47 protein-coding genes, 1 tRNA gene and 1 pseudogene (1 of these 49 cut by a window edge) are annotated in these 57,671 nt (G+C 40.5%); 27 read left to right on the top strand and 22 right to left on the bottom strand.

Annotated elements, in window-relative coordinates:
* Positions 1-527, bottom strand: the 5' portion of a protein-coding gene (locus BEGALDRAFT_RS10685) for a DUF3108 domain-containing protein (RefSeq protein ID WP_002689902.1). The gene continues 184 nt to the left of window position 1, outside the view; 527 of the gene's 711 nt are visible here — the first part of the coding sequence; the start codon lies at positions 525-527; its stop codon lies off the left edge, out of view.
* A gap of 148 nt (positions 528-675) precedes the next feature.
* Here BEGALDRAFT_RS10685 and rtcA point away from each other — a divergent pair, with 148 nt between their 5' ends.
* Positions 676-1,713, top strand: a complete 1,038-nt coding sequence (gene rtcA, locus BEGALDRAFT_RS10680) for an RNA 3'-terminal phosphate cyclase (RefSeq protein ID WP_002689901.1) — start codon at positions 676-678, stop codon at positions 1,711-1,713.
* On the opposite strand, the gene BEGALDRAFT_RS10675 is transcribed toward rtcA, so the two are convergent.
* A complete protein-coding gene (locus BEGALDRAFT_RS10675) occupies positions 1,679-3,709 on the bottom strand; it encodes a transglutaminase-like domain-containing protein (protein WP_002689900.1) in 2,031 nt (676 codons plus the stop codon). The genes rtcA and BEGALDRAFT_RS10675 overlap by 35 nt on opposite strands.
* A gap of 2 nt (positions 3,710-3,711) precedes the next feature.
* Entirely contained in the window at positions 3,712-5,049 is a 1,338-nt protein-coding gene (locus BEGALDRAFT_RS10670) for a DUF58 domain-containing protein (protein ID WP_002689899.1), read from the bottom strand.
* On the opposite strand from BEGALDRAFT_RS10670, the gene BEGALDRAFT_RS18265 reads away from it, so the two are divergent.
* Both BEGALDRAFT_RS18265 and BEGALDRAFT_RS10660 read left to right on the top strand, forming a co-directional pair.
* Positions 5,048-5,449, top strand: a complete 402-nt coding sequence (locus BEGALDRAFT_RS18265; protein ID WP_050978433.1) for a gamma-glutamylcyclotransferase family protein — start codon at positions 5,048-5,050, stop codon at positions 5,447-5,449. The genes BEGALDRAFT_RS10670 and BEGALDRAFT_RS18265 overlap by 2 nt on opposite strands.
* 99 nt (positions 5,450-5,548) lie before the next feature.
* Positions 5,549-7,789 carry a CHASE2 domain-containing protein gene (locus BEGALDRAFT_RS10660; protein WP_002689897.1) on the top strand — a complete coding sequence of 747 codons (2,241 nt, stop codon included), beginning with the start codon at positions 5,549-5,551 and terminating at the stop codon, positions 7,787-7,789.
* Positions 7,790-7,834: 45 nt separating this feature from the next.
* Here the strand turns inward: BEGALDRAFT_RS10660 and BEGALDRAFT_RS10655 are convergent, their stop codons facing one another.
* The gene (locus BEGALDRAFT_RS10655; RefSeq protein ID WP_002689896.1) at positions 7,835-8,275 is read right to left on the bottom strand and encodes a CopD family protein; all 441 of its coding nucleotides are present in this window, start codon (positions 8,273-8,275) and stop codon (positions 7,835-7,837) included.
* Between the two features lie 562 nt (positions 8,276-8,837).
* Positions 8,838-9,071 (bottom strand): hypothetical protein, encoded by a 234-nt coding sequence (locus BEGALDRAFT_RS10650; RefSeq protein WP_002689895.1) that lies wholly within the window; start codon positions 9,069-9,071, stop codon positions 8,838-8,840.
* 321 nt (positions 9,072-9,392) lie between these two features.
* Here BEGALDRAFT_RS10650 and grxC point away from each other — a divergent pair, with 321 nt between their 5' ends.
* From grxC to BEGALDRAFT_RS10620, 6 genes are all read left to right on the top strand, one after another.
* Positions 9,393-9,650: a glutaredoxin 3 gene (gene grxC, locus BEGALDRAFT_RS10645; protein ID WP_002689894.1), complete on the top strand. Its 258-nt coding sequence runs from the start codon at positions 9,393-9,395 to the stop codon at positions 9,648-9,650.
* 470 nt (positions 9,651-10,120) lie between these two features.
* Positions 10,121-11,047, top strand: coding sequence for an OmpA family protein (locus BEGALDRAFT_RS10640; protein ID WP_002689893.1), 927 nt, complete (start codon positions 10,121-10,123; stop codon positions 11,045-11,047).
* Positions 11,048-11,199: 152 nt separating this feature from the next.
* Positions 11,200-12,252, top strand: a complete 1,053-nt coding sequence (gene rfbB, locus BEGALDRAFT_RS10635) for a dTDP-glucose 4,6-dehydratase (RefSeq protein ID WP_040295520.1) — start codon at positions 11,200-11,202, stop codon at positions 12,250-12,252.
* 52 nt (positions 12,253-12,304) lie between these two features.
* The gene (gene rfbA / locus BEGALDRAFT_RS10630) at positions 12,305-13,180 is read left to right on the top strand and encodes a glucose-1-phosphate thymidylyltransferase RfbA (RefSeq protein ID WP_040295519.1); all 876 of its coding nucleotides are present in this window, start codon (positions 12,305-12,307) and stop codon (positions 13,178-13,180) included.
* 2 nt (positions 13,181-13,182) lie between these two features.
* Complete coding sequence (rfbC, locus tag BEGALDRAFT_RS10625; RefSeq protein WP_002689890.1) at positions 13,183-13,710, top strand: dTDP-4-dehydrorhamnose 3,5-epimerase; 528 nt, start codon at positions 13,183-13,185, stop codon at positions 13,708-13,710.
* Positions 13,711-14,283: 573 nt separating this feature from the next.
* A complete protein-coding gene (locus BEGALDRAFT_RS10620) occupies positions 14,284-14,622 on the top strand; it encodes a type II toxin-antitoxin system RelE/ParE family toxin (RefSeq protein WP_002689888.1) in 339 nt (112 codons plus the stop codon).
* Here BEGALDRAFT_RS10620 and BEGALDRAFT_RS10615 read toward each other — a convergent pair.
* On the bottom strand, positions 14,619-14,942 hold the full coding sequence (locus BEGALDRAFT_RS10615; RefSeq protein ID WP_002689886.1) for a helix-turn-helix domain-containing protein: 324 nt from the start codon (positions 14,940-14,942) through the stop codon (positions 14,619-14,621). The two genes, BEGALDRAFT_RS10620 and BEGALDRAFT_RS10615, sit on opposite strands and share 4 nt — an antisense overlap.
* Positions 14,943-15,232: 290 nt before the next feature.
* On the opposite strand from BEGALDRAFT_RS10615, the gene BEGALDRAFT_RS10610 reads away from it, so the two are divergent.
* On the top strand, positions 15,233-17,623 hold the full coding sequence (locus BEGALDRAFT_RS10610; protein ID WP_002689884.1) for a CHAT domain-containing protein: 2,391 nt from the start codon (positions 15,233-15,235) through the stop codon (positions 17,621-17,623).
* A 272-nt stretch (positions 17,624-17,895) separates the two neighbouring features.
* Complete coding sequence (locus BEGALDRAFT_RS10605) at positions 17,896-21,096, top strand: Eco57I restriction-modification methylase domain-containing protein (protein ID WP_002689882.1); 3,201 nt, start codon at positions 17,896-17,898, stop codon at positions 21,094-21,096.
* A 316-nt stretch (positions 21,097-21,412) separates the two neighbouring features.
* Here BEGALDRAFT_RS10605 and BEGALDRAFT_RS10600 read toward each other — a convergent pair whose 3' ends face one another.
* Together BEGALDRAFT_RS10600 and BEGALDRAFT_RS10595 are read right to left on the bottom strand one after the other, a co-directional pair.
* On the bottom strand, positions 21,413-22,276 hold the full coding sequence (locus BEGALDRAFT_RS10600) for a segregation and condensation protein A (RefSeq protein WP_002689880.1): 864 nt from the start codon (positions 22,274-22,276) through the stop codon (positions 21,413-21,415).
* Between the two features lie 69 nt (positions 22,277-22,345).
* Positions 22,346-24,262: an AsmA family protein gene (locus BEGALDRAFT_RS10595; protein ID WP_002689878.1), complete on the bottom strand. Its 1,917-nt coding sequence runs from the start codon at positions 24,260-24,262 to the stop codon at positions 22,346-22,348.
* 327 nt (positions 24,263-24,589) lie between these two features.
* Between BEGALDRAFT_RS10595 and BEGALDRAFT_RS10590 the strand changes: the two genes are divergently transcribed.
* Genes BEGALDRAFT_RS10590 through rlmKL form a run of 4 tightly spaced genes read left to right on the top strand, consistent with a single transcriptional unit; the run spans position 24,590 to position 30,624 of the window.
* Positions 24,590-25,699: an ATP-binding response regulator gene (locus BEGALDRAFT_RS10590; RefSeq protein WP_002689877.1), complete on the top strand. Its 1,110-nt coding sequence runs from the start codon at positions 24,590-24,592 to the stop codon at positions 25,697-25,699.
* A gap of 23 nt (positions 25,700-25,722) precedes the next feature.
* Entirely contained in the window at positions 25,723-27,732 is a 2,010-nt protein-coding gene (gene hyfB, locus BEGALDRAFT_RS10585; protein ID WP_002689876.1) for a hydrogenase 4 subunit B, read from the top strand.
* Positions 27,717-28,340: a PulJ/GspJ family protein gene (locus tag BEGALDRAFT_RS10580; RefSeq protein WP_002689874.1), complete on the top strand. Its 624-nt coding sequence runs from the start codon at positions 27,717-27,719 to the stop codon at positions 28,338-28,340. The genes hyfB and BEGALDRAFT_RS10580 overlap by 16 nt, the downstream gene beginning before the upstream one ends.
* A 49-nt stretch (positions 28,341-28,389) precedes the next feature.
* Complete coding sequence (gene rlmKL / locus BEGALDRAFT_RS10575) at positions 28,390-30,624, top strand: bifunctional 23S rRNA (guanine(2069)-N(7))-methyltransferase RlmK/23S rRNA (guanine(2445)-N(2))-methyltransferase RlmL (protein ID WP_002689872.1); 2,235 nt, start codon at positions 28,390-28,392, stop codon at positions 30,622-30,624.
* Here the strand turns inward: rlmKL and BEGALDRAFT_RS10570 are convergent.
* Positions 30,621-31,061, bottom strand: a complete 441-nt coding sequence (locus BEGALDRAFT_RS10570) for a rhodanese-like domain-containing protein (RefSeq protein ID WP_002689870.1) — start codon at positions 31,059-31,061, stop codon at positions 30,621-30,623. The two genes, rlmKL and BEGALDRAFT_RS10570, sit on opposite strands and share 4 nt — an antisense overlap.
* A gap of 468 nt (positions 31,062-31,529) precedes the next feature.
* On the opposite strand from BEGALDRAFT_RS10570, the gene BEGALDRAFT_RS10565 reads away from it, so the two are divergent.
* Positions 31,530-31,784, top strand: a complete 255-nt coding sequence (locus tag BEGALDRAFT_RS10565) for a KilA-N domain-containing protein (protein ID WP_332306383.1) — start codon at positions 31,530-31,532, stop codon at positions 31,782-31,784.
* Positions 31,785-32,013: 229 nt separating this feature from the next.
* Here the strand turns inward: BEGALDRAFT_RS10565 and BEGALDRAFT_RS10560 are convergent, their stop codons facing one another.
* A complete protein-coding gene (locus tag BEGALDRAFT_RS10560) occupies positions 32,014-38,067 on the bottom strand; it encodes an AAA family ATPase (protein ID WP_002689868.1) in 6,054 nt (2,017 codons plus the stop codon).
* A gap of 255 nt (positions 38,068-38,322) precedes the next feature.
* On the opposite strand from BEGALDRAFT_RS10560, the gene BEGALDRAFT_RS10555 reads away from it, so the two are divergent.
* From BEGALDRAFT_RS10555 to BEGALDRAFT_RS10540, 4 genes are all read left to right on the top strand, one after another.
* Positions 38,323-38,865 carry a hypothetical protein gene (locus tag BEGALDRAFT_RS10555; protein ID WP_002689866.1) on the top strand — a complete coding sequence of 181 codons (543 nt, stop codon included), beginning with the start codon at positions 38,323-38,325 and terminating at the stop codon, positions 38,863-38,865.
* Positions 38,866-38,902: 37 nt separating this feature from the next.
* Positions 38,903-39,133: a MoaD/ThiS family protein gene (locus tag BEGALDRAFT_RS10550; RefSeq protein ID WP_002689865.1), complete on the top strand. Its 231-nt coding sequence runs from the start codon at positions 38,903-38,905 to the stop codon at positions 39,131-39,133.
* A gap of 2 nt (positions 39,134-39,135) precedes the next feature.
* Positions 39,136-39,591 (top strand): molybdenum cofactor biosynthesis protein MoaE, encoded by a 456-nt coding sequence (locus tag BEGALDRAFT_RS10545; RefSeq protein ID WP_002689862.1) that lies wholly within the window; start codon positions 39,136-39,138, stop codon positions 39,589-39,591.
* Positions 39,592-39,698: 107 nt separating this feature from the next.
* Positions 39,699-39,771, top strand: a tRNA-Lys gene (locus BEGALDRAFT_RS10540).
* A 464-nt stretch (positions 39,772-40,235) separates the two neighbouring features.
* Here the strand turns inward: BEGALDRAFT_RS10540 and BEGALDRAFT_RS18260 are convergent.
* The 4 genes from BEGALDRAFT_RS18260 to gspH are packed head-to-tail and all read right to left on the bottom strand — an operon-like array spanning position 40,236 to position 43,322.
* Positions 40,236-41,687, bottom strand: coding sequence for an MlaD family protein (locus BEGALDRAFT_RS18260; RefSeq protein WP_002689860.1), 1,452 nt, complete (start codon positions 41,685-41,687; stop codon positions 40,236-40,238).
* Positions 41,680-42,291 carry a paraquat-inducible protein A gene (locus BEGALDRAFT_RS10530; protein ID WP_002689859.1) on the bottom strand — a complete coding sequence of 204 codons (612 nt, stop codon included), beginning with the start codon at positions 42,289-42,291 and terminating at the stop codon, positions 41,680-41,682. The genes BEGALDRAFT_RS18260 and BEGALDRAFT_RS10530 overlap by 8 nt, the downstream gene beginning before the upstream one ends.
* Positions 42,284-42,772 carry a type II secretion system minor pseudopilin GspI gene (gspI, locus tag BEGALDRAFT_RS10525; protein WP_002689858.1) on the bottom strand — a complete coding sequence of 163 codons (489 nt, stop codon included), beginning with the start codon at positions 42,770-42,772 and terminating at the stop codon, positions 42,284-42,286. The genes BEGALDRAFT_RS10530 and gspI overlap by 8 nt, the downstream gene beginning before the upstream one ends.
* Entirely contained in the window at positions 42,759-43,322 is a 564-nt protein-coding gene (gene gspH, locus BEGALDRAFT_RS10520; protein WP_002689857.1) for a type II secretion system minor pseudopilin GspH, read from the bottom strand. The genes gspI and gspH overlap by 14 nt, the downstream gene beginning before the upstream one ends.
* A gap of 157 nt (positions 43,323-43,479) precedes the next feature.
* Here gspH and BEGALDRAFT_RS19190 point away from each other — a divergent pair, with 157 nt between their 5' ends.
* Positions 43,480-43,629 carry a hypothetical protein gene (locus BEGALDRAFT_RS19190; RefSeq protein WP_157237575.1) on the top strand — a complete coding sequence of 50 codons (150 nt, stop codon included), beginning with the start codon at positions 43,480-43,482 and terminating at the stop codon, positions 43,627-43,629.
* An 82-nt stretch (positions 43,630-43,711) separates the two neighbouring features.
* Here BEGALDRAFT_RS19190 and rfaD read toward each other — a convergent pair whose 3' ends face one another.
* Positions 43,712-44,659, bottom strand: coding sequence for an ADP-glyceromanno-heptose 6-epimerase (rfaD, locus tag BEGALDRAFT_RS10515; RefSeq protein WP_002689856.1), 948 nt, complete (start codon positions 44,657-44,659; stop codon positions 43,712-43,714).
* A 65-nt stretch (positions 44,660-44,724) separates the two neighbouring features.
* Complete coding sequence (gene hldE / locus BEGALDRAFT_RS10510) at positions 44,725-46,137, bottom strand: bifunctional D-glycero-beta-D-manno-heptose-7-phosphate kinase/D-glycero-beta-D-manno-heptose 1-phosphate adenylyltransferase HldE (protein WP_002689855.1); 1,413 nt, start codon at positions 46,135-46,137, stop codon at positions 44,725-44,727.
* Between the two features lie 142 nt (positions 46,138-46,279).
* On the opposite strand from hldE, the gene BEGALDRAFT_RS10505 reads away from it, so the two are divergent.
* The 4 genes from BEGALDRAFT_RS10505 (at position 46,280) to BEGALDRAFT_RS10490 (ending at position 49,497) form a co-directional block, all read left to right on the top strand.
* Positions 46,280-47,026 carry an alpha/beta hydrolase gene (locus tag BEGALDRAFT_RS10505; RefSeq protein ID WP_232281983.1) on the top strand — a complete coding sequence of 249 codons (747 nt, stop codon included), beginning with the start codon at positions 46,280-46,282 and terminating at the stop codon, positions 47,024-47,026.
* A gap of 50 nt (positions 47,027-47,076) precedes the next feature.
* A complete protein-coding gene (gene galU / locus BEGALDRAFT_RS10500; protein ID WP_002689852.1) occupies positions 47,077-47,973 on the top strand; it encodes a UTP--glucose-1-phosphate uridylyltransferase GalU in 897 nt (298 codons plus the stop codon).
* A gap of 167 nt (positions 47,974-48,140) precedes the next feature.
* Positions 48,141-48,860 (top strand): type II secretion system protein, encoded by a 720-nt coding sequence (locus BEGALDRAFT_RS10495; RefSeq protein WP_002689849.1) that lies wholly within the window; start codon positions 48,141-48,143, stop codon positions 48,858-48,860.
* The gene (locus BEGALDRAFT_RS10490; protein WP_002689847.1) at positions 48,826-49,497 is read left to right on the top strand and encodes a type II secretion system protein; all 672 of its coding nucleotides are present in this window, start codon (positions 48,826-48,828) and stop codon (positions 49,495-49,497) included. Before BEGALDRAFT_RS10495 ends, BEGALDRAFT_RS10490 begins: the two co-directional genes overlap by 35 nt.
* 12 nt (positions 49,498-49,509) lie before the next feature.
* Here BEGALDRAFT_RS10490 and BEGALDRAFT_RS10485 read toward each other — a convergent pair whose 3' ends face one another.
* The 5 genes from BEGALDRAFT_RS10485 to BEGALDRAFT_RS10465 all read right to left on the bottom strand — a co-directional run bounded on the left by BEGALDRAFT_RS10485 (position 49,510) and on the right by BEGALDRAFT_RS10465 (position 54,482).
* On the bottom strand, positions 49,510-49,923 hold the full coding sequence (locus tag BEGALDRAFT_RS10485; RefSeq protein ID WP_002689845.1) for a response regulator: 414 nt from the start codon (positions 49,921-49,923) through the stop codon (positions 49,510-49,512).
* A gap of 34 nt (positions 49,924-49,957) precedes the next feature.
* A complete protein-coding gene (locus tag BEGALDRAFT_RS10480; RefSeq protein WP_002689843.1) occupies positions 49,958-51,745 on the bottom strand; it encodes a response regulator in 1,788 nt (595 codons plus the stop codon).
* A 71-nt stretch (positions 51,746-51,816) separates the two neighbouring features.
* Positions 51,817-52,161, bottom strand: a complete 345-nt coding sequence (locus BEGALDRAFT_RS10475; protein ID WP_002689842.1) for a slr1659 superfamily regulator — start codon at positions 52,159-52,161, stop codon at positions 51,817-51,819.
* 29 nt (positions 52,162-52,190) lie between these two features.
* Positions 52,191-52,766, bottom strand: coding sequence for a DUF6272 family protein (locus tag BEGALDRAFT_RS10470; protein WP_002689840.1), 576 nt, complete (start codon positions 52,764-52,766; stop codon positions 52,191-52,193).
* Positions 52,767-52,898: 132 nt separating this feature from the next.
* The gene (locus tag BEGALDRAFT_RS10465; RefSeq protein WP_002689838.1) at positions 52,899-54,482 is read right to left on the bottom strand and encodes a right-handed parallel beta-helix repeat-containing protein; all 1,584 of its coding nucleotides are present in this window, start codon (positions 54,480-54,482) and stop codon (positions 52,899-52,901) included.
* Positions 54,483-54,766: 284 nt separating this feature from the next.
* Between BEGALDRAFT_RS10465 and BEGALDRAFT_RS10460 the strand changes: the two genes are divergently transcribed.
* A complete protein-coding gene (locus BEGALDRAFT_RS10460; protein ID WP_002689830.1) occupies positions 54,767-55,996 on the top strand; it encodes an HD-GYP domain-containing protein in 1,230 nt (409 codons plus the stop codon).
* Between the two features lie 42 nt (positions 55,997-56,038).
* Positions 56,039-56,701 (top strand): arylesterase, encoded by a 663-nt coding sequence (locus BEGALDRAFT_RS10455; protein WP_002689829.1) that lies wholly within the window; start codon positions 56,039-56,041, stop codon positions 56,699-56,701.
* A 279-nt stretch (positions 56,702-56,980) separates the two neighbouring features.
* On the opposite strand, the pseudogene BEGALDRAFT_RS10450 reads toward BEGALDRAFT_RS10455, so the two are convergent.
* A pseudogene (locus tag BEGALDRAFT_RS10450) lies at positions 56,981-57,671 on the bottom strand (hypothetical protein); the annotation flags it as partial.

Genomic DNA, 57,671 nt, shown 5'->3' with positions numbered 1-57,671 from the left:
TCACCTAAATAGCGGGGAATATAAGTTTTTACTTCTCCTTTATCTACAATACGATATTGTAAATCACGTTTACCCGCTTGTAATTCCTGCATTAAAATAACTTGGTATAGCATCATGTCCACTGTGCCATTTTCAATGGGAATTTCCCACGGTTTGTCGGGCGCGATGTTTTTGGCAAGGTGATTTGCCCAGTCAAATTTGATATGTACAAACTTGGGCTTTCTTGAACTACTTTGATTATAAACGTATTCTAAGGGTCGCGCTTGATTGTCAATCAGTTCAAAAATGCTTTTTTCCTCAAGCGTATCGTCTCGGAATAAGGCAGCAACACCAACGGTGTGGCTTTGTGCTTCAAAGTAGTAACGCCCATCAGCGAGGCGAGATAATCGCCGTGTGCCTTCGCCAACGGTAATGCCTTTGGCATAAACGGTGTAGTTAGCGGTGAAATTGGGGGGGAAGTGGTTATCAGCTGCCCAAATTGGTGCGGTTATGCTGATAAGTAATGTCATCATTAAGTGTCTTAACATGGGTTAATCACATCCTTTGTTGTTTAGAAGTCAATGTAAGAAGATGATTTTAATGGATTCATTGATAATTTAAAACGGGCAGGGTGGATTTTTCTTATTATGTATGCGGTTAATGCGTGGTATTTTTCTAATCATTTAAGGGGTAACAGTGACAGTATTATCTGCTAACTATATATCGATTGATGGTTCTCAAGGGGAAGGAGGCGGGCAAGTTTTGCGTTCTTCCTTAGCTTTATCTATTTATACACAACAGCCTTTTCATATTCATCATATCCGTGCAAATCGGAAAAATGCGGGTTTACAAGCACAGCATTTAACGGCGGTACGTGCCGCAAAGCAGGTGAGTTGCGCTCATGTTGAAGGGGATAATTTAGGCTCTAGTGAGCTTTGGTTTACACCCAATCCCGCACAAGGGGGACATTATCGCTTTAATATCGGCACAGCGGGCAGTACCTGCTTAGTCTTGCAAACGGTGTTATATCCTTTGTTATTGGCGGATAGCCCTTCTCATTTGACGATTTCAGGCGGAACACATACTACGGCATCTCCGCCATTTGAGTATTTAACAACGGTATTATTTCCGCTCTTAGCTCAAATGGGTGCACAAATAGAGGCACAGTTAGACAGTTACGGGTTTTATCCAAAAGGTGGCGGACAAATCAATATTCAGATTCAACCTAGTTCGCAATTAACGGGACTGACTTTGTTGAAAAGAGGGAAATTATTGCAACAAATGGCGCGAGCCTTAATAACAGGCATTCCCGCCCATGTCGCAGAACGAGAGTTAGCCCAAGTTAAAAAACGCTTGCAGTGGGCAGATGCTTGTTTGCAATTTGTACCTTTACAGTCTGGCTTTGGTAGCGGCAATATTTTATTGCTACAAGTGCAGTATGACGCGATAACAGAGTTATTCAGTTGTGTAGCACAGCGTGGCTTAAGAGCGGAAGAAGTCGCAAATAATGCCATTGAAGCCTTGCAAACTTATCATGTGGCAGATGTTCCCGTTGATGAGCATTTAGCCGACCAGTTGTTATTACCGCTTGCTTTAGCGGGCAAAGGACAATTTTTAACCACCGCGCCCAGTCAGCATACCTTAACCCATTGCGATATTATTCAACGCTTTTTAGGGATTCACATTGTTATTGAACAGGTTAGCGAGCGTCAATATTTGTTGACGGTGGGCTAAGGGGTATCAACTGGGTTTGATAGTGTTGTAGCCATTGCGCAACGGCTGTCGTGAATTGCTGTTTTTCTTCTGTGTTTAATCGTTGTGGGTCAAAACGATAGCGTTGATGTAGTTGAAATAATGCTTGTAATTCGGCCGTTTGTAAAACGGGGTAGGGTAAGCGGTTTAACCATGTTTGTAGGGTTTCTCCACAAGCTCGTTCATAGCCAAGTTGTTGTAGGTGTTCGGTAATTTGATAAAACGCTGAGTCTTCTCCTTGATAATGGACTGCGGGCAATTGTTGTAAGAGGTGGGCATTGCCTGTTTGACGTTTAACACGGTTTTTTATCGCTAATCGCCAAATTAATAGAATAAATAAGGGGATTAATAGCCAGACAAACCAGTGTTCATTATCGCTACTTTCTTGCCACCGCCACGCGGTAAATTGAAACCAAATCCAAGAACCAACATCGTTGAGCGTTTGCCACCAAGGCGTTTGTTCTGCTTCTAAAGTGCTCCAATCTGCGGGGGTTGTGTCCACATCAATCCATTGTCCATTGATATAGGCAAGTGTCCACGCATGGGCATGACGTTGACGGACAACATAGCGTTTTTCAAAATCACTGTATTCTTCTACCGCAAATCCCGCTGCATAACGAGTCGGAATGTTTGCTGCACGTAATAATAAAGCGGTTGCGGTTGCAAAATATTCACAGTGTCCTTGTTGTTGATAAAGTAGAAAATCTCCTAGCGCACTGACTTCGGGATGCTGGCTGGCTTCGCGCTTGAGGGTGTAACGATAATGGTTGGTAAAATAGCGGGTAACGGTGTTGATTGCTTCTGTAGGGGTTTGTTGTTCTAGTTGTAGTTGCGCTACTAATTGTTTTAATAAGGGGGCTTCGGTGGCTGGAACAATTAAGTCGTTATCTGTGGGGGGGGTGTCTAAGGTTGAGTGTTGTGTATTGAAATTAACGCGATAGTTCACCCATTCTGGGGCATCGCTGACACGCACCGCGCCATAACGGTTGTATTCGACTAATAATGCAGGTAGTTGCGCAATGGCAAATGTGCCTAATGGTAAGGCAAGCATTCCCTTTCCATAATTCATGTAGCGGGCAACTTGTAATTTTTCTGCACGGGGAACATTTTCCACAACAGGTGTAAATGTCCATGTGTGTTTAGGGGGGTTAGGGTTAGGCTCTAATTTGCTGAAACTTAAAAATTGTGCTCGCCACGTGGTGTCTATATAGACGTTATAACTGGCTTCGCGTAGTAGTAGGGGATAGGGCGCGTCGACACGGAGTAAAATTTGTTCGGATTGTTTTAGCCCTTGAATATCACCAATTGCAGTGGTTTGGCGGTAGGGGTCGCGGTCGGCAAGTAGTTCGTATTCAAACCATTGAATCACCAATTTTTCAATTTCTTGTTGTAACTGATACAGCCCTAATTGTCCTAGAAAGCCAATACCACCAACTAAAAAGAGAACGGCAAACCAGCGTTTGCGCTCATAATGTATCGGGCGTATTGCCCATAAACTCCAGCCCATTAAGCAGAAAATGCCGATAAAAAATCCGCTATTACGTTCCGTGCTAGCGGCTAATAAACACAGCATAATATAGGGATAACAGATATTTATACGCAGAATATCTTGCGGTTGCTTTTTATCATCCATGCGACGCATAGACACCAGAATGCTACTGACGCGAATTGAGCCAACCGTACTATATTGTTGTGTGGCAAGGAGTAGGAAGAAGAGTGGCGGTAGCCAGTTTAGGAGGGTAAATAAGCCATGTATGGATTCACGACTAAAAAGATAAATGGCTAACCCCACCCATAAAAAAGATGTTAAATCGGATAACCGATTAAATTCTTTATCGGATAAATCCCAACGCCATTCTACCCAGCGTGCCATCTCAATTAGGATTGCCATAGGAATGGCTAAAAACAGCAGTTGGCTTTGCCAGCCCCAAAATAAAATACTGATTCCCAGTAAAAAAGGCGGTAGTGTCTTTTGCATTTTTAGCCCCCTAACGCCGCCAGTTCTGCTGCTAATTCAGCAATTAATAATACTTTCACTTGTGGAAAACGTTGTTTATCAATTTCTAAGGGCGTTTGACTGACAATGAGAATAAGTGCAGATAAGGGGAGCGATTGTAAAAACAGGGCTAATGCTTGTCGTTCTTCATCCCATTGCAACAGAATACAAATACATCCGCTGAGTGAGCTGATATGTTGTTTTATCAAGGGAAATAAGTGATTAATCCCTTTATCAGTACAAATATCAACACAGGCTAACGTTTCTAATAAATCACTGGTTTGTGCTAAACCGCGCCCGCTACTGAAATAATAGGTATTGAGTCCAACAAACATTAAATCTAAGAGCACTTCATGACTATGTGGTGCGCAAGCAATAGAGGCGGCAACACTGACCGCTGCTTCAAACACGGTTGAATGTGCGGCTGTTGTAAAAGTGTCTAAAATCAAGGCATGACGAACGTAATATTCATCTTGAAACTCTTTCACAATGGGTTTATTCAATTTCGCTAAACTTTTCCAATGTATATGGCGTAAAGGGTCGCCCGCTCGATATTCTCGTAACGCATAAAATTCTTCTGCATCACCAACAGACATGGCTAAATGCACGCCACCATGTTGATAACGTCTCGAACCTGATAGTTGTAATTCTCCAATAGGGTAACGTTTGGGCAAGACTAATAGCTTATCTGGACAACTCACTTTATAAATACTGTTAAAAATGCCTAATGGGTCAGAACGGGCAAAACTTGCTCCTGCAAAATGAATATATCCGCGACGTAATGGCAATAAACTGATTTCCGTTTGAATTTTACTGTAAGGCATTAATTTTTGTAGGGTAATGGGTGCTATACTCCCACCGCGATTTAATGCAATCAACCATGTCCAACGTGGATAACCGATATAGTTATCAAACCAATTTAATTTATCTTGATAGGGAATTGTCGTTGTTAAAAAAGTTTCAAAACTGGGCAATTTATCGTCGATATTTTCAAATAATTGTAATCCGATATAGGTTTTTGCACTCAGATTAGTGATGGTAACGCGATATTGTATGGTTTCCCCAACGGTTGCAAAGCGGGGCAAGTCGCGCTGTAACGTGAGTCGTAAGCGAATAAAGAAACTGAAAAGAGTGGCAAATAATAATAACGCTACAAGTAGTGAAAAGAACTGATAAGCGAGGGTTTGACGAGTATCTATACTAAAAACACTGGTCGCAACTAATGTTCCTAAGAGTAATAGTCCTGCTTGTGTGAAATGGCGACGTATCCAACGGTCGGTCTTGTACACAAAGCGAAAGTTATAAAAGAGAAATCGACGCATGAATCAAATAAACCGTTATTTAAAGCAGGATAATAAGAGTATGCACAATTTATTTGTGTATGGCACATTAAAACGCGGGCAAGTGAATCATTTTTTTTTAGCAGGTTTACCCAATAAATTTGCAAAAGCCCCTCATATCGTTTTGCATCATGGTAAGTCATATCCTTTTGCCCGTCGCGGAAAAGGCGTTACTTATGGCGAAGTGTATCGTGTGAGTAATCGTTTATTATCTAAAATCGACCAATTAGAGCGTCATCCTGATTTATTTTATCGTGAATTAACCAACGTTATCTTACTCCCGCAACGTATTACAGTGAGTGCTTGGATTTATTTACATCGACATGCACATCATCATCCAAAAATTTTAAAAGGATATTGGCAAAAATCCGTTTTTTTCTAATATTGGCAACTACGCTTCATATACAAGTACAAGCAAGCATTTAATTTTTGAAGCATCTCATATTACGTTATTACGTCTAAATAGAAGGTAATCAAAATCATGTCTCGTATGTTCTCCGCATTTAAACGCCATGCGTTAAGAAGTCTATTTAGTCTTTGTATCTTAGGCGTTTTCATTGCACATGCAACAGGTGCTATTCATTTAAATTTGTTAGAAGGTTTAGAATTAATGAGTTATGACGCACGGCTGCGGATGACAATGAGTCATCAAAAAATTGACGAAATCGTCATTGTTGATCTTGATGAAAAAAGTTTGCGCGAAGTCGGACGTTGGCCATGGAAGCGGGTTATTGTTTCAGAATTAATTAAGCAATTATTTGATAAATATGAAATTAAGTTATTAGGCGTTGACATCGTTTTTGCTGAACCCGATGAAAGCTCAGGCTTACCCGTCATGGAACAATTAGCCACAAATGAGTTAAAAGATATTCCTGCGTTTAAAACGGCATTAGAAAGCCTAAAACCCCGTTTAGATTATGACCAATTATTAGCAGACGGCTTAAATTTTCGCCGTGTTATTTTAGGATATAGCTTTGATTATCGGGCAGAAACAACGCAAGTCGGTTTATTACCGCCCCCCGTGTTTAATCAACAGGCAACGGCTGAAGCACAACAGCATTTTGGGATTCATTTATTAGAAGCAAGCGGATTTGTCGCCAATTTACCCCTGTTTCAAGACAATGTTATTTCTGCGGGGCATTTTAATGTGATTCCTGATAGTGATGGCATTGTGCGTCGCGTACCCATGTTGAATGCCTATAAAGGGGAATTATATGAGTCTTTAAGCCTTGCTATGGCGCGTGTTCTCTTAACAGAGCCATTTGTTGAATTTGGCACCGTGGAAAGTGGCGGGTATCACAGCGTTGAATTTATCCGTTTAGGCAAAACAAAAATTCCTGTTGATAGCTCCTTACGTACCTTAGTACCATTTCGCGGCGAACAAGGCATGTTTCCTTATATTTCAGCGGTAGATGTATTAACGGGTAAAGCTGACCCCGCCTTGTTAAAAGACAAAATAGTTTTTTTAGGAACGACCGCACAAGGTTTATTAGATTTGCGACCGACACCTGTCGCTAATGTATATCCAGGGGTAGAAATTCACGCGACTTTGTTGGCAGGCATTTTAGAAGGGAAAATTATGCAAGACCCTGCTTATGCTGATGCAATGGAAATCGTTTTATTGTTATTTATTGGCTTAGTCATGATTCTGATTTTACCGATTTTTAATCCATTGGTTGCCATGCTTGGCACAGTATTAGTCATTATGTTTATGTTTTGGCTTAATATTAGAATTTTGGAGGAGCTACACTTAATTTTCCCACTCGCTTCAGCATTACTGCTCATGCTTTCCCTCTTTTTATTTAACATGAGTTACGGCTATTTAGTGGAAACACGGCGTAAGAAACAACTGGCGCACCGTTTTGGTGAATATGTTCCACCGGCGCTTGTTGATGAAATGAGCAAAAACCCCAGCTTTAATATTTCCATGGAAAGTGAAAGCCGTGAAATGACGGTTTTATTCTCAGATGTGCGCGGATTCACAACCATTTCAGAAGGGCTTACCCCTAAAGATTTATCTATTCTCATGAATGCGTATTTAAGCCCGATGACCGAAATTATTCACCAACATCGTGGCACTATCGATAAATACATGGGCGATGCCATCATGGCATTCTGGGGCGCGCCTTTAGAAGACCCACACCACGCAAGCCATGCCATCACCACAGGCTTAAAAATGCTCCAACGACTAGAAGAAATTCAATCCGATTTTCAAAAACGTGGCTGGCCACCCATTAAAATTGGTATCGGCTTAAGTACGGGGATGATGAGCGTGGGTAACATGGGTTCTACTTTCCGTATGGCATATACCGTATTGGGGGATACGGTCAATTTAGGCTCACGTTTAGAAGGGATTACAAAACAATACGGTGTCAGTTTTGTCGTCAGCGAAAATACATGCCATGCCGCACCCGAATATCTTTATCGTGAATTAGACTATGTGCGTGTCAAAGGTAAAGATAAACCTGTCGCTATTTTTGAGCCAATTTGCTTAAAAACAGAGTCCTCAGAATCACTGATTTGTGAACTTGATTTACATAAACAAGCATTAAGCGAATATCGACAACAACAATGGGCAACCGCACAAGCATCTTTTACAAAACTTGCCACGCAATATCCAGAACGTAAACTGTATAGTATTTATTTAGACCGTATTGCCTATTTCCAAGCCAATCAACCCAGCGAAACATGGGACGGGGTTTATACCTTTACGACAAAATAAACACTTTAATCTGAATCAGGATTTAACACCCTGATTCAGAAAAATTTAAAACGGTTTTACAATCACTAAAATGCAAATTGCAATCAGTAATAAGACAGGCACTTCATTAAACCAACGGTAAAAAACATGACTATATTGATTATGATTATGTTTAAACAACTGTAAATAGTGCCAACAAAACCCGTGATAAATAACCAGTAATAGCACTAAAAACAATTTAGCGTGCAACCATCCCATATAAGATGCTTTATTCATTAAGGCATCAAACCAGCCATACCCAAATAATAACCAAAGACCTAATGCTATCGTGATAATGCCTGCTGGTGTCATAATGCCGTAAAACAGCTTACGCTCCATCACTTTAAACCGTTCGTGACTGATTTCATCTTGCGTCATGGCGTGATACACAAAAAGACGAGGCAAGTAAAACAAACCCGCAAACCATGAAACCATAAAAACAACATGAAAAGCTTTAATCCACAACATAAGCATCCATCTTGATGAATTAAATAAAAGAAGATAAAAGTGCTTTACACGCACTGCCCTATATTCACCGCTTAGAATGAACAATACGCTGTGTTATACCACATAAAATGTCATTCATGAGTTTAATCGGTTTAAACTTGCCGCTTATCTTTAACTCGCTATTATTTCAACAAAATAAAGCAGTAGAATAAAAACGCACACTTAAACACACGCTTCTTGTTAGACGATACAAAATAAAAAACCCTGAGTTTTGCGAGTTTTATAAAATAAAACAGAGACCTGCTAGGTTTTGAAAACCTAGCAGGTCTTTTTTTGTCTGAATCAGGATTTTCAGGATTAAACACTGTCTGAATCAGAATTCACAGAATTTTCAGAATTAAAAACAATTAAAAACATAATTTTTTATCCTTTTAATTTTCTTGTCTTTTTAATCCTGAAAATCCTGATTCAGACAAACTGTTGTCTTTTTAAAAGAAACTCGCCGAACTCAGGTTAAAAAAGGTAGATACAATTTGCATCTACCTTTTTTCTCATGAAAGAGAAGAATTGAAAAATTTTACAATTAATGTAAATATTCAATAACTTGAGGTATCCAAAAAACTTCGCCATTGACGCGCATTCCAAATTCGCGCCCTTTATCGGTAACGATTTCCTGTAATTTGCCTGACTCATCTCGGCAATTGCTCAATAAACCTTCCACTTTTAACACGGCTCGCATCGTCAAATGCGGCTTGCCTACTTTTTGAGCTAACTCAGATAAGCTTAACAAAGGCTTGTTGCGTTTAGTTTGCATCATACGAACCTCCACAACGGATCAATAAAAACGCTTAAGAAATAGTATAGCGAATTTTTGTTGCAGTGCAACATTTATAAGCGTAAATACTTATCAAATAAATGATGAATATTATTAATGTATCGGATGATAATTATGCAACTCACCATTGACGCTTGATTAACGCTAATCCGCTAAAATCCCATAAAAACGCTTGCAATCTGCTACAGAGATGTCTAACCTTGAACGCAAAACCACCTTACCATACAACATGTAACGATTTTATTAACAAGCAATTTTCTATTAGTATTTATGATTTTATGATTTATTGTGGAGCGACAAAAAATGCCCGCTGTTCGCATGTATAGCACCCGCATTTGTCCTTACTGTGTGATGGCAGAGCGTTTGTTAAATCAAAAAGGGGTGCAAGTTGAAAAGGTTCTTATTGACCATGACCGTGAGCAAATGCAAAAAATGATAGAGCTCACAGGACGGCGTACAGTCCCACAAATATTTATTGGGGATTATCACGTTGGTGGTTATGATGATTTGGTCGAATTAGATGTCGATGGTAAATTAGACACACTATTGAGTGTCGATTAAAACACGATTACACACCTACCGTTACCCAACTTTTCACGCTCAATAACGCAACTATTTCTATTTATTTCTTACCCTGTGTCTTATCATGGTGAGAATAATAGCTTTTGTTAATGCTAGACTCTATACTAGCTTGTTGTTAGAATTCCACATGTTGTAATATCTACTGTTAGTGTAGCGAGAAAGTCATACTAAAGTGCGCAAAATTACAACAACCCTTTGCCTAAGCAGTTGTTTTTAGCAATGGCTGAATCAATTGTAGAAAGCATGACACACAAAATCACGGGCGCGCCGTCTGGTTGTGTTGTTTAATTGCTACAACAAACTGTCTTGTAAAGTTGCTATCTTGAGTAGGCTGACTTCGCATCACAGTGAGAAATACTGGCTGATTCAATGAAATAGTCTGGTGGTGTTTGGTTGCTCAATGTTTTTTTATATTTTTTGTTATCTCGTAACAGTAAGGGAAATTATCCATGGTAGATATCTCTGCTCGTAAAGTCTTAGTCGGAATGGTAGCAGGGGCGTTATTGTCCTCCGCTTTTTCCACACAAGCCGCTGAAGATGAAAGAACCTATCGCTTAATGAGTGGTCAAGGTACACCTGTTATGTCAGGGACTGGGGATTGCGTTATTACGCCCCAATCACCCAATATACCTAACCTCAATGCGAAAGAATGCGGTGACAAACTGCAATCCACCCAATGTCCGCACCTGTACATCTATCCTGGTACAGCCACATTAGTGGTAGAAAATCTGACCCCTGAACAAAAATCCAAAGGGGTTGATGAAAAAGGATGTCCTTTAGATACAGACCGCGATACTGTACCTGATTTCATGGACTTATGTCCTACCAATACCTCCGCCGAAATTTCCGCAGGGGTTTGGGGCGATGCCAAAAATCCTCCTCAAGAACAAGGGGATAAAATTGGTTGTCCTATCGACAGTGACCATGATGGTGTGCCAGATTACCGCGACAAATGCCCAGGTACTCCCCGTGGTACTTCTGTTGACGCAGATGGATGCCCAGCCGTCTCTGGTAAGACTGTTGAAATCTTAGGCGGTGATGTCACATTCGCCTTCAATAAAGCTGACTTAACCGCACAAGGTAAAGCCACTTTAGATAAGATTGCTGCTAACATCATTAAAGACATTGACTACGTCTATGACGTACATGTCACGGGTCACACTGACAGCGTTGGCTCTGAAAAATACAACCAAACCTTATCTGAACGCCGTGCGAAATCTGCGGCTGATTACTTAATTAGCAAAGGCGTACCTGCTAATAAAGTCATCATGAAAGGTGAAGGCGAACTCAAACCTATCGCTGACAACAAGACAGCAGAAGGTCGTGCTAAAAACCGTCGTGTGGAAATCGAAATCAGAACCACACACGCAAAATAAGCTAGGCTGATAATGTCTTACCAGTAATAGCTGGTACTATGCGATGTTCTCATCAGAGGGCATCGCATTTTTTATTGATAGCACACCGCAACTAGATGGCTTTTTTAAGGGTTGATGGCTGGCTGGTTGCGCCCCAATCACAAGGCAAATACATGAAACTCATCATAACAGGCGGTGCAGGCTTCATCGGCTCTGCGGTTATTCGTCATCTGATTCAAAACACCCAACACGCTGTTTTAAACCTTGATAAACTCACCTACGCAGGCAATTTAGAGTCACTCACCAGCGTTGCAAATAATCCCCGCTATCGCTTTGCACAACTAGACATTGGCGATAAAACCAGCGTACAAACCCTGCTAATGGACTATCAACCCGATGCCATTATGCACCTTGCCGCAGAATCCCATGTTGACCGCTCGATTGATGGTCCTGCTGATTTTATTCAAACCAATATTGTTGGCACTTACAGCCTACTAGAAGCCACCCGCCAATACTGGTTAAGCCTAGACAGCGAGAAAAAAGCCCATTTTCGCTTTCACCACGTTTCCACCGACGAAGTTTATGGCAGTTTAGGCACAGACGGTTTATTTACCGAAACCACCGCCTATCAACCCAATTCCCCCTATTCCGCCAGCAAAGCCTCCTCCGATATGCTCGTGCGAGCATGGCATCACACCTACGGCTTGCCCGTCGTGACAACCAACTGCTCCAACAACTACGGCGCGTATCAATTCCCTGAAAAACTCATCCCCTTAATGATACTCAATGCCCTAGAAGGCAAAGCCCTACCCGTTTACGGCAAAGGCGAAAACATCCGCGACTGGCTCTATGTTGACGACCACGCACGCGCCCTCTGCCTCGTCCTTACCGAGGGCAAAATCGGCGAAACCTACAACATTGGCGGACATAACGAACAAAAAAATATCGACGTTGTTCACATGATTTGCGACTTACTAGACGAATTACGCCCCAATTCCCCGCATAAACCCCATAAACAACTGATTAAATACGTTACCGACAGACCAGGTCACGACCTGCGCTACGCCATTGATGCCAACAAAATTAAAAACGAACTGGGCTGGATACCTGAAGAAACCTTTGAAACAGGACTACGCAAAACCGTGCAATGGTACTTAGACAATCCTAATTGGTGGCAACGAGTCCGCGACGGAAGCTATCGTGGTGAACGCCTAGGACTTGGTTAAATCTGCTAAAATGCGCGTATTTCATACCGCAACAGAAGACATAACAAAGATGATGAAAGGTATTATTCTCGCGGGCGGGTCTGGTACACGCTTACACCCCATTACCCAAGCTGTCTCTAAACAGCTCCTCCCCATTTACGACAAACCGATGGTTTATTACCCGCTAACCACCCTCATGCTAGCGGGCATCCGTGACATACTACTGATATCCACCCCCCAAGACACACCCCGCTTTGAACAACTACTAAGCGATGGCACACAATGGGGGATTCAAATCCGTTACGCCGTGCAACCCTCACCCGATGGGCTTGCACAAGCCTTTATTATCGGCAAAGACTTTATTGGACAAGATAGCTGTGCGCTCGTATTAGGCGATAACATTTTTTACGGACACGATTTTCAAAAACAAATTGCCAATGCCGCGACCAATAACCAAGGTGCGACCGTGTTTGCCTACCCCGTCCACGACCCCGAACGCTACGGCGTGGTTGAATTTGACAAACAAGGCAACGCCATCAGCCTAGAAGAAAAGCCCAAACAACCTAAATCCCGCTATGCCGTCACAGGTCTATATTTTTACGACAACCAAGTTGTCGACATCGCTAAAAATCTCAAGCCCTCCCCACGTGGAGAATTAGAAATTACCGATGTCAACAACCTCTATTTACAACGGAAATGCCTAAAAGTGGAACGTTTCGGACGGGGCATGGCATGGCTAGATACAGGCACACACGAATCACTGCTAGAAGCAGCAACCTTCGTACAAACCCTAGAAAAACGTCAAGGCTTAAAAATCGCCTGTCCTGAAGAAATCGCATGGCGTAAAGGCTATATCAGTGCGGAACAACTCGCCGAACTCGCAAAACCCCTGAGTAAGAGCAGTTACGGACAATATTTAAATTTCATCCTACAACACGAAATTGCCTAATTATGAAAGTCACTCCGACCGCTATCCCAGAAGTGTTACTGATAGAACCGCGTGTTTTTGGCGATGAACGCGGCTTTTTTTTAGAAAGTTACAACGAACAACGCTACATCGACGCAGGTTTAAACGTGCGTTTTGTCCAAGATAATCACTCCCATTCAGCTAAAAACGTCTTACGTGGGCTACATTTTCAACGCAAACACCCACAAGGTAAACTCGTTTACGTCACCAAAGGCATTGTTTTTGATGTCGCTGTCGATATTCGCAAAGACTCTCCCACCTATAAAAAATGGGTAGGCGCGATTTTAACCGCTGACAATCACCATCAATTTTACGTCCCCGCAGGCTTTGCGCACGGCTTTTGCGTCCTTTCCGACACTGCTGATTTTCACTACAAATGCACGGACTACTACCATCCCGAAGATGAAGGCAGTTTACGCTGGGATGACCCTGAAATTGGCATTCTATGGCCTATCAGTAAACCAACTTTATCCGCAAAAGATGCGGACGCGCCATATTTGAGTGGGTTATAAATCGTTTTAGCGTCATAACCTGAGTTCGGCGAGATTGTTTAAAAAATAAGCATTTGCTCGTTACCAAGTTTCACTTGGTAATGCCTACTCGCCAAGCTCTGCTTGGCTTGTACTTGAACGCTTCAATCTTAAGTTTGCTTGTATTCGGCAAGCGGAGCTTGCAAGGCAGGCATTACCAAGCAGAGCTTTGTAACGAGCAATTTTCAGAATTAAAAAAACAGGAAAATTAAAAGAATAAAAAAATTATGTTTTTAATTGTTTTTAATTCTGCTAATTCTGAAAATTCTGTGAATTCTGATTCAGACAAAAAAAGACCTGCTAGGTTTTCAAAACCTAGCAGGTCTGTCGGAACACGCAAAAAGGGTTGACCAAACAAGATTAAAACATTGTTTGAGTCAAGATAGATTGATAGGATTTAAATCCCTCAAACAAAAAAACTAACGTGAATGACTCTTTTAAATCCTGCTAATCTTGATTCAGACAAACGCTTGTCTTTTTAACAGAAACTCGCAGAACTCAGGTTGTTTTACATAAAGTTAAGAGAAAACAACTCTCTCGTCGAGAAGGTTTAAAATGAGCAAAAAATTTGCATTTGTCAGTGATGCGGCTGAAAAAGAATACAAAGATTTGCCCGCAGAAATTCAAGATGAATTCGGCAAGGATTTAAGAAAAATTCAATTTGGTCAAGCACCTGTACTGCCTATCAAATACCTAGACAGCGTGGGGCAGGGCGTGATTGAATTAAAAAAGAATGGTCGTCCTGCTTATCGCTGCGTTTATGTAACAAAATATTTGGATTCGGTCATCGTGTTACATGCCTTCACCAAAACCACCAATGGTGTTGATAGGCAGGCTATGAAAGTTGCAGAACAATGCTTAAAAGACTTATTGGCAGAATTAAGAGGAAATTAAATCTTAGCAGGCTGTTTCGCTTTTTTGATGACCATCGTAGCCTTCTGTTGCGATGGCATAGACCAACTAACTTTAAAACCCAACTTATCCAACATATCGAACATTGCATCGATAGTGAACTTTTCAATTTTTGAGTTCATTAAATCTGATATGCGAGATTGCTTCACGCCCAATTTTTCAGCCGCTTCGGCTTGTGTCCACTTTTGCTTTTCAATTAAGTCCATGAGCATGATGGACAAGTCCATTTTTATGACCATTTTGTTCGCGGTTTCTTCATCATGCGTGACATGAAATGGGCTATCGTAAAATATTAGTGCCATGATAATTACTTTCTCTGTAACTAACTATATATAAGTTAAATATGAGCATTGTCATCGCTCATATTTATATAAAATTTTATATAAAAGTACACTGTATCATATCAATATACAAGTCGTTTCATTTTTCTAGGTGAAAATTTTGATATATAGTAAACGCACTATAAAACGATTTAAATTTAACCTGATCTCGGCGATATTTCATAAATAAAACAGTTGATTGCTCGTTACGAAGCAGAGCTTGGTAACGAGTAAAATTTAGATTGCCATCAATTACCGATGAGTCATTGCCTATGTTTACCTTCTTACTTCTTTTCACAATTACATTCAGCCCTTTAAATGCAGGACAACAGGCTTACCAACAAGGAGACTATGAAACCGCGATTCGACAATGGCAACTCGCTTTAACCACCACAAATAAACACGAATTTATCGAAATAACCCTGCAAATTGCAAAAGCCTATCGTCAATTAGGCGGATATCAGCAAGCAACTAACTTACTAGATAATACAATTACCCCGCTGAGTGAATTAGATGATATTCCACTAAAAATAAAATTTTATAATGAATTTAGTAAGCTATATTCTGCAAAAGATAAAGAAGCGATTGGCAAAGCGGAACTTTACAATGAACAAGCCTTAGAACTTGCTCGTCAATATACGGATTCGCTGTTATTAGCAGAAGTGTTAAATCAAACGGCGAATATTGCCAGTATGAATTTAGATTATGAAACTGCATTAAAAACCTATGCAGAAGCAGTGGCGGTATTAAATCAGTATCCTAATAATCCATTAACGAATGAAATCAAAGCAAAAATTCTAATCAATCAAGCACAGCGACAGTTTTTACTCGATAAAGACAATGTAATCAGTGATGAACTTAAAGAAACGCAATTTGCAAGTAGCATACAAGCCTTAGAACAAGCTCTCCCAAATGTACATGATTGGACAGATATTTATAGCGAAGTCTTTGCAAAGATTACGTTAGGTAAATTAGCACAATCTCTGTTTGAAACTTTACCAACAACCGCCCCGCAACGTCCGCGCCTTTATCAACAAGCCTATCAACTGCTTTATCAAGCACAACAAATGTCTAACCCATTGAATGCACAAGCACAATCTTATGCACAAGGCAGTTTAGGCGAACTTTATCAAGCCGTTGGACAATATGAAGATGCAACGCAATTGATACGGCAAGCGGTTTTTCATGCGCAAACAACACAGGAAAAAACTTTAATTTATAAATGGTTGTGGCGATTAGGGCAACTGCTCCGCCAACAAAATAATTTACCTGAAGCCATTGCCGTTTATCGTCAAGCCATTAATACCTTTACACCGATTCAACAACAAATTGCTACTAAAGGCTATTGTGCAATTACGGAAAATATTCGCGCCCAAGTCGCAACGGTTTACTTTGAATTGGCTGATTTATTGTTACAGCAAGCCAAACAAAGCACAGGACAGCAACAACAATATTATTTAAGCGAAGCACGCCAAGCCGTAGAAACTTATAAAAATTTTGAGTTACAAGATTATTATCAAGACAATTGTATTACGCAACATGCTGAATGTACCTCGGCTGACCAATTGATTGATGCACATACTGCCATTTTGTACTTAATCCCTTTGCCAGAACGTTTAGAACTCTTACTCACTACTGCAACAGGCATTCATCAAGCAACCATTGCGGTTGATGAAAAAACATTGAAAAATAGTATTTTAGGCTTCTCTAGTCCACTGCGTGACCAGCCCAGTGCAGAGCGTCGCACCCGTGCGACTCAGCCAGACCTAGAAACCGTGCAATGCAATCCATTACGCCACACTCACCCAGATACACCTATTTTATTGCCTAACCAGAATTTTTTTACGCACGCACAACAGCTTTATGATTGGCTGATTAACCCTTTTTTACCGCAATTACAAGATATTGAAACATTAGTGATTATCCCAGAAGGATTGTTGCGGACAGTGCCTTTTGCCGCGCTACATGATGGTCAGCATTATTTAATTGAACGTTTCGCGCTCGCAATAACCCCCAGTCTATGCTTGAATGCCTCAACGCCACCGCATAAGAACTATAAAATGTTACTCAGCGGTTTATCTGAATCTGTGCAAAACTTTTCTGCGTTACCCTGTGCACGCTATGAAGTAGAAACTTTAAAGCAAACTTATCCTGATGCAACTTTATTATTAAATAAAGACTTTATTTATCCTAAATTAAGTCAAATTCTTAATTTGGGCGATTTCTCCATTGTGCATATTGCCTCGCATGGACAATTCAGTAGTAACGTACATAAAACCTTTGTCTTGAGTTACGAAGAGAAATTAAATTTAAATCGTTTGAGTGAGTTAATGATTTTAGCCCGTGTCAAAGATAATCCATTAGAGCTATTAACCCTCAGTGCTTGTGAAACAGGACTGAGTGATGACCGTGCGGCGTTAGGATTGGCGGGGGTTGCTTTAAAAGCGGGGGTAAAAAGTGCGGTAGCGACATTGTGGAAAGTAGATGATGAAGCAACCCCTTTAGTGTTATTAGAATTTTACGCCCAATTGCAACAAGCTAAATTGTCTAAAGCCAAAGCCTTACAAATGGCGCAAAAACGCTTATTAAGCGATGAGCAATATAGAGATTATCGCCACCCTTATTATTGGGCCGCATTTTTATTGATTGGGAACTGGTTGTAATCAGTTAATTTCAGGACTGGCAGAGATTATTCTCTTTTTTTTCATCAGGATTCACCAGACAAAATTAAAACATTGTCTGAATCAGAATTTTCAGAATTAACAGAATTTAAACCCCTTAAACCAAGAAATTAATGCGAATCACGCTTTTTAATTCTGTTAATTCTGAAAATTCTGTGAATTCTGATTCAGACAAAAAAAGACCTGCTAAGTTTTGAATCTCTCAGAATTGAGATTAATATACCATACCACCCTTAACCCATTAAGTTTTCAACATGTTCCAAAAAAGCATTTTAAATCGTTATCTAAACCAATTAGATACAACAAGAATTACAAAAGCCTATCAACAATTTACTGCCTACTTTCACGATAAAGAACGGCAAAATAATATTCGTTTGGCAAAAGAAGAACAGTTTCAAGAAGGTTTCTTAAATGCCTTATTTGTGCAAATTTTAGGTTATCGCTTAAATCCTGAACCTCATTACACACTCACAACTGAATTTAAAAATCAAAAAAATACCAAAAAAGCCGACGGCGCGATTTTAAAAAATCAACACGTGATTGCCGTGATTGAACTAAAAGGCACAAAACAACAAGATTTAAATAAAATTGAAGCGCAAGCCTTTCAATACAAAAATAATCAAACACAATGCCGTTATGTCATTATTTCTAATTTTGAAAAACTCCGTTTATATATTGATACAGCACTAACATTTATCGAATGGGATTTATTCACCCTTTCAGAAACCGATTTTAAATTGTTGTGGCTATTGCTCCAGCAAGAAAATTTGTTTACGGATATGCCTGCAAATTTAAAAGCAGAATCTTTAATCCAAGAAGAAGAAATTAGTAAGATTTTTTATCAACAATATGCAAATTTTAGAAAAGAACTTTTTCAAAGTCTCACTGCTTGCAATCCCACTGTAGATAAACTCCTGCTATTTAAGAAAACGCAAAAACTCCTAGACCGTTTTCTATTTCTACTGTTTGCCGAAGATAAATTACTAATTCCCGCGAATACCGTTTTAAGCCTTTTAAATCAATGGCAAGCGGATAAAAAGAATATTTTTGTCGATAAATTGCCTTTGTATGATTATTTTAAGAAATATTTTTATTATTTAGATATTGGCTTAAATAATGAGAAATTTCCGATTTTCGCCTATAACGGCGGTTTATTTGCAACCGATGCGTTATTAGACACGCTACAAATTGATGATGCTGTTTTATTTCAAGGCTGTCAGGCTTTATTGCAGTACGACTATGAAAGCGATATTGATGTCAATATCTTAGGGCATATCTTTGAACACAGTTTAAAAGAACTTGAAGAATTATCGTTACAACAACTTGATAACGATATTCTGGCGCAGAAAACGAAGAAAAGTAGTAAACGCAAAAAAGACGGTATTTTTTATACACCGCCCTATATTACGCAATACATTGTGAATCAAACCTTAGGCGTTTTATGTCGAGAACAGAAACTTTTATTAAATTTAGAAGAAAGTGATTATTTTTTTAGAAAAGCGAATAAAGCAAATAATGCAGAAATTAAGGATTTATTAGATAAACTGCATCAATATCAACAATGGTTATTTGCATTAACCATTCTCGACCCCGCGTGTGGTAGTGGCGCATTTTTAAATGAAGCATTACGTTTTTTAATCAATGAGCATCAATGGCTTAATTCGTTAGAAGCGAAATTAACAGGCTCTACAATAGTGTTTGATTTAGAAAATTCTATTTTAGAAAATAATTTATTTGGTGTGGATATTAACGAGGAAAGCGTTGAAATTGCAAAACTTTCTTTATGGTTAAGAACCGCAAAGCCTCAGCGTAAATTAACCGCGTTAAATAATAATATTCGCTGTGGTAATTCTTTGATTGATTCTCAAGCGGTTGCAGGTGAATTAGCCTTTAATTGGCAAGCGGCTTTTCCGCAAGTTTTCGCAAAAGGGGGATTCGATATCATTATTGGGAATCCGCCGTATGTGCGTTTACAAGGGTTAAAAGCCAATTATGAGCAAGAAACTCATTATTATGTCAGTAACTATCAATCAGCAACTGCAAATTATGATATTTATGTGTTGTTTATGGAAAAGGCTTTTAGCTTATTAAAATCAACAGGGCGATTAAGTTTTATTCTACCGCATAAATTTTTAATTTCTGAATTTGGTGAAGGAATTCGTGATTTTTTAGTGAAATATCAAGCTGTCGAACAATTATTGCATTTTGGTTCTGAAATTGTTTTTGAAGAGGCAAGCACTTACACTTGTATTGTTACTTTATCGCATCATAACGATTCACTGGCTTTTAAACATCTTAAACCGCAAGCGATTAGTTATTTAAATTTGCAAGCGGAAGTATTTGAAAAAGTGCCTTATTCAGCCTTATCTAAAGATAAATGGCATTTAACCTCTGATTTAACCGCGCAAATTCTCAATAAGTTAAAACAACAACCTTTAACGGTTAAAACTGTTTTTGCAAAAATATTTCAAGGAATTGCAACCAGTGCAGACGACATTTATTTAATTCAAGGTGCGCAACAAGGAGATTTTGTTACAGGTTTTTCTAAAGCCTTAGATAAAACAGTGACAATTGAACGCGCTTTATTGAAACCTTTACTAAAAGGTGAGGACATTAGCCGTTACGGTTATCTACAAAATCGTTATTTTGTAATTTTTCCTTATTTATTAGCGGGCAATGAAGCAACTGCGATGACGGAGGAATATATTAAAACGCATTTTCCTAAAGGTTATGTTTATTTGAAAGAAAATGAAACCACGTTAAGAAGTCGTGAAAATGGCAAAATGGATAAAGAAGGCTGGTTTTTATATATTTATCCTAAAAATCTAAATTTAATAGATAAGACAAAATTAGTTGTACCCGATATTACGCTAGGTATTCAAATTACTGTAGATAACACAGGATATTGCGTTAAAAATGGCGGTTATGGTTTAGTTATCAGTGATGACTATAAAAGCCATCAGCTTTTTTATTTAGGGATTTTAAACTCATCGCTTTTATGGTTTTTTCTTAAAAATACAGGGACAGAATTGCGGGGGGGGTATTTTAGATTTAACACGAAATATATAGAACCTTTCCCATTACCTGATTGTGCGGATTCTGTCACAGAAGCATTTTTTATTGAGAAAGTCAGCAAACTTTTAAACGATAATCAGCGTTTAACCCAATTAAAAACGGATTTTTCTGATTATGTAACTGTTGTTTTAAAAGTGTCGTCGCTTTCAAAAGCTTTGCAAAATCCTGAGAAATTGAGTTTTGAACAATTAACGCTTGAATTGGAAAAGAAAAAGGTTGTTTTAGCCGATTTAGCTATTTTTAAAATGTTAAAACAATTACATGCGGATATGCTGGCTTTAAAAACAGAGATAGTGCAGACCGAACAAGTTGTAAATGAAAAAGTGTATTTGTTGTATCAATTAACGCCTGAGGAAATACAGCATATTGAGTCTAATTAACGCGAGTACGGCAAGATTCTTTTAAAAAGACAAGAGCTTGAATGTTGTAGGGTGGAATAGCGTAGCGTATTCCACCTTGAAATTCTGCAAAAACTGAGCAAAAAAAGATTATAAATCGTATGGTGGAATACGCTACGCTATTCCACCCTACATTTTTTAGTTGAAAAATTCTAAACGGTTTTCGCCACTCGCCGAACTAGCGTTAAATTTAAATCACTTTGTGGTACGTTTACTATAATTCTGAAAATTCTGTGAATTCTGATTCAGACAAAAAAAGACCTGCTAGGTTTTTAAAACCTAGCAGGTCTCTGTTTATTTAATAATCTGCAACATTATCAAAACGAACTTCCCCGCCTTCATGATTTTTCTCGACTTGAATCGGACTGAATAAATCCTTTTGCGTGATACAAATCATTGATTCTTTAGCCAGCTCTAAAACGGCTAATAGGGTGACAACAACCCCTGCACGTCCTTCTTCCACTGTAAAAAGCGTCATAAATGCAACAATTTGTTGTTGTTCTAAACGTGCAAGTATTGCCCCCATTCGTTCCCGCACCGAGAGTGGCTCGAGCATCACTTGATGTGAGCGAAACAGTGCCGCACGCGCCATTAAATCTTTCATCGCCAGTAATAACGCTGACCAAGGCACATTAGGAATAACAATTTCATAGGGAATTTCAGGTGTATCAACGCTGACAGGAAATAAATCACGTCCAACTTGTGGCATACGCGCAAATGTTTCAGCCGCTTTTTTAAAGCGTGCATACTCTTGAAGTTGCTGGACTAATTTTGTGCGTGGGTCGTTTGCAGGGTCATCATCTGCGGTGTTTTGATGTTCTGGTAAAAGCAGGCGTGATTTAATCTCCATTAAAACCGCTGCCATCACTAAGTATTCAGCCGCTAAATCTAGTTGAAATTCTTTCATTAAGTCAATGAATTGTAGATATTGTCGCGTAATTTCAGCGATGGGAATATCTAATATATTGATATTTTGATGTTGAATTAAATAGAGTAATAAATCTAAAGGGCCTTCAAATTGTTCTAAAAAGACTTTTAGCGCGTCGGGCGGAATGTATAAATCATCAGGCAGTTCAATAAAAGGCGCGCCTGCAATCGTTGCGAGTGGCATTTCTGGCAATGTGTCAGGTGTGCTGGTTTTGGCTGTCTCTTCTATGTCCATGCTTTATCGTTATCGTCTTTAAAACGATTTTAGGGGGAATTCGTGGTTAATGCTTCGCGTTGATAGACTTTATTCAATGCTTAAACTGGTATTTTTTAGGGTAAGATTTTCTTGTGTCAGTTCACCGATGTTGATGATGCCTTTTAGGGCTAAGGATTGAATCAAGTCTAAGGGTAATTCTGGCAATGTGCTTGTCGTGGTGCTGGTTTTTTCCGTGTTGGGTTTGCTCAGATAACGGTCAACATTCAATTTATCAATTTGTAGATTAAATGCGCCTGTGATGGGTTGCCATGCTTGAATATCTATTGTGCCTTGTAAACGGCTTTGGTCGATACGTGCGTTTAAATTGTTTACGTGGAGTTGTTGCAAATCGCCTTGTATTTGTGTGCTGAAATCTGCGTTGTTAAACACGGTTGCATCGGTGGTGTTGTAAAGGGGAATCGTTAGCCGTTTTAATAGGTCGCGTGGGCTAAAGTTGGCAAGTTGTAAATTGCTGGTGAAACTGGGGTTGGTCTTCAGTTGTTTTATTTGTGCTTGTGCCGTCAGTCGTAAGCCTAAAGCATTAACCACAGCTTGTTCTAGTGTCGCGCTGTTGTCATCAAGGTTTAACTTAAGATTTTGAATAGCTAGATTATTATCGTCTAAAATGCTTTGTGCATTGATGGTAAGCTGTTGTAAAGCTCCTTGTGCAGTAAGATGGAAAGCGGTGTTTTTTAGCGGTAAATAGGGCAATTCAGGCGGTGTGATGTTTAGGCTTTGTAAGAGTTTTTTGAGTTCAAAGGGTTTAATCGTTAATTCGCTGTGGATAATGGGTTGTGTGAGTAAATCTTGAATTGCTAAATTTGCCGTTGCGGCGAGATTGAATAGTTGGAGTGTTATCTCTGGAATTTGGAGTTGTTGTTTTTGTGTATCTAGTTGAATTTTTGGAATATTAAGTTTTTGTGTATCTAGTGCAAATTGGAGTTGTTGAATACGAATAAATTGGTTGGGAATGGCTTCTAATTCCGCGCTGGCTTGAATGTTTTGCGTAAAAATGGGGTTATCACTGGTAATTGTCAGCCCCAGTTGTTGAAAAACGGGTTTTAAATAAAATGGTTGTAGGGTAATTTTGCCTTTAATTTGGGGTTGTTTAAAAAGCTGTTGTGTTTGTAGTTGCAGTTGTAAAGTAATGTTATCTAATAGTTTAATCTGTAAAGTGTCAATATTAAGTTGTTCTTGGGCAAGGTCGATAAAAAGTTCTGTGCTAAGTTGTAAGTTTTGTTGATGATTTGGAATGGCATCACCTGTTGCGGTGAGATTGAGATTAACAGGTTGTAAACGATATTGTTGTTGTTGAGGGTAGAGTTGTGCTTGTGTCTCTAGTGTTAGTTGGGTTTGTACATTGAGTGCGTGGAGTGTGGTACTAATTTGTATGGGGGTTGTTTGTTGGATAAGGGGGTAGTCAAACGTACCAATAGCAATTTGTAATTGTGTTAAATCGTATTGTTGTTGATTTTGTGCGTCTTGCCAGTGGATTTGTGCTTGTTGTAAGCGGGTATCTTGTAGCGTCACACTGAAACTGCTGTTTGTGTTGGTATTTGTTTCAGTCTGCGTGTGTGTGATTAATAAATTTTCCCAATTTCCTTGCCCTTGGGCATTGCGTTCTAAGTTTAAAAGGACATCGACTAATTGAATCTTTTCTAAAACCACTTGTTTGATGAACAGTGGTAAAATTTGTATCTGGGCTTCTGCTTGTGCGACTTGGATAAAAATAGTTTGGGTAAAGCCTTCGGTATTTTCTAGCCATGTTTTGCCAAGTGTCAGGCGAATGCGGGGAAAAAGTGATAAGGTGATGTCACCATCAATATGTAGGGTGCGACCTGTTGCTTGTTTTACTTGGGTAATAATAGTGCTTTTATAATCATTTGGGTCTATCAGTTGGATAGCAAGCACGAGTGTTAGGGTGAGTAATAAACTCGCAATACCGATAATTTTAATAATTTTCATAGTGAAATATGGAAAAATACGGTTGTTTGTGGGGTTGAGGTCAGTATCAACGCATCGGGTTTAATCATTGAAATCTTTACCCTATTTTTAAGGGTATGATGTGCCATTAAGTTGTATTTTATCCGTTTTTAATGCATTAAAAGCAGTAAGTTACTTTAAATTAAATTGGTAAGAATTTGAATTAAGTGCATTATTCAATACATGGCTTTGTCATGCAAGTGCTGCTTAATAGGATTGTTTTTGTCATGCACTGCGTGTCTGATTTAACATAAAAAATAGTTGTTATGTGTGAACAAATTTTAACATCAATTGATTAAGGGACATGGCATGACTAATTCAGTGACCATTTTAATTGTGGATGACATGCCTGATAACGTCGCGGTCCTCTTTGCTTTTTTGCGCAATGCAGGATTTACGGTGCTTGTCGCACAGGATGGCGAAGCGGCAATTCAAGTATTAGAACATGCTCATCCTGATTTGATTTTGTTAGATGTTATGATGCCTGGTATGGATGGCTTCATGGTTTGTCAAACGTTAAAAAGCCGTGAAGATACTCGCGAAATTCCTATTATTTTTATGACTGCCTTAACGGATACAGTTGATAAAGTAAAAGGATTTAAGCTCGGTGCAGCGGATTATATTACTAAGCCGATTCATCATGAGGAAGTGTTAGCACGGATTAATGCGCATGTGCGCTTGTGTCAGCAGCAACAGCGGATTCAAGAGCAGAATCATGAGTTGCAAATTCGGAATAAAGAGTTAGATGCCTTTGCACATATGGTGGCGCATGATTTAAAAAATCCTTTAAATGGGATCATCATGATTACGCGCTTATTACATGAGGCGTTGCCATCGGGAACGGTGGTTGATGGGAAAGTGCAAGAGCGTTTAGGCGTGATAGAACGCGCTGGCGATAAGATGTTGAATATCATTAATGCGTTGTTATTGTTAGCGGGCGTTTCTAATCAAAAACAGGTCGAGCTGTCGCCGTTAGACATGCAACAGATTGTTCAGCCGATGATACAAGGGCGTTTATCGCAATTACTCAAGCAATTTAATGGTGAAATTATTCTCCCTAAAACGTGGCATGTTGCGCGGGGTTATAGTCCATGGGTAGAGGAAATATGGGTTAATTACTTGAGCAACGGCTTAAAATATGGCGGTAGTCCGCCCCGTTTAACCTTAGGTTCAGATTTGTTGCCGAATCAAATGGTACGGTTTTGGGTGCGTGATTGTGGGGAAGGCTTAACGGCTACAGAGCAAAGCCGCTTATTTACCCCGTTTACTCGCTTGCAAACCAGTCGCGTTGATGGACATGGGATTGGCTTATCAATTGTGAAGCAAATTATTGAAAAGCTAGGGGAAAGTGCGGGTGTAGAAAGCGAAAAAGGTAAAGGTAGTTTGTTTTACTTCACCTTACCCGCTTGTCAAGTATAAGTCTAATTTCAGGGGGGATTATTTTGGCATTATTCTTTATTGGTTTAGCCATTGCCTGTGCCTTAATGGCGAGTGGTGTTTCTCTATTGGCTGACCGTTACCCCGTATTATTACGTTATGTCTCGTTTTCTCTGCTTGGGTGTGCGGGGGTTAGTGCTACCCTGAGTGGGGGTATTGTCGTTGCGGAAAATCTCACCTTAACCACGCAATTACCTCTTGGTTTGCCTTGGCTGGCATGGCATGTGCGCCTAGACCCGCTATCGGGTTTTTTCTGCATGATTATCGGCATCATTACCGCCAGTATTAGCTTATATGCACCGGGTTATGTGCGTGAATTTTTACACGGGCAATATTCTTTAGCGGTATTAGGTTTATTCACGGGTTTATTCATTGCGGGCATGTTATTAGTTTTAATTGCAGACGATGCATTTTTCTTCATGATTGCATGGGAAATTATGTCCGTCGCTAGTTATTTTCTGGTTGCCTATCAACATTTACAATCTGCCAATCGTCGCGCAGCTTTTCTCTATTTGCTCATGGCGCATATCGGTGCATTATTTATCCTCATCGCATTGAGTTTATTTGCTTATTTAGGTGGTAATGCCAGTTTTGACGCAATGCGGGCGGTTAGTTTGTCGACCACATGGGGCAGTGTGCTATTTTTCCTAGCTCTTATTGGCTTTGGGATGAAAGCGGGGTTAGTGCCGTTACATGCTTGGCTGCCTGAAGCGCATCCTGTCGCGCCATCACATATTTCCGCGTTAATGAGTGGGGTGATGTTAAAAGTAGCCATTTACGGTTTAATCCGTGTTAGCGTGGATTTAATTGATAAACCGCACTGGACTTGGGGCGTGGTTTTACTCAGCATTGGTGCAATTTCAGCCGTATTAGGGATTTTATACGCCTTGATGCAAAACGATGTAAAACGCCTGCTTGCTTATTCATCTATTGAAAACATAGGCATTATTTGCATTGCTTTAGGCTTAAGCCTGTTATTTACTGCGGTCGGTCGCCCGCTGATTGGTTCACTGGCGTTGCTTGCTGCCTTATATCATGCGTTAAATCATGCCGTTTTTAAAAGTTTACTCTTCTTGGGCGCGGGCGCGATTTTACACACAACCCATGAGAAGGATTTAGAACGGATGGGCGGTTTATTAAAACGCTTACCTTATACAGGTTTCTTCTTTCTGATTGGCGTTTTATCCATTTCAGCCTTGCCACCGTTTAACGGCTTTGTCTCCGAATGGCTGTTATTTCAAGCCGCACTACAAGCACCGAGTTTAGAAAGTGGCGTATTACGGGCATTAATCCCGCTCAGTGCTGCGCTGTTGGCACTAACCAGTGCGTTATCAGTCGCTTGTTTTGTCAAACTCTACGGCATAGCCTTTTTGGGACAGCCACGTACTCGCCATGTTAAACACGCCCGCGAAACCAGTTGGGGTATGAAGGTCGGACAAGGATTTTTAGCCGTGTTATGTTTGCTATTAGGCATATTTCCCACGAACATGATTAATTTTCTCGACACCATTCCGCAAACTTTACTGGGAGTTGGTTTACCCAGTGCCTCTGCTGAGGGGTGGCTGTGGCTCACGCCGATTGCCTCGCATGTCGCCTCTTACTCCGCGCCCTTAGTCGTGCTGTCCATTATGGGCGTTTGGGGTTTGGTTTACCTCTTTTTACGGGGTCGCAAACAAACTCGTTATACCCATCCTTGGGATTGTGGTTTTAGCGAACCCAGCGCACGGATGCAATACACATCGACCGCCTTTGCTATGCCCATGCGACGAATTTTTAAACCCTTATGGCGAATTGATGAAAGTGTAGAAGATACAAAAAATAGTACATTACAAAGTACAGCGATTCGTTACCAACTCGCTTTAACCGACCATTCATGGTACGTCCTTTATGAACCGATAGGACGGGCGGTGTTATGGATTGCTCGTTTAGTCAGTCGCTTACAAACGGGCAATATACGGGTTTATCTGACCTATTCCTTTTTTACCCTGATTATCTTGCTATGGGTCATCACCTAAAACTACGTGGATTTACCCTACTAGAAATGCTTGTTGTTTTAGTAATCAGCAGTTTTATCAGCGTCTTATTGATGCAAGGTTTAAGTTTTTTAGCCCAATTACAAGGACGTTTTGTCGAACAATTGGACGATTTACACATCGGTGCGTTGCAAGAATATTGGTTTCGTAGCACCGTCACCAATGTGTTAGCTGATTATAAAGATGTAGAGAATAATTATGTTTTTCAGGGGAATAGCGAACGTTTTTCGGGGCTAACCATCGCAGGCTTAGACAACGAGGCAGGCGTACCGACTCCATTTGCATGGACAATCATCAAAACCGATGAACAATATGGGTTATACTATCAAGCATTAGATAAACCGAATGAGCCTGCTTGGCAAGTTGCTATCTGGCAAGGGCAAGCAGACGGGTTTCGGTATCTTGACCGCAAAGGTCAATGGTTTAACCAATGGCCACCGACAACCTTAGGCTTGGAAAGCCCACAACTACCCCGCGCAATCTCATTTTCAGGTTATCGTCGCCAACAATTGCTTTACTGGGTCGTGCCCATCCTAGCGAGAGACCAAACCCCAATTGATTATCGATTGTTAGAAGAAGACTTGCGCTAAAAGTCGCCAATCTCCTGCTCTGCTGTTTTACTAAAGATACGTAACCATAATGTCCGATTTACTCTCCCTGTTTGCCACCTCTCCCAAAGGCATGGAACCCTTACTTGCCGATGAACTCAACGCGCTAGGGCTCTCAGAAGTCAAACCAACCCGCGCGGGGGTCAGCTTTCAAGGCACACTCCGCCAAGCCTATCAAGTCTGTCTCTGGTCACGCATTGCCAACCGTGTCCTATTACCGCTTGCCACCTTTCCCGCCCCTGATGCTGACGCGCTGTATGAAGGCGTGCTCGATATTGATTGGACAGAACATTTAGACCCCGCTGGCAGTATTGCGGTCGACTTCACCAGTTTACACTCAGCCATTACCCATACCCATTTCGGCGCGTTACGGGTCAAAGATGCCATTGTCGACCAATTTCGCAACCGCTATAACACCCGCCCCAATGTCGCCCTAGACCAGCCCGATTTACGCATTAACGCCTATCTGCATCAAGACACTGCCACGATTAGCTTAGATTTATCAGGCGATAGCCTCCATCGACGCGGTTATCGAGAAACAGGCGTGACTGCACCGTTAAAAGAAAATCTTGCCGCTGCCTTATTAGCGCGGAGTAAATGGCAAGACATCGCCCAAGCAGGCGGTATGCTACTCGACCCAATGTGTGGCTCTGGTACGCTCTTAATAGAAGGCGCGTGGATTGCGGGCGATATTGCCCCCGCACTGTTACGCAACTACTTTGGCTTTTCCCGCTGGTTGCAACATGTGCCAAAAGTATGGAAAGACTTAACCGCCGAAGCAGAAGAACGCAAACAAATGGGATTACAAAAACTCCCGCCAATTGTCGGTTATGATGCCGATGCAACTGCAATTCGTGTCGCCATTCGCAATATTGAAAAAGCAGGCTTGCATGGAAAAATTCATGTTGAACGGCGTGCCCTCGCACAAACCACCGACCCGCAACAAACGACAGGCTTATTCATCGTTAACCCGCCATATGGCGAACGCTTGGGCGAACTTGAATCAATTCGTCAATTGTTTAGCTTTTTAGGCAGTACCTTACGCAATCATTTCGTTGGCTGGCACGCGGGCGTTTTGTCAGGCAATGCGGAACTTGGAAAGCAAATCGGTATCCGTGCGGAAAAAATTTATACCCTGTATAACGGCGCGATAGAATGTAAATTCCTCCGCTTTCAAGTCACGCCCGACTGGTTTATGCGCTACACCCAAACCGCAGACGCTTCCGCACCCGCATCCAATGCATGGACACATGCCAGCCCTGCTCGCCCTGCAAAACAATTTACTGCTTTAGAAGATTTATCTGATAACGCCCGTATGTTTGCTAATCGCTTACAGAAGAATATCAAGCAATTAAGCCCATGGGCAAAACGTGAAAATATTCATTGTTACCGCTTATATGACGCGGATATGCCTGAATACGCCATTGCCGTCGATAAATACGAGCAATGGATACATATCCAAGAATACGCTCCGCCGAAAAGCATAGACCCACAAAAAGCCGAAGCGCGTTTTCAAGAAGCCTTACAAGCCTGTAGCGCGGTGTTACAAATTCCCCTTGCTGACTTATTTGTTAAAGTCCGTCGCCAACAAAAAGGGCGGGCGCAATATGAAAAATTCGACGAAGCGGGAAAATTTTACGAAGTTCACGAAGGCAAAGCCGTGTTATTAGTCAATTTTACCGACTATTTAGACACAGGCTTATTTTTAGACCATCGCACGACACGGCAATGGTTGTATGAAATGGCACAAGGCAAACGCTTTTTAAACCTGTTTGCTTACACAGGTTCAGCCACTGTACATGCCGCGCTAGGTGGCGCAAGTACAACGACAACGGTTGACATGTCACACGTTTATTTAAACTGGGCAAAGCGCAATCTGGCACGCAATGGCTTCAGTGACCATCGCCACCATTTTGTACAAGCGGATTGTTTCACATGGCTAGAGGAAGAAGCACAACGCCTTGTCAGCTCCCCTTATCGCTTACCCCGTTATGATTTGATTTTTTTAGACCCACCGACGTTTTCCAATTCCAAACGCATGGAAAATACCTTAGATGTGCAACGCGACCACGTCGCCTTAATCCGTGCAGCAATGCACTGTTTAACCCGTCAAGGATTGCTGATTTTTTCCACGAATTATCAAAAATTTAAGCTAGACATGGATGCTTTAGCCGATTTACAGATTGAGGACGTATCTACTGCAAGCCTGCCGTTTGATTACGCCCGCAATCCGAAAATTCACCAATGTTGGAAAATTCGTTTTTAAGTCTGTTCCCACGGTAAACCATGAAACCGCCAACCGCCCAACGTGCCACGGTGGTGTTCATGGTCTAACGCGCCTTCAAAGCCTTCAACGACGTTATAGACGTTTGTAAAACCATGTTTAACCAATTCTTTACCCGCTTCTAAAGAACGATTACCACTGCGACAAATGAGTAACAACGGTACGCTGTCTATTGGATGTGCACTGTCTTCATGGTCAGTGATAATGCCACCTAACAATAATTTACGTACTTCTGCGGCAAAATGGGGATTGACTATCCAATCAGGCTCATCAATCCAAGGAATATGAATAGCCCCTTTAGGATGTCCTATCCATAAATATTCCATTTCTGAACGCACGTCGATTAATATCGCTTTTGGATTATCCTCCAGCAATTGCCATGCGTCTTTTGGGGTAATTGAACGTACAATCTCTGTCATTTGAGTCTTTTCTTACTGATGGGTGTGAAAGGTAAAGTATAACGAAAGAAGAAAGAGAGTTTCTTATACTTTTATGTTATAAACCTTAAATATAACCTGAGTTCGGCGAGATTCTTTTAAAAAGACAAGCGTTTGTCTGAATCAGAATTCACAGAATTTTCAGAATTAGCAGAATTTAAAACCCTTAAACCAAAAAATTAAGGTGAATCATGCTTTTTAATTCTGTTAATCCTGAAAATCCTGATTCAGACAATGTTTTAATCTTGTCTGGTGAATCCAGATGAAAAACAAGAGAATAATCTCTGCCAGTCCTTCAACTCTTTTCGCACGTTCCGACAGACCTGCTAGGTTTTTAAAACCTAGCAGGTCTCTGTTTTATTTTATAAAACTCGCCGAACTCAGGTTAAATTAAATATCAGAGAGTATCTGAAAGGCGTGCTAAGTAAAAACACTTAAACTAATGAATGAATGAGTAATGAAATGACAAAAATAAATGTCAATAATACAGATGTTGTTGTCGTTAAAATAAACAATACTGATTACATATTACTTACTGATATTGCTAAATATAAGACCGAAGATACAAGTGCTGTTATTGGTAATTGGATGAGAAATCGTAACACAATAGAATATCTTGGCATCTGGGAAAAGCTCAATAATCCCAATTTTAAACCCCTCGAATTCGAGGGGTTTTTTTGCTCGTTACCAAGCTCTGCTTGGTAATGCCTGCCTTGCAAGCTCCGCTTGCCGAATACAAGCAAACTTAAGATTGAAGCGTTCAAGTACAAGCCAAGCAGAGCTTGGCGAGTAGGCATTACCAAGTGAAACTTGGTAACGAGCAAAACCAAAAAATTAATGTGAATAACGCTTTTCAGTCGTGCTAATCCTGAAAATCCTGTGAATCCTGATTCAGACAAGCGATTGTCTTTTTAAAAAACTCGCCAAACTCACCTTATTTACATTTTTTGATAACCAACAAAGTAATATCATCTTTTAGCTTATCGCCTTCTAAATAATCACGGACATCGGCTATAACGGTTTTACTGATTTGTTCAACAGACTTTTGCCAATGTTGGCTAATCACATCACACAAGCGTTTAATCCCATATTGATGTTTTTCCGCATTCAATGCTTCTGTAACGCCATCCGTGTACAGCACTAAACCGTCGCCAATCTCTAAGATAACTTCTTGATACCCCACTAAATCTTGAATATTTTCTTCTAAGCCAATTGGAAAACCGAGTGTTGTTGTATTAATCCGTTCTATTTGCCCAGTTTGACGCACCAGCAAAACTTCTTCATGTTGTCCTGTCATTCGAACAATAGTCAGTGAGCTATCTAGCGGAGAGGGATAACAATCCACGAGACTGAGCGTAAGGCTTTTATCTGAGCCCATGCGTTGAATATTGCCGTAAACCGCACGGTTAATAATGGGGAGAAAGGCTTCAGGGCTGGTGAGTTGGGTTTCTAATAAGGTACGGACAGCCATTTGTATCATGAGCATAATCACGCCACTTTCTAGCCCGTGTCCTGTCACATCCCCAATACCAATTAAGGTATGTTCGCCGTATTGCAGAATATCGTAATAATCACCGCCCACTTCTTCTGCAGGTTCCATAAAAGCCGCAATGTCTAAATAATCTAGCTGGGTTAGCTCTATGTCTGTGGGTAAAAGCATCCGTTGTAATTGGCGTGACACGGATAATTCTGCCCCCATACGTGCATTTTCTGACGCTAATTGTTCGTTATGTCTGAGGATTTCAATTAAACGGATATGTTCTTGTTCAGCGCGTTTACGGTCGGTGATGTCATGCAGTGCGGCTAAAATGACTCTTTCCCCCGCATAAGTGGCTTGTTGGGTAGAAATCGCAACCCAGACGGTGGTGTTATCGGCGCGGAGAAATTCGACTTCGTAATCTTTAACTTTGCCTTTATTTTGTTTATATAAAGAAATGTAGTTTCGTTGGTCGTTTGGTGTGCGATAGAGTTCTAAAATAGAGTGTTCGACTAATTCTGGAATATCATAGCCAAATGTTTGGCTGCTTTGTTGATTTGCGTAAAGAATGACACCAGATTCTGGTTGGATAATAAAAATAGGTACGGGCATTGTTTCTGCAATGACGCGGAAACGTTCTTCACTTTCTTGTAATGCACGGGTAAAACGCAAGCGTTCTTCTTCAGCATTTTTAATATCAGTGATGTCGTAATAAGCACTTAATAAGACATTTTGATTGCTAAAACGAATCGGATGCACAAACAGTGCGACCCAAACCGTTTGATTGTAAACATTGCGAAACTCAACTTCGTAATTGCTCACTGAGCCAAACCGCCGAAAAGCCCCCATCACTTTTTCGCGGTCTTGCGAATTGCGGTAAAAATCGACTGTGCGATATTGATTAATCAAGGTATTTGGGGGCAACCCGAATACGGATTCTATGCGCGGATTTGCATAGAGAATTAACCCGTCTTCAGGTCGGCTGATTGATAACGCAATTGGCGTGGTATCGGTAATAATGCGCAAGCGTTCTTCATTTTCGCCTAATGTCTTATATAAACGGGCGTTATCTAAAGAAATTGCCATTTGATTTGATAATAAACTGAGAATTTCCACCCGTTCAGGGGTAAAAACACCCGTTGAGAGATTATTTTCTAAATACAGAATGCCACTGAGCGCGCCCTTATTCAGCATAGGCATACAGAGAATTGATTTTATCTGTTGGCTGGCAATATACGGGTCGCGGGTAAATTTACCGAGATTGCACGCATCATTTAAAACGACACAATCTTGCACGCGAATCACGTAATTAACGAGGGTAATTGGTATCGATAAAGCGGCATTTTCTAAGGGTAAATCTTGCAAGATTTCCACATGTTCCGTATTTAATGAGCCTTCCGCTTCTATCACCCAATGCCCATTTTGTTCTAACACTAATAAGCTACGCTCTGCCCCTGCATTTTCTAGCACAATTTGCATGAGCTTTTTTAATAATTTGCTTAAATCTAACTCGCTCGCGCTAGCTTGTGAGGCTTTTAAAATGCTAGAAAAATCTAGCATATTGGGCGAGCCTTGTTGGGTGATAAATGTTGTAATTGTCGTGGTATTATTGTTGCTATTGCGTTGTGTGAATAAATTACTGTGACGCGCTTCTAGTTCTTTCGCCTTTGCTAACGCACCCCAGCGGATATAGGTATAGTGGGCATCACGTAAACAGGCATAAGCATATTTCACTAAACCCCGTTGTAGATAAAACTCGCCCGCTAATTCACAGGCAAGGGCTTCCTCATTTAGATAACCTTGTTCATGAGCAAGATGAATGGCTAAGTCATAATATTCTCGCGCTTCTTTATCATGTTTTAATGCCCGTTCACGCTCGGCAGCAACAAGGTAATATTTATGCTGTTGATTGGCAGGAGAAAAACTTGCCCATGTTTGGATTTTTTTCTGATTACTATCAACCGTGTGTAAAATACTTTTTTGTTCGCGGGGTGTTACTTGTGGATAAATACTTAATAAAATCAGTGATTCGTAAAAATGGAAGAAAGCAAACGGCACAGAGCCTATTGTCCCATTTAAATATTTACCTGCTTGTTGGATGTAATCCTGTGCTTTATAAGGTTCTTGAAAGTAATACGCTAATATCGCCTTGTTAAAATAGTTATGATACAACGCTGTTCGATTGTTATGCTTTTCGTAAAAAGCAACTTGTTCGGTTTCGTTATACACCAAACCGATTAATTGGCTTGGATTTTCGAGCAACTGCCCGCGTAAGTTCAAAATGCTTTGATGATAAATATCAATCAGATTTGCCGCGACCACTTGGCGCAGTTGGCGAATCTCTTGGCTATACGCGCTCATTTCCTTTTCTAAGGTTTCTAAAGACTCGCCGATTAATGCCGCGTAGGCAAGACGGGCAAACATGCTTAGGCTGGCGAAATCAAATTCGCCCATTTCTAGCCCTAATTGCCAGACATCACGTAATGGATTTAATATGTCACGCACAGGCGTGCGCCAATGACGAATAAAGGCGTTGACGATAAAAAAGGTTTTTGTCCGAAACTCGCGCTTATTTAAGCGTTCGCTGAGTTGTATCGCTAATTCACCAAATTGATAACCACTGTCAATAAAGCCCGTTCCGCATAAACGTTGCCCATAAGTCGCATAAGCGTAGGCAGAGACTGTTGTATTGCCAAAATCAACGGAGAGTTGAATTAAACGGAAGATAATCAAGGGCATTAAATTTGGTTGTGCGGCATAGGCGGCAGAAGTCGCATGATTAAGTATCCGCATTGCCGCTAATTTTTCAGGTTGATGCATTAACGGCAGTTCTAATAAATTCGGTCTATCACCTGCGGTGAGCGTTAATTTCATGCGTAACTCTGCCCACCAAATTCGCCATTTGTTTGGATTGTCGGGTAATTTAATATCGAGTTTGCGCAAGACATGACGGGCAATATTGAGCGCGTCACGAAATCGCCCTTGTGAACGTGCGGCTTGAATCCGTACTTCATACACACGGATTTTATCCAGCAGTGTGCGGGCATAGCGTAGAACGCGCAGGGCAAGGCGTTCCATCTCGTCTATATCGCCGATGTAATAAGCGACTTCTGTCCCTTCAACCGTAATTTCTAAAATCAGTGAATAGTGGGTTTGCCATGCGTGTGGGGTAAACAGTTCTAATGCCGCACTGAGATAGCGAAATGCAGAATCATAGGCGGCGGCGGTTTTTGCGCGTTTTGCAGCCAGCAGATTTAATTCCGCGACAAGGACTTTATCTTCTGTATTGGTAATCAGAGGCAGTCCTAAATTGAAATGATTGGTAATTTCAAAAAGTTCTTCGATGGTTTTCTCCGCGCCTAATTCCTTACAGAGTAAATGCCCAATGAGTACGTGATTTTTTTGTTTAGCAATATTACTGAGTAAGTTATACGCGGTCTCTTGTACTCGATTGTGTAAAAAGCGGAATAAATTTGGATGAGAACCGTTTAACGGTGCAATTAAATTGGCTTCTAAGGCGGGAAGCAAGCGTTGTGTGGTCGTAAGGACTTCATCACCTGCTAACATCGCAATGATGGAAACATCAAAGGGATTTCCCAAACAGGCGGCTAACGAGAGCAAATGCTGTGTTTCTTCGGGCAGTTTTTGTAATTTTTGTACTAATAAATCAGCAACGTTATCAGTAATGCTGGCTTCTTCTATCGCTTCTAAATGCCATTGCCATATGGGTTGGCGTTGACCATTTTCTGATGATTGAAAGTTTAAACTGAGCAAACCCTCATCATGCAAGGTTTTGACAAATTGTTGAATAAATAGAGGATTACCATCTGTTTTGTTTAGAACGATTTCAGCTAAGGGATGCACGCGCTGGCGGTCAGCGTGTAATGTATCCATGAGCAATTGTGTAATTGCTTCTAAATCTAAGGGTTGTAAGGTAATTTGTAAGGTAATCGTCATCGATTGGCGCAATTCATCCAATGTCAGACGTAACGGGTGCAATTCATCCACTTCATGCTGGCGATAAACCCCAATGACCAATAAATAGCGGGTTTCTTCATCGCGTAACAGCATAGACAGCAGTTTTAAAGAGGCGGTATCTGCCCATTGTAAATCGTCTAATACAATGGCTAAAGGGTGAGACGGTTGGCAAAAAACTTTCATAAAGCTTAAAAAAACGCGGTTAAAGCGGTTTTGAGCTTCTAAAAAACCAACATTTTGCTCAGTTGCTGGCTGTTCACCGATAATTAGGGCAACTTCGGGAATCACATCGACAATTAATTGTCCGTTTTTGCCTAAGGCTTGCAGAATGCGTTTTTTCCACTTTGCTAATTGCGCTTCGCTTTCCGTTAAAACTTGACGGACTAATTCGCCGAATACGTCTAAAATCGCAGTATAAGGTGTCGTACTTTGAAATTGCCCGAATTTCCCCGAAATAAAATGCCCTTGTTGCTGTAAAACAGGTTTATATAATTCATTGACAACCGTTGTTTTGCCAACACCCTCATCACCTGAGACTAAGACCATTTCAGTACAGCCTTGACTCACACGTTCGAATGCGTCTAGTAGCTCTATCACCGCTCGGCTATTGCCATATAATTTTTCAGGAATTTGTAAAACAGTCGTAATATCGTCTTGACGTAATTCAAATGTTGCTAATGCCTCTTGACGGTTACAGTATTCAAAACAGCGGGTTAAATCCATTTGTAAGCCGTAAGCACTTTGATAACGCAACTCGGCATTTTTCTCTAACAAACACAGGATAACATTTGATAAAACAAGCGGAACATCTGTGCGGATGGTATGTGGTAACGCAGGTTGTTTGGCGATATGCGCGTGGATTAACTCCAGCAGATCTCCTGTATTAAAAGGTAACTGCCCAACCAGCATTTCATATAACGTAACGCCTAATGAATAGAAATCGGTGCGATAGTCAAGCGGACGATTAACCCGCCCTGTTTGCTCTGGCGATAAATAATGTAAAGTTCCTTCTAATTTCTCAATATTTTTAAGCGCAGGATTTTCGCGTGGTAGTACGCTAGCAATGCCAAAATCGATTAATTTTAACTGTCCTGTTTCAGCGTTATAAACGATATTACTGGGATTTATATCTTTATGAATAATATGTTCGGCATGAATCTCACCAACCGCTTGCGTGATTTTAATCGCCAGAAAAAGAAAGGTAATCAGGTTTAATTCGCGATTATGCAACCATTCCTTTAAAGATACGCCCGCAATATCTTCTAATACCATCACTAAGGTATTTTTATATTTTTCTAAGGCATAGACTTGAATAATATTACTTTCTTGATTTGTCAGATTTGCACTATGTAAACGACGTAAAATGTCATATTCACGTTGATACTGTGCTAATTCTAACGGGCTAGGATAATCCGATTTTAAGAGTTTCAACACGACAGGCAGTGCATCACTAACCCGCGTCGCACGGTAAGCAATGGACTGTGTACCCTCATAAATTTGATCGTCAATCCGGTAACCCGGCAGTGTAAGCATTATTATTCTTCTCCCCCGCTATGAATGATTTCCTATAATTTCAGCTATAGCGTTGATTTGTTTTATTGTGTTAGCAAGTTACAAGCCATTTACTAATATAACCGACTATCCATAGAGAATCTTTAAATTATCGCATTTAGTATTCTGATAGGCGATAGCGTTGTCTTTATCGTTTCTATCAGTGTTAATACAAGCTGTGTGTAAACATAAACAATAATTAAGCGTTGATTATCTAAAATTTTCAGGTAGAACAAAATGTTAAATTACACATATTATTATATACTCGGCTTCTGCTTGTTACTGTGTTTAGGTTGCACCAATAATGTGCTTTTACCAAACCCCCGTTTATCGGTACAACCAGCGACTGATGAGGCAACGCTTAACTGGTTTACACAAATTCAGTTGCGTAATCAAGCCTATGAGCAAGCTCGTCTTGCTGAACAACATGCTGATCAACAGTGGTTAAATGAACATACACAAGGGCAAAAACCGCCCGCAGTCACACAACAACCTGCAAACCCTGAAGAGAATTCTTTATGGGGTGCAATGCAGGCAAAACAACGCTATTTGTCATTACATCAACAACCCATAGAAACCCCAGAAACGCCAACCCTGCTTTATGAGCAATGGAATAATGCACGCCAAACCCGTCAGGAAGCGGATAAAATCCGCCGTGAAGCGGAGATGGAAGCCCGCGAAACATGGGAAAAACAATTAAAAGCATGGGATGATGCAGACAGAGCAAAGCGTGAGCAATATCGAATTGACCGCTTGCGTGAAAAATATGGTCGTTGGTAGTCAATTATAGATAAGTCATGACATAGGATTTTTAATAATGATGATTACAATTAAGTTTTTTGCCAGTTTACGCCAGCTTGTTGGCAAAAAAGAAATGCAATTAACCCTCACACAGCCTATTAGTGTGCGCGAAGTCTGGACACAAGTTTGCGCACAACCATTGCCAGACCATGCCTTAATGGCAATCAATTTAGAATATGTCAACGCTGAAACATTAGTACAAGCGGGTGATGAAATCGCATTCTTTCCGCCTGTCACAGGGGGATAATCATGAATGCCCAGCTAAAAATACTGATTACAGAACAGGCTTTTAACCCTTGGGCAGAATTGCAGGCTTATGAACAGAGTTTGCAAGCCTTGCATGGACAATGTGGTGCGGCAGCCGTTTTTGTGGGGACAATGCGCGATTTTAACGAAGGCGATGGCGTGAAAGCTATGTTTTTAGAGCATTATCCGCAAATGACAGAAAAATACTTGCAAAAAATCAGTCTGCAAGCCCTTAATGAATTTTCGTTATTAGATACGCTTATTATTCATCGGGTTGGTGAAATTCTACCCAATGATACAATTGTATTAACGGCTGCATGGTCAGCACATCGCGCGGCAGCATTCGCGGGCTGTCGCTTATTGATTGAATCGTTAAAAACACAAGCCCCGTTTTGGAAGCATGAAACTTTAAACGATAACACAATGCGCTGGGTAGAAAAAAATACGCCTGCGGAATAAAGTGACGAGTTTCTTTTAAAAAAAGACAAGAAGTTGTAAGACTCGTAATAAAAAACTAAAAAAATGCTTGCGCTTTGGAGAAAATCGCCTATAATATACAGCTTCTCGGGTCGTTAGCTCAGTCGGTAGAGCAGCGGACTTTTAATCCGTTGGTCCCGCGTTCGAGTCGCGGACGACCCATAACCGAATTTAAAAAAACCAAACTTTAAAAAAAGTTTGGTTTTTTTTTGCCCGCTGATTATTGCCTGCGATGAGAAAGACAGAGACCTGCTAGGCTTTCAAAACCTAGCAGGTCTTTTTTTGTCTGAATCAGAATTCACAGAATTTTCAGAATTAGCAGAATTAAAAAGCGTGATTCGTATTAACTTGAGTTCGGCGAGTTTTATAAAACAAAACAGAGACCTGCTAGGTTTTTAAAACCTAGCAGGTCTGTCGGAACGTGCGAAAAGAATTCACCAGAGAAGATTAAAAGATTGTCTGAATCAGGATTTTCAGAATTAACAGAATTAACAGAATTTAAAACCCTAAAACCAAAAATTTAAGGTGAATAACGCTTTTTAATTCTGCTAATTCTGAAAATTCTGTGAATTCTGATTCAGACAAACGCTTGTCTTTTTAAAAGAAACTCGCAGAACTCAGATTATTTATTTTGCCGTCGTTTTATCTTTTTCTATCAATGGATTCCCAATCAGCAAGGATACACCGACTAAATTATCAGTCACGATTAAAATACCTAATAATTCACCCGTTTCCGTTGCAATAACAGGTGCACCCAGCCATGATGGGGAAAAGGCTTGTTTATCTTGTAGTAACCATACATCATCATATTTTTGATAACGCTCTGCTTTGATAGGATGGGGAGAGGTTGTAGCGTCAGCAATGACAAGGCTATTTATGGGTTCAGGATATGTGTTGATAATGGGCGAAAGTGGCAGGCTTACCGCACTGAAATTGTGTGTATAGGGCAAAATTGCGAGGTCGCCATTGTAAATAATGGGGGTGATGGTTTGTAAATTGATAGTTAAATCACCAATCGCTAACACGGGATTTTCTACACCATCGGGCGGAATTAACACGCTTTTAGGGGCTAAAAAACCATCTTGTACGGGTAATACCCATGCTTGTTGTTGTGTTTCTCGCCAAAATGCCAAGCGTTTATTTTGCCAACTGAGCGTTGCCCACAGGGGTTTAGGATAGTTGGCTAAATTCGTTAGATGTTGGCTATCAGGCGCAATGTACGCAGTCCACTGTAACCAGTCTTCTTGTGGTTCATCGTATAAAGGGAAACGCTTTTCAGTTGACGCGAGTGCGCCGTAATCGCTAGGTATTGCCAGCCCGATTCCGCCTGCAATGACGCTATAGAGTGAATCCATTTGAAAATCGACTCCTGTCCAGCCTGCACTAACACGCATCCCACTGATTTTCCAAAAACGGGCATTTTCACGGATAAAGTGTGTATATTCAGGCTTAATATAGGCATGGACAACAACCGCACTGCTATCTGTGTCTAAATCTACATTTAGAATTGTTCCAATTGCAACTTGTCGATATAACACGGGTGCACCGCGCTTTAACATGCCTTTTCCGCTCGTCTGCAAGAGGATTTCTACCCCGCCCGCGTCTAAATCGGTTATCGATAAGGGCATGTCTAAGCCGACAAAATGGGTTTGGGGCTGGGAGGCTTCTTTATTGGGCAAGACGCTGATGTAGTTTGCCCCCACGACGGTTTCTAGTCCGCTCGCGCCCGTAATATCCAGTTGTGGGCGTACAATCCAGAAACGGCTTCCTTGACGAGCGATTGAGGCGGCATTTTTTGCCAGATAGATGTCAACCAAGACTTTTTGTAAATCGTCACTTAAACGCACGCGATAGACTTGACCGATTTCTATGCCTCGATAACGCAGTGTGTCACCCGTCTTAATGCCATATCCTTGTTGAAATTCAATAGTTAATGGAATGCCACGTTGTTGTTGAGCCTGATAAAGTAAGATACTGACGATAAATAGGGCAAGAAGGGGTAATAACCATAAGAGCCAAGATAATGTGAAACGGGGTTTTAAGCGGGCTATTGGTAATGATGAGGCAGTTTCATTCATCAGCAGTGCTCCATAAAGCATGGGGGTTAAAGCTAACACTGGCAAAAAGGCTGAATAACACCAGTAAAGCAAAGGCTATTAATCCCGACCCCGCTTGAATACTGACTAATCCGCCCAGTTTGACAAACGCCACGAGGATTGCCACCAGCATCACATCTAACATGCCCCACCGCCCTAATAATTCTACGGCGCGATAAGTGAGGGCGCGATGATGGGCTTGGCGAATTAAATTTGTGCTGGACAAGGTGAGTAATGCCAAGAGTTTAAACGGGGGCAGTAGGACAGAAAAAAACAGAATAATCAAGCCAATAAACCAGTATCCTTGTTCAAATAAAGCAATTAAGCCTGTGAATAAACTGTCCTCATGTCTATGCCCTAGCCGTTCAATGCGTAGTAATGGCAAGGTTAGCGCAGGGATATAAAAAATCAGGGCTGTTAGGGCAAGGCTTTGTGTCCATTGATGACGGACGGGGGAATGATGTGCAAGGGGTAATGGTGTGGTACAACGGGCGCAAATGGGTTTTTCTGTCACGGTGTGTATGGGAAGCTGTTGTATCAAGCCACAGCAATGACAACTGACTAACGGCGCAGTGGTTTCAGTCATCCTGTTTCTCTGTGTTTGGTGTCGTTGAGGAAGTCGCGGGCGTTTTTGCTGGTGTTGACGGTGTGATATTTGAACGGGTTGTTTGGGTGACAGGTGTTTTTTTACCGACAAAGCCTGTTAAGAGGGCGATGGCTTCTGTATCTGATTTATGCCGTTTTACTTGTACATCTAAACGTCTTAAATCGCGCTCAATGGTGTTAGAAATGGCAACAGTCCAAAACCATTCATAATCTCCCATCATATCACTGCCTTCCCGTTGCCCTGTCGCGGGAAAATCGTCGCTTAAGTCAATTTCGGCAATCACATTCATTGCTACCCAATGGGCAAGGGTTTGGTCACGTAAATAGCTAGCATGACTGGCATTATCGCCAGAAACTTTAATAATAGCAGCCAATGCAATTGCAACAATTGCCAGCGCGACGATGACCTCTAATAAGGTGAATCCTCGCTGTTGATGGTGAAATGAATTACCAAGTTTCATGACTGATGATGAAATGTGCAAAGTTATCCCCTTGAATACGATACGTTAAACGCGAATTTAATGGGCTACGCAGTTGTAAGGTAAAGGGCGTTATTTCACCACTGCTAAAGATGATAATTTGCGGGTCTGTTAGTTTTTCATCGTATTTTATTGTTTCGCCGTCGATTTGTAATTCAACCTCTAAGGCAGAGGCAAAACGGCGGGGGCGTAATAAATCATCTTGGACTAATATTTGCCATTGATTTTGCTCATCTAATTGATAAAAACGATATCCTTCGTCATCCACATATAAGCCCTGCTCTGCGGATTGCAATACCGCTTCTTGACTGGTTAAGGTCAATAATGCTACCAACCTTTCTGCCTCTGTTTGCAATTCGTCCTCTAAACCGCCTCGGTTAAAGGTCAAACTCGCTACGCTTAAAATCACGCCAATAATGACCAAAGACACCAGTAATTCTATTAAGGTAAAACCCGATAATTGACTTGAAGTTTTACACTTAACATATTGAGTTTTAGGGACTCGTTGGGTATGAAAAAAGTAACATGGCATACTTAATGCTCACTGTACCAATATGAAACTAACAATCCGTTGTTTCCTCTGTATGAAAAAACCAAGACCTACAGAATCAGACTAACAATATGTCCTGAAAACAATATTTTGAACTGGTAGGGAATGGGATAACGCCGTGTAGAGGAAATCTTTTATTATGAACGTTGGAAAATTACTAATACCTGTTATTACCTTACTGATATTCTTCGCAATTATCAGTTGGTATGAAGAGCAAATTCCCCCAAGCAATACGCCTGCGATAATACAGTCCGTTGATAAATTACCTGCTAAGAATGCAGGCAGTTAACCCCTTTAAAGAGGATTAATGTTTTATGTCTGCCTGATTAATTTAGAAAAATTTGTTTCATCAAACAGACATTACCCGTTATTTATTGTCGGTTAAGCCAATCTAAATATAAACGCATGCCTTCTTCTACCGTTTTAAATGGATGGTTATAGCCTGCGTTACGTAACAGACTGATATCTGCTTGTGTAAAGCTTTGATAACGCCCGCGTAAATGTTGAGGGAAAGGAATGTATTCAAGTTGCCCGCGTCCATGCCATGCTAAAACAGCTTGAGCAACAGCGTTAAAACTTTGACTCCGTCCTGTCCCTACATTGAAAATACCTGATTTATCTTGATTTTCTAAGAACCATGCGCAAACATCCGCCACATCACCAACATAGACAAAATCGCGTTGTTGCTCGCCATTGCCATACCCATCACACCCTTCAAACAGACAAACCCGCCCTGTAGAAAGCAGTTGATTGTTTAAATGATAAGCAACGCTTGCCATGCTCGCTTTATGTTGTTCTTTAGGACCATACACATTAAAAAAACGCAGTCCTACAATTTGTGAAGGGCTATTTTTAATACGTGCGCGGACATAGTGGTCAAACAGAAACTTAGAGTACCCGTAAACATTTAAGGGCGACTCATAGCTAGGCTCTTCTTTAAACACTGTGCCACCACCATACACGGAAGCACTGGAGGCATAAATAAAAGGAATTTGTTGTGCAAGGCAGAAATGCAATAAGGTTTTAGAATAAGTGAAATTATTCTGCATCATATATTCGCCGTCCCATTCCGTTGTACTGGAACACGCGCCAAGATGAAACACTGCCTCGATGTGATTGCCTAAATGAACGTTATTTTGTACCCGCTCTAAAAAACTTTTTTTATCGCAAAAATCAGAGACTTGACAGTCAACTAAATTTTTAAATTTTTCCCCGTTTTTTAAATTATCAACAACGAGAATTTCTTGATAACCGCGTTGATTCAGGGTATTAATCAAATTACTGCCGATAAAGCCCGCGCCACCTGTGACGATAATCATATTATTCTTCATCCTCATGCGTGATGATTACTGAATTTTATTCCTGTTTTATGCCTGTTTTATGCCTATTGTTGCAGGGCTTGTAACGTTGCGGTTGTCGAGCAACCTTCTAAAAAACTGAGAATCTTAACCTCTCCACCCTGTTCTAATACACAACGACTCCCTGCAATTTGTGCAACAGTATAATCGCCACCTTTAACTAATACATCGGGCAAAAGCTGACAAATAAGTGTTTCTGGTGTGTCTTCACTAAAAGGAATAACCCAATCTACGCATTTTAACGCGCTTAAAACCGCTAACCGTTTTTCCAAGCTATTAATGGGACGGCTCGCCCCTTTTAAGCGTTTTACGGATGCATCATCATTAACAGCGACAATTAAACGGTCGCCTAATTGACGCGCTTGAGCCAAATATTGCACATGCCCTGCGTGCAAAATATCAAAACACCCATTAGTCATGACAATACGCTCCCCTTGAGCGCGAGCAATTTTGACAATCTTTTCTAACCCTTGCAAATCTTGAATGGCATGACCATGTGTTAAATGCAAGGCGTTTTCTAATTCTGCAACGCTCACCGTTGCCGCGCCTAATTTACTCACCACTAAGCCCGCCGCATGGTTTGCCAATGCGGTTGCTTGTGTTAATGCCAAGCCAGCCGCTAAACCAGCGGATAATACGCCAATCACAGTATCGCCTGCCCCTGTTACATCATACACATCACGGGCTTGTGCAGGTAAATGTAAGGCAGGTTCATGCGCTTGTAATAAGGTCATGCCTTTTTCACTGCGTGTGATTAATAACGCTTCTAAGCCCAAGTCTGCGCGTAAATTTTCCCCTCGCTCGACTAACGTTTGTTCATCCCGACAATGTCCGACAATGGTTTCAAATTCGGATAAATTCGGCGTAATCAACGTTGCATTACGATATTTATCAAAATCATTACCTTTAGGGTCAACTAAAACGGCTTTCCCTGCTTGGCGAGCGAGTTGGATTAAAATTTGTGGGTCAGTTAAAACCCCTTTACCATAATCAGATAAAACAAGGACATCAATACGCGCTAAATCAGTTTGTACCTGTTGTGGTAAAACCGCTGAAGCAGTTTCAAACGGTTCTTCAAAATCTAAACGGATTAATTGTTGATGACGGCTTAAAACCCGTAACTTAGTAATGGTTGGCACATGGGCTAAACGATGTAAATGACAAATCACTTTAGCCTGTTGCAACAACTGCGCGACGGTATCCGCTGCCACATCGTCGCCCGTCATGCCGATAAGCGTCGCCTCTGCTCCTAATGCACTAATATTTAAAGCGACATTTCCCGCACCACCTGCTTGCTCAGTCACTTGTTTAACATGCACAACAGGCACAGGGGCTTCAGGCGAAATACGAGAGGTTGAACCATGCCAATAACGGTCTAGCATCACATCGCCAACCACTAAGACACGTGCGCGGGAAAAATCAGGAATAGGAACAATCATGGGTTTTTTAGAGAAATAGTCGAAGAATCGGAGAAAAGGCTTATTATTCTAACAAAGTTCTGCTTTTGAAACAGGTGCGCCAAGTTGACAAATACGCCTGACTGTAAAGCCAATCTGCCCATTTGATAAATAAAAAATCATTATGATGCCCCATAATTACCCTTATTGTTTTTTCTACCTACTCTGTATAATTTGCTATCCCGCCATTACCTTTTCCCAAACGACGATGAATCCCAGAGATATTATTATTGAACCTGCTGAAAAAGCGACGGCTAGCGTTATTTGGCTACATGGTTTAGGGGCAAGTTCCCAAGATTTTGAGCCTGTCATCCCATATTTACCCAAAAGCCTATTAAAACATGCTCGGTTTATCTTCCCACAAGCTCCCAATCGTGAAATTACCATCAATATGGGCATGGTAATGCCTGCATGGTATGACATCATCGCCATGGATTTAACCTTTAATCAGGATGAGGAAGGGGTGCGCGATTCTGAACGGTTGTTACAAACATATATTGCAGAACAAATCAAACAAGGTATTGCCGTTGAACGCATTGTTATTGCAGGGTTTTCTCAAGGTGGCGCGATAGCGTTGCATACAGGGCTACGTTATCCGCAAAAATTAGCGGGCATTATGGCGTTATCCACCTATATTCCCTTAGCCCATACATTAGAAGAAGAAAGACAGGCGAGTAATAACACCACATCGATTTTTTATGGACACGGACAGTTTGATGGCGTGATTACCATTAAACAGGCTGAGTCTAGCTATAACCAATTAAAAAACCTTAACTATAAGGTTGAATGGCATACGTATAATATGGAGCATAGCCTCTGTATGGAAGAAATCACGGATATCGGTCAGTGGCTTTTGCAACGCCTTCCTTAGTGCGTTCATCTGCTTTTTATCCCCTTTTTTAGGTACTACAAGGATTTTTTATGTCAAAACTCAAAAAAACTGTTCGTAAAGCGGTATTTCCTGTTGCGGGTTTAGGAACACGCTTTTTACCTGCGACCAAAGCCAGTCCAAAAGAAATGTTGCCTATTGTGGATAAACCCTTGATTCAATATGCAGCAGAAGAAGCGGTAGCGGCAGGGATTGAGCAGTTAATTTTTGTGACCAGCGGCAGTAAACGGGCTATCGAAGACCATTTCGATAAAAATTCTGAATTAGAAGACCAGTTAGAACATTTAGGAAAATATGATTTATTAGCCTTAACAAAAAATGTTGTTCCCTCTGGTGTTTCATGTATTTACGTCCGTCAACCTGAAGCATTAGGCTTAGGTCATGCCGTCTTATGTGCAAAACCTGTCGTGGGTGATGAACCCTTTGCCGTTATTTTGGCAGACGATTTAATTGATGGTAAAGAAATCCCCTGCTTATCTCAAATGGTTGATATTTATGAGAAACAGCAATGCAGCGTGATTGCGGTTGAAGAAGTCGCCCGTTCTGAAACCAATAAATACGGGATTATTTCCCCAGAAGCGTTGTATGAAGGTTTATCACGGATTGTGAGCATTGTAGAAAAGCCTTCCCCCGAAAAAGCCCCTTCTAATCTAGCCGTCGTCGGACGTTATATTTTAAATCCGCGCATTTTCCATCATTTAGAAAACACCAAACGGGGCGCGGGCGGAGAAATTCAATTAACCGATGGAATTGCCGCGTTATTAAATGAAGAAAAAGCCCTTGCTTATCAATTCCAAGGCACTCGTTATGACTGTGGTAGTAAATTAGGCTATTTAATGGCAACCGTTGAATATGCGTTAAAACATCCGAATTTACATGAAGCCTTTAGAACTTATTTAACCAATATTGCTCGCACCCATTTAGGGTAAGCACATCATTTATTGTGAAGATGTCACTGTTTCATCTCACACAACACTTTAAAGAGACGCGCTGTTTTGCGTCTCTTGTCTTAAAATCAAAAAGCTATCCTGCTTTTTATCCCATTCGTGCGAATGCTGGCTATGCTTAATTAAAAAGCTAACGGATTATACGCACTATGATAAATCGTATCTTAACCTTGCATACACTAAAACAAAAAATACGCGGTTTTACTTTATTGGAACTCGCCATTTTTGTGTTAGCGTTAGCGTTATTGTTATCAAGTATTTTGATGCCCTTAGCCATGCAAGTAGAACAGCAATATCGAAATGAAACACGCACGCAGTTAGAGCAAATTCAATTAGCATTAATCGGTTATGTATTACTAAATGGTTATTTTCCCTGTTCAGACTCAGATTATCCGCCTGATGGGGTCGAAAATCGCCAAGTCAGTGGCAATTGTGTTGCGTTAGAAGGCTATTTACCTTATGCACAATTAGGAACGGTTGATAAAGATGCGTGGGGTCGTCCTTTTCGTTTTCGCACACGCAATCCTTATGTACAAACAACAGGAATGAACTGGGGTTCTGCAAGCGATATTGTGATTCGAACAGTCAGCGGGCAACAAGTGACAAATACCACAGATACAGATGTTTTAGCCTTGATTTTTTCTTGCGGACGCAATGGCAGACCTGACCCAACTTCTACTATCGTTTTACCACAATCTAATGATTCTGATGGGATAACGAATAGCGATAGCGTCTGTCGTAATGGTGGAAGCAATAATGACTATGTTGCGGATGCAATGACAGAAACATTTGACGATATCGTGGTTTGGATTTCTAAAAATACATTGGCATATCATGTTACCCAAGCAAAAATATATACAAATAACTAGATGTAATCATTCAGGATTCACCCTATTAGAATTAGCAATCGTCTTATTTATCGTCGCACTTTTAACGGGGGGGGTTTTAGTCCCTTTAGGTCAGCGCATGAATCAGCAATATTTGCAGAATACACAAGCCGTTTTAGAAGAAGCGAAAGAGGGCTTATTAGGTTACGCTGTTTTAAATGGACATTTCCCTTGCCCTGCTAATGATGAAAATGGTATTGCAGATGCGAGTTTGTGTAGTGCGAGTGAGACACAAGAGGGATTTATCCCTTGGTCTGATTTAGGCGTTGGGCGTTATGATGGCTGGGGGAATACCTTGCGGTATCGCGTGGATAAAGTTTTTACCACGGATGAAACTACGATTGTGAGTCAAAACTTTATCGGTTCTAGTAACTTAACCATTTATAATGTGGTGAATAATAAGATAGCAGGCGATAATAATACGATTGTTGCGGTTGTTTTTTCTGTGGGTAAAAATGGTATCGCAGATAAGACTAATGTCGTTGGTGGCACAAACGCGCATTATACCCAAGATGAACAAAACCCTGAGGCTGGGTTTGATGATCGATTAATTTGGATTTCTAATAATGTGCTTGCAAGTCGCTGGGTGATGAGTGGGCGAGCAACGGTTACACCATAGTTCACAAAGTATTTATTCAGAACGAGGACAACGTTGTATTGCCAGTTCTAAGGCTTGAACTAATAACTCTTTACGAACAGGTTTTGCAATATAATCGTCCATTCCTGCATTTAAACAGGCTTCTTTATCGCCCTTCATTGCGTTTGCAGTCATGGCAATAATCCACGGTGAGTGGGGTGGAGAAAACTCCATGCGAATATGGCGAGTTGCAGTTAATCCATCCATTTCGGGCATTTGAATATCCATTAAAACCACATTATAAAAGTGGTGGCGTAAGGTTTCTAATGCTTCTAGTCCATTATTGACAACGTCCGCATCGTATCCGAGTTTTTTCAACAATAATAAAGCTACTTTTTGATTGGTTGGATTATCTTCCACCAATAAGATACGTAAAGCAGTAGCATTTTTTGCTGTTGAGTCGTTCATTCTGAAATTGCTCGTTGCATAAGAATTTAGAATACTATTTCCGTTTGGGAACGTTCTGTAAAACAGCTTCTAGGGTTTCTTTACGAATGGGCTTACTGATATAGTCATTCATCCCCACAGCAATACACATTTCACGGTCGCCTTGCATTGCGTTTGCTGTCATGGCGATAATCCAAGGACGTTCAGCTTCTGAAAAGGTACTCACAATATGCTTAGTTGCGGTTAATCCATCCATTTCAGGCATTTGCACATCCATAAAGACGACATCATAATGTTGTTTTTTCAAATAAGTCAGCACTTCTATGCCATTATTGGCAATATCGACCTCACATCCCAATTTTTTCAACATTAATGTCGCTACTTTTTGATTGGTAATATTATCTTCTGCTAACAATGTGCGTAAATGCGAAAATGATTGAACAACTTGCGGTATTGGTACTGTTTTAGTCGACTGATGGATGGTAATAACGGTATTGTCTTCTTTAGGCAACAAGGCTTGTAACAGTAGCGAGTATAAACGTGCGGGCTTTAATGGCTTGGTTAATGTGCTATAGCTTTGACCTTCTTTACTGGGTAAATAAGCCGTTGCTAATACGATAATGGGGAAAGCAGAGCGTTGATAAATATGGCTGAGTTTTAATAACCGTGAAATTTCATCTTCATTTGGGAGATGAACATCTAAGACAACCGCGTGCCATTCCGTCTTATTTTTCAACAACTCATTAAATTGTTTACTTTCAGTAATTTCAATGGTTTCCATGCCCCATGCATGGGCTTGCTTACGAATGACTGAACAATTGCTAGGATATTGACTGCAAATAACTAAGGTTTTTCCCATTAAAGCAGGTTGAGTCGTCGTTAAATAGGGGTAGGGATTTTCACGTGCAGGTTGGACTTGCAAGGTAAAATGAAATGTAGAACCCACATTTTCCTGACTCTCTACCCATACATTTCCCCCCATTAGTAGGCTTAAACTTTTACTAATAGTTAATCCTAATCCTGTACCGCCATGCTTGCGGGTTGTAGAACTATCGATTTGGGTAAACGGTTGAAATAAACGATGTAAGCGCGATTCAGGAATACCAATACCAGAATCTTTAATGGCAAAGTGAATCGTTTCAGGTGGAGATAGACTTTCATCAGTAATTTTGCTGACGATAGTTGTGTGTGGAAAGTAAGGGGGAAAGCTCGGAGGCGTTTTATCCACAATGACTTTTACCTCGCCTTTTTCAGTAAATTTAACCGCATTACTGACCATATTCAGCAATATTTGCCGAATCCGAGTCACATCACCAATCACAACAGGATGGACATCATCACTCATCTCGTAAACAAGATTTAAATTTTTCGCAACGGCAACACTGGTGACTAACCCTAAGGTATTTTCTACACAAAGGCGCAAATCTAAAGAACGATATTCCAGTTCTAAGCGTCCCGCTTCAATTTTAGAAAAATCTAAAATATCGTTGATAAGAGTAAGGAGCGTTTCGCCACTGGTACGAATGGTACTGAGATAGTCTAATTGTTCGGCACTCAGCGGCGTATCTTGTAAAATCGCCGCCATGCCAATCACGGCATTTAAAGGCGTACGAATTTCATGGCTCATATTGGCAAGAAATTCAGATTTTGCCCGCGTGGCTTCTTCCGCAACTTCCCGTGCTGCTAATAACTCATTTTCGATAGCATCAGCATGTTCAGTCGTGGTTTCTAATAGAATTTCTAAATCGACTTTTTGCATCAGCAAATCAGCAATGCTATCACGCAAACGCTGTACTTCTGCTAACAAGTCTTCTCTGGTCCATTCGTCTATTGTTGTTGACATATCTATCAACTCACCCGATGTCAAATTGGTGAATCACGATAAAGCACATATGACGCGATTGATATGTTGCATTATTCCCATTCCATCAACAGGCTAGGCATTAAGCGTTGTAAATTTTTTAATGATTTACCCTGCCATGGAATTTTTTTCGATCCTAATAAAATGACCTGTATTTCTGGTTTTTGGCGCATTTTAATCATAAATTTAGACAAGACATTAATACCTGAGCTATTTAAAAACTCTAAATGTCTTAAATTTAAGGTAATGCTAGGCGGATTCTGTTCTGCGACTGCATCTAATAACTGTACAACAGGTGCGTATTCTTCCATCCCACTCAAGCGGAAAGAACCCTGACAGGTAATTGTTGAATTAGCACTGTCATACTCAACGCTATAATCGCCAGTTTTAATATCCATAAATTCTGTAAACTCCTCAAACACGTTGTTCAGACCACCAACTCAGCCATCGTTGTTACCGTAACAATTTTTGGCTTATCATCAGTTGTCTCAAATTTCCAGCCTAAGGTCGCCCCATAATCATTCATCATGGTTAATAAACCTAATCCTGATGCATCTGTATCGCTTTCTGCATTTTTCTCTAAGCGAGAGATATACAACTCTTGAGGGTCAGTAGTCAGCATTTCTTGAATATAACGTTGAAAAGCTTCTTGTGCTTCAGGGTGAATACTATTCGTTACATAAAACAGAATACGCTCACTATGTAGTTGTAATTTAATACTAATCGGATGATTGGTACTGTCATTATTAAACTTCATAGCATTTTCTAATAACTCGTTAGCAATGTAACCAACCGCCCCACGAATATCAGTTTGTCGCTCTAATGTCGTTGGATCTTCATCACTAATAGGAAAAAATGTTGTTAAATAATCTGCTAAAAAATCCGCAGATAACCCATTATTTCGCCAACGCTGTTTTAATGGTATTGAACTTGGTGAAAATCCAAGAATCAAATACTCTTCACTGCTTTGGTTTTCTATAAAATTCCCAAAGATTTGCCTCATATCCACGAATCCCCTTTCATGAGAATGATGGTCTTACTTCAATATGGTCGTTACTTACTATAAAATATAAGTTAATGATTTCAGTAAATCTATTTATTTTACTTAACATCATAACACAATCCCAACTTTTCACTAATGAAACCACGCACGCCAACCCGTAGGCGCATTTTCAACTTGCCAACTATTGCCGACAATACTATTCGTCGCTGTGCTGGCATTTTCTAAGGGTTGGTTTTGATAATGGCGAATCATATTGTCATAAATATCATTAAATGCGCTGGCACTGTCTAACAAAATGCCTGAATAATGATTGCCATCAATCACATTCCCAGCCACAATATTTTCAATGGCAGGTATAAAATCTAAGACGGGATTTGCAATGGCTTGTTTAGCAATTTCAGGTTCTGCACTGGCATTGCCAAGTAAGATACCAAAAAAGTGAAAACGACTATTTTGCCCCTGATTATTATTCATCAAGGTATTGAATAGAATTAAATTACGTATGCCTGTCCGCACTATTTTAATGCCATCTCCTGCGCTTTCCCGAATATTATTCCATATCACTAAATTTTGCGCGGCATTGTCTAATGAAATAGCAGGTAACTTCGATACAGAAGAACCATCCGCTAATTTTCCAAATGACCAGACAAAGTCTTGTTTTAAACTGTCATCTGTCTGACGTGACCGAAAACCATTTCGGACTAACGTATTTTCCTGAATAATATTATTGACACTGCCAAAATCTAAACATAATCCCTCTTTATCATTATTTTTTATATAGTTATGCTGAATAATATTCCCATATCCACCATCACTATAAATACCTTGCGCTCTATTTCCAATAATTTGATTATATTCAATAATAATTGCATGTGGTGCAGAGACAGGGGGATAAATTGGCTCTGCTAATTCATGCAACGTTAACCCTAAACTGGCTGATAAGGCTTGAACATCGGTTAATAACACAGCCGCTCCCGTATTATCAGGATTTTGCCCGTCGCGAATCTCGCTGTGCGATAACAATACATGATGTGTATCACCCTGTAATAAAATCCCACCAACTTGAGCCTGTTTAATCTGCAACTGGGTCAATGTCAGCCATGCACTCTCTTGTATAACAATGGCGCGTGTTGGCGTATCAATCACAATATTATCTAACTGCACTTGTTGCGCCTGTTTAAGCTGAATAGCGACGTGACCGCCGACAATTCGTAACTGGCTTAATTGCACCTGCTTAACCCCATTTAAAACGATACTACTTTGTAAAGTGGGGTCTATGGCTTTTAATAGCGCGTTATTTCCAATAATCCAAGTTTCCGATGGCACTTGTAACGGTTCATCTACCGTAATGAATGGCGCAGTGAAAATAACTTTATGCGCCCCTTTCAACTTCGCCAATAAAGAATTTAAACGGCTTGTCCTTATTTCTGCAAAATAAACTGTCGGTATTTCTTCTGCCCAATGAATTGCTTTCGCGGTGAAATCTCGACGCAATGCTTGTTCATACATCACAGGCGACTCAACCATTGCAAAGGGAATCGAAACTGCCTCGGCACGCTGCAATACTTTTGCCGTTCTTAAGATTTTTTGTATCGGATCATGAGGAGGAACACGCAATAAAGGCGGTAAGCGATAAGTTTGTAAAAAATTCTCTGCAAATCCACCTGTAGAAAAAGTCATTAAAAATGACACTAATATTATTTTAATCAATTGCATATGTGCACTTCAGCAATAGCATAGGTTGCGTAATATACTAAAAAGTAGCGTATTTTACGTGAATTCATAAGTAATGCCTATTCAGTATCAATACATATAATTTCACTGATGATTCTTTCCTTAAACGACAGAGATTCAATTCTTACAAATAATAGTTAAATATATGAAATTATTTATAATAAATACTCATCTGCTAACGCTATACAGTTAATAACAATGCTAATCTTGCTAGAATTAGCAATAAGTAAAATACATAACTCTCCAATGAGATGCTGGAGAAAAAAATGACAATTAAAATTAAATTAAGAGAAGTAATTTACGCGCTTGCAGACGCTTTAGACCTTGTTGGCATTGATGAAGTGGAACATGGAAAACGTGTGGGCTATATGGCAGTTGAATGCGCAAAACAAATTGGGTTAGAACAAGGTGAACTAGATACCCTGTTTCATGCCGCTTTACTCCACGACTGTGGCGTATCCTCCAGCAACTCACTACAACATCTTATACAAGATATTGATTGGAAAAATGTAGATGAACACTGTCGACGCGGAAGCGAACTTTTACAAGGAGTTGAACCGCTTAGCCATTTAACCCCTGTTATCCGTCACCATCACACCCACTGGGACAGACTACAACAAACCCACTATATCACCGCTAACACCGCCCAACTCAGCAACCTTATTTTTTTAATGGACAGAGTTGATGCCATTGCCGTTGCACACTACGGCAAAGACATTCTTGCAAAAAAAGACACCATACAAAATATTATCTGTAAATACAAAGGTACACTCTTTGCGCCTGAACTTATTGACCTATTTATGAGTGTCTCCGCAAAAGAAGCTTTTTGGATAACCCTAGAAACTCGCCACTTGTATCGCTATTTAAGAGAAAAGGAAGTTACACAAGATACTATTACCATAGACTTTCAAGAGCTAAAACAAATCGCGGGGATTTTTGCCAATATCGTTGATGCAAAAAGTAGCTACACCCATGAACACTCCTTAGGCGTTGCCCAACTTGCCCGCCTACTTGCCTACAAATGCCATCTACCGTTTGCCGTCTGTGAAAAAGTAGAAGTTGCAGGCTTACTGCACGATTTGGGTAAACTACAAGTGCCTGATGCAATTTTAGAAAAACCGGGAAAATTAACCCCTGAAGAGCGCACCGTTATCAGTCGCCACAGTTTTGAAACCTATCAAATTCTAAAAAAGATTACAGGACTCGAAGAAATTGCCGAATGGGCAGGGTTTCACCATGAAACACCAGGCGGACATGGCTACCCTTTTCAATTACGTGATAAAGAACTCTGTTTAGAAGCGCGAATTATTGGTGTTGCTGATGTTTTCCAAGCACTTGCACAAAAACGCCCCTATCGTGAACCACTGTCGATACAAGATATTTTAAAAATATTGCGCGAATTTGCAAAAGAAGGGCGATTAGATGGAAATCTAGTGAATCTCGTTGCCGAAAATTTAGAAGAATGTTGGTATGCTGCCCGCTGTTACGACCGATAAAATACAATAAAATAAATTTATTAAGAAACCATAAGAGAACAAATGATGTTTATTTCACGACCCAATAACCTACCTATAAAACATTTTATTTTTATCTTATTTACAGGACTAATTCTATTAGGATTACAAGCTTGTAGTAGCGAAAGTGTTCCCCCCTTATCAAAATTAAAAGAAGATGCAATTATTCTCGCTTTTGGTGACAGCCTAACCTTTGGAACAGGCGCGAAAAGTGAGACAGAAAGCTACCCTGTTATCCTTGCACAACGGATTAATCGCCAAGTGATTAACGCAGGCATTTCTGGTGAAACAACCTCAGGCGGTTTAGAACGCCTTCCCCAAGTTCTCAAAGAATATCAACCACAACTAATGATATTATGCCTCGGTGGTAACGATATGCTTCGCAGAATGAGCACTCGCGTTACCCACGATAACCTGCGCAAAATGATACAAATCGCAAAAGAACAACATATCGAAGTTGTCTTGCTCGGTGTTCCAGAACCTAGTGTTTTTCTCTCTGCTGCTGATTTTTATAGCGATTTAGCCAAAGAGTTTAATATCCCTTATGAAGGCGACATTATCAGCGAAATTCTGTCCGATAACTCACTCAAAAGCGACACCATCCACCCAAACGCACAAGGCTATCAACAAATGGCTGAAGCCATTGAAACACTCTTAATCAAAGCTAATGCCATTGAAAAACGTTAAAAATAACCTGCTAAGTTTTCAAAACCTCGCAGGTCTTTTTTTGTCTGAATCAGAATTTTCAGAATTAGCAGAATTAAAAACAATTAAAAACATAATTTTTTTATTCTTTTAATTTTCTTGTCTTTTTAATTCTGAAAATTCTGATTCAGACAAACTGTTGTCTTTTTAAAAGAAACTCTCCGAACACAGGTTAATATAGCCTCAATATTCAACTCATCCATAAAAAAAGCACCTTCCCCCAAACTCCAAAAGAAAGAAGGTGCAAACGGGCTAAACGAATTAATCGGCTAACTTATACTGACCATTGTCTTTTTTCACTAAATACCCCTGCTCGGCAAGCGTCGATAAATAATCCTTTGCTACCACAGACCCCATGTTGAACCGCTTTTGTAATTGCGATAAATTCGGCGCACATTCCCCGCTCAATATCGCTTCTGTCACATCCTTAAAACGACTGTTCATCCCTTCCGCCGTCCCTGTATCATAACGTCCTAATCTTGGCTGATTTTCTTCCGCTTCATTGACTTTGACACGGTAAAATCCCTTTTTCTTCTCGTTTTTCTCTCCTTGATTTATCGAGAGAATCGCGACCACTAACGCGGCAAATGTGCCTAATACTTCCGTCGCTATTGCGGTAAAGGTGAGAATGGCCCGTTTTACCGCATCCCCTGCCATATTGATTTGTTTTCCTATCGCGGTGAATGTTGGGTTTATCGTTTCTATAACCGTGCTTTCTCCTTGTTGAACCGTTGCGAGTTGATTTAATAATTTTTCCCGATGGCTCATTAATCCCTGATATTGTTCATAGTTCGCCAGTTGTGCAAGATAGGGTTGCATTTCCGCTTCTAAGTTTTTTATCTGATTGCAGTAATCTATGGCGCGACTTTTAAAGCTTGTGCCGTTTTTATCGCGTTTCGGCGTGCAATCAGGGTCTGCATAAACTGACATTTCTTGTTTTAATTGTGCTAAA

It is taken from the genome of Beggiatoa alba B18LD (assembly GCF_000245015.1).
Taxonomy (GTDB): Bacteria; Pseudomonadota; Gammaproteobacteria; order Beggiatoales; family Beggiatoaceae; genus Beggiatoa; species Beggiatoa alba.
Note: the sequence above shows the minus strand (reverse complement) of the source record. Positions and strands in the feature narration are given on the sequence as shown.

Coding starts and splice junctions, on each gene's coding strand:
- BEGALDRAFT_RS10465 (WP_002689838.1), bottom strand. CDS start 54,482: ATGCAATTGATTAAAATAATATTAGTGTCATTTTTAATGACTTTTTCT.
- BEGALDRAFT_RS18260 (WP_002689860.1), bottom strand. CDS start 41,687: ATGAATGAAACTGCCTCATCATTACCAATAGCCCGCTTAAAACCCCGT.
- rfbA (WP_040295519.1), top strand. CDS start 12,305: ATGAAAGGTATTATTCTCGCGGGCGGGTCTGGTACACGCTTACACCCC.
- BEGALDRAFT_RS10460 (WP_002689830.1), top strand. CDS start 54,767: ATGACAATTAAAATTAAATTAAGAGAAGTAATTTACGCGCTTGCAGAC.
- BEGALDRAFT_RS10480 (WP_002689843.1), bottom strand. CDS start 51,745: ATGTCAACAACAATAGACGAATGGACCAGAGAAGACTTGTTAGCAGAA.
- BEGALDRAFT_RS10605 (WP_002689882.1), top strand. CDS start 17,896: ATGTTCCAAAAAAGCATTTTAAATCGTTATCTAAACCAATTAGATACA.
- rfbC (WP_002689890.1), top strand. CDS start 13,183: ATGAAAGTCACTCCGACCGCTATCCCAGAAGTGTTACTGATAGAACCG.
- gspI (WP_002689858.1), bottom strand. CDS start 42,772: ATGAAACTTGGTAATTCATTTCACCATCAACAGCGAGGATTCACCTTA.
- BEGALDRAFT_RS10550 (WP_002689865.1), top strand. CDS start 38,903: ATGATGATTACAATTAAGTTTTTTGCCAGTTTACGCCAGCTTGTTGGC.
- BEGALDRAFT_RS10590 (WP_002689877.1), top strand. CDS start 24,590: ATGACTAATTCAGTGACCATTTTAATTGTGGATGACATGCCTGATAAC.
- BEGALDRAFT_RS10475 (WP_002689842.1), bottom strand. CDS start 52,161: ATGGATATTAAAACTGGCGATTATAGCGTTGAGTATGACAGTGCTAAT.
- BEGALDRAFT_RS10505 (WP_232281983.1), top strand. CDS start 46,280: ATGATGCCCCATAATTACCCTTATTGTTTTTTCTACCTACTCTGTATA.
- BEGALDRAFT_RS10530 (WP_002689859.1), bottom strand. CDS start 42,291: ATGACTGAAACCACTGCGCCGTTAGTCAGTTGTCATTGCTGTGGCTTG.
- BEGALDRAFT_RS10655 (WP_002689896.1), bottom strand. CDS start 8,275: ATGTTGTGGATTAAAGCTTTTCATGTTGTTTTTATGGTTTCATGGTTT.
- BEGALDRAFT_RS19190 (WP_157237575.1), top strand. CDS start 43,480: ATGAACGTTGGAAAATTACTAATACCTGTTATTACCTTACTGATATTC.
- BEGALDRAFT_RS10560 (WP_002689868.1), bottom strand. CDS start 38,067: ATGCTTACACTGCCGGGTTACCGGATTGACGATCAAATTTATGAGGGT.
- BEGALDRAFT_RS10660 (WP_002689897.1), top strand. CDS start 5,549: ATGTCTCGTATGTTCTCCGCATTTAAACGCCATGCGTTAAGAAGTCTA.
- BEGALDRAFT_RS10455 (WP_002689829.1), top strand. CDS start 56,039: ATGATGTTTATTTCACGACCCAATAACCTACCTATAAAACATTTTATT.
- rfbB (WP_040295520.1), top strand. CDS start 11,200: ATGAAACTCATCATAACAGGCGGTGCAGGCTTCATCGGCTCTGCGGTT.
- BEGALDRAFT_RS10610 (WP_002689884.1), top strand. CDS start 15,233: ATGTTTACCTTCTTACTTCTTTTCACAATTACATTCAGCCCTTTAAAT.
- BEGALDRAFT_RS10565 (WP_332306383.1), top strand. CDS start 31,530: ATGAGTAATGAAATGACAAAAATAAATGTCAATAATACAGATGTTGTT.
- grxC (WP_002689894.1), top strand. CDS start 9,393: ATGCCCGCTGTTCGCATGTATAGCACCCGCATTTGTCCTTACTGTGTG.
- BEGALDRAFT_RS10615 (WP_002689886.1), bottom strand. CDS start 14,942: ATGGCACTAATATTTTACGATAGCCCATTTCATGTCACGCATGATGAA.
- BEGALDRAFT_RS10490 (WP_002689847.1), top strand. CDS start 48,826: ATGTTACCCAAGCAAAAATATATACAAATAACTAGATGTAATCATTCA.
- BEGALDRAFT_RS10570 (WP_002689870.1), bottom strand. CDS start 31,061: ATGACAGAGATTGTACGTTCAATTACCCCAAAAGACGCATGGCAATTG.
- galU (WP_002689852.1), top strand. CDS start 47,077: ATGTCAAAACTCAAAAAAACTGTTCGTAAAGCGGTATTTCCTGTTGCG.
- BEGALDRAFT_RS10670 (WP_002689899.1), bottom strand. CDS start 5,049: ATGCGTCGATTTCTCTTTTATAACTTTCGCTTTGTGTACAAGACCGAC.
- BEGALDRAFT_RS10580 (WP_002689874.1), top strand. CDS start 27,717: ATGGGTCATCACCTAAAACTACGTGGATTTACCCTACTAGAAATGCTT.
- BEGALDRAFT_RS10545 (WP_002689862.1), top strand. CDS start 39,136: ATGAATGCCCAGCTAAAAATACTGATTACAGAACAGGCTTTTAACCCT.
- rfaD (WP_002689856.1), bottom strand. CDS start 44,659: ATGATTATCGTCACAGGTGGCGCGGGCTTTATCGGCAGTAATTTGATT.
- BEGALDRAFT_RS18265 (WP_050978433.1), top strand. CDS start 5,048: ATGAATCAAATAAACCGTTATTTAAAGCAGGATAATAAGAGTATGCAC.
- BEGALDRAFT_RS10600 (WP_002689880.1), bottom strand. CDS start 22,276: ATGGACATAGAAGAGACAGCCAAAACCAGCACACCTGACACATTGCCA.
- BEGALDRAFT_RS10485 (WP_002689845.1), bottom strand. CDS start 49,923: ATGAACGACTCAACAGCAAAAAATGCTACTGCTTTACGTATCTTATTG.
- BEGALDRAFT_RS10495 (WP_002689849.1), top strand. CDS start 48,141: ATGATAAATCGTATCTTAACCTTGCATACACTAAAACAAAAAATACGC.
- BEGALDRAFT_RS10675 (WP_002689900.1), bottom strand. CDS start 3,709: ATGCAAAAGACACTACCGCCTTTTTTACTGGGAATCAGTATTTTATTT.
- BEGALDRAFT_RS10555 (WP_002689866.1), top strand. CDS start 38,323: ATGTTAAATTACACATATTATTATATACTCGGCTTCTGCTTGTTACTG.
- rlmKL (WP_002689872.1), top strand. CDS start 28,390: ATGTCCGATTTACTCTCCCTGTTTGCCACCTCTCCCAAAGGCATGGAA.
- gspH (WP_002689857.1), bottom strand. CDS start 43,322: ATGCCATGTTACTTTTTTCATACCCAACGAGTCCCTAAAACTCAATAT.
- BEGALDRAFT_RS10595 (WP_002689878.1), bottom strand. CDS start 24,262: ATGAAAATTATTAAAATTATCGGTATTGCGAGTTTATTACTCACCCTA.
- BEGALDRAFT_RS10650 (WP_002689895.1), bottom strand. CDS start 9,071: ATGATGCAAACTAAACGCAACAAGCCTTTGTTAAGCTTATCTGAGTTA.
- hldE (WP_002689855.1), bottom strand. CDS start 46,137: ATGATTGTTCCTATTCCTGATTTTTCCCGCGCACGTGTCTTAGTGGTT.
- BEGALDRAFT_RS10620 (WP_002689888.1), top strand. CDS start 14,284: ATGAGCAAAAAATTTGCATTTGTCAGTGATGCGGCTGAAAAAGAATAC.
- BEGALDRAFT_RS10640 (WP_002689893.1), top strand. CDS start 10,121: ATGGTAGATATCTCTGCTCGTAAAGTCTTAGTCGGAATGGTAGCAGGG.
- BEGALDRAFT_RS10470 (WP_002689840.1), bottom strand. CDS start 52,766: ATGAGGCAAATCTTTGGGAATTTTATAGAAAACCAAAGCAGTGAAGAG.